At 45.0% G+C, this 57,671-nt stretch carries 57 protein-coding genes, 3 pseudogenes and 4 riboswitches (2 of these 64 running past the window's edge); of the genes and pseudogenes, 40 read left to right on the top strand and 20 right to left on the bottom strand.

Annotated features, from left to right (window positions below; translation table 11 throughout):
• The 11 genes and pseudogenes from wapA to KXZ66_RS22705 all read left to right on the top strand — a co-directional run.
• Positions 1-2,905: the end of a tRNA nuclease WapA gene (gene wapA / locus KXZ66_RS20675; protein WP_219144716.1), read on the top strand. The gene continues 4,127 nt to the left of window position 1, outside the view; 2,905 of the gene's 7,032 nt are visible here — the last part of the coding sequence; its start codon lies off the left edge, out of view; its stop codon occupies positions 2,903-2,905.
• 182 nt (positions 2,906-3,087) lie between these two features.
• Positions 3,088-3,567: a YxiG family protein gene (locus tag KXZ66_RS20670; RefSeq protein ID WP_043940235.1), complete on the top strand. Its 480-nt coding sequence runs from the start codon at positions 3,088-3,090 to the stop codon at positions 3,565-3,567.
• Positions 3,568-3,954, top strand: coding sequence for a YxiG family protein (locus KXZ66_RS20665; protein ID WP_014481357.1), 387 nt, complete (start codon positions 3,568-3,570; stop codon positions 3,952-3,954).
• 75 nt (positions 3,955-4,029) lie between these two features.
• A pseudogene (locus tag KXZ66_RS20660) lies at positions 4,030-4,356 on the top strand (DNA-binding protein); the annotation flags it as partial.
• Positions 4,357-4,428: 72 nt separating this feature from the next.
• Positions 4,429-4,881, top strand: coding sequence for a hypothetical protein (locus tag KXZ66_RS20655; protein WP_003227178.1), 453 nt, complete (start codon positions 4,429-4,431; stop codon positions 4,879-4,881).
• A gap of 17 nt (positions 4,882-4,898) precedes the next feature.
• Complete coding sequence (locus KXZ66_RS20650; RefSeq protein WP_167568151.1) at positions 4,899-5,387, top strand: DUF2716 domain-containing protein; 489 nt, start codon at positions 4,899-4,901, stop codon at positions 5,385-5,387.
• Positions 5,388-5,412: 25 nt separating this feature from the next.
• Positions 5,413-6,171, top strand: coding sequence for an Imm26 family immunity protein (locus KXZ66_RS20645; RefSeq protein WP_161476584.1), 759 nt, complete (start codon positions 5,413-5,415; stop codon positions 6,169-6,171).
• 20 nt (positions 6,172-6,191) lie between these two features.
• Positions 6,192-7,013: a hypothetical protein gene (locus tag KXZ66_RS22710; RefSeq protein ID WP_250622647.1), complete on the top strand. Its 822-nt coding sequence runs from the start codon at positions 6,192-6,194 to the stop codon at positions 7,011-7,013.
• A gap of 18 nt (positions 7,014-7,031) precedes the next feature.
• Positions 7,032-7,328 (top strand): YxiJ family protein, encoded by a 297-nt coding sequence (locus KXZ66_RS20630; RefSeq protein ID WP_167568150.1) that lies wholly within the window; start codon positions 7,032-7,034, stop codon positions 7,326-7,328.
• Between the two features lie 15 nt (positions 7,329-7,343).
• Positions 7,344-7,796, top strand: a complete 453-nt coding sequence (locus tag KXZ66_RS20625) for a hypothetical protein (protein WP_167568149.1) — start codon at positions 7,344-7,346, stop codon at positions 7,794-7,796.
• A 17-nt stretch (positions 7,797-7,813) separates the two neighbouring features.
• Positions 7,814-7,942 (top strand): annotated as a pseudogene (locus KXZ66_RS22705) (hypothetical protein); the annotation flags it as partial.
• A gap of 213 nt (positions 7,943-8,155) precedes the next feature.
• Here the strand turns inward: KXZ66_RS22705 and KXZ66_RS20615 are convergent.
• A complete protein-coding gene (locus KXZ66_RS20615) occupies positions 8,156-8,677 on the bottom strand; it encodes a DUF2812 domain-containing protein (protein ID WP_137201122.1) in 522 nt (173 codons plus the stop codon).
• 2 nt (positions 8,678-8,679) lie between these two features.
• Positions 8,680-9,015 carry a PadR family transcriptional regulator gene (locus KXZ66_RS20610; protein WP_167568148.1) on the bottom strand — a complete coding sequence of 112 codons (336 nt, stop codon included), beginning with the start codon at positions 9,013-9,015 and terminating at the stop codon, positions 8,680-8,682.
• 165 nt (positions 9,016-9,180) lie between these two features.
• Here KXZ66_RS20610 and KXZ66_RS20605 point away from each other — a divergent pair.
• Both KXZ66_RS20605 and dbpA read left to right on the top strand, forming a co-directional pair.
• Positions 9,181-10,329, top strand: a pseudogene (locus KXZ66_RS20605) (rhamnogalacturonan acetylesterase).
• A gap of 81 nt (positions 10,330-10,410) precedes the next feature.
• Positions 10,411-11,850, top strand: a complete 1,440-nt coding sequence (gene dbpA / locus KXZ66_RS20600; RefSeq protein WP_219144714.1) for an ATP-dependent RNA helicase DbpA — start codon at positions 10,411-10,413, stop codon at positions 11,848-11,850.
• An 18-nt stretch (positions 11,851-11,868) separates the two neighbouring features.
• On the opposite strand, the gene KXZ66_RS20595 is transcribed toward dbpA, so the two are convergent.
• A complete protein-coding gene (locus KXZ66_RS20595; protein WP_086344496.1) occupies positions 11,869-13,155 on the bottom strand; it encodes an MFS transporter in 1,287 nt (428 codons plus the stop codon).
• Between the two features lie 206 nt (positions 13,156-13,361).
• Here KXZ66_RS20595 and KXZ66_RS20590 point away from each other — a divergent pair, with 206 nt between their 5' ends.
• From KXZ66_RS20590 to bglS, 3 genes are all read left to right on the top strand, one after another.
• Complete coding sequence (locus tag KXZ66_RS20590; protein WP_086344495.1) at positions 13,362-14,042, top strand: hypothetical protein; 681 nt, start codon at positions 13,362-13,364, stop codon at positions 14,040-14,042.
• 94 nt (positions 14,043-14,136) lie between these two features.
• Positions 14,137-14,970: a transcriptional antiterminator LicT gene (gene licT / locus KXZ66_RS20585; RefSeq protein ID WP_219144713.1), complete on the top strand. Its 834-nt coding sequence runs from the start codon at positions 14,137-14,139 to the stop codon at positions 14,968-14,970.
• A gap of 296 nt (positions 14,971-15,266) precedes the next feature.
• Positions 15,267-15,995: a beta-glucanase gene (gene bglS / locus KXZ66_RS20580; protein ID WP_219144712.1), complete on the top strand. Its 729-nt coding sequence runs from the start codon at positions 15,267-15,269 to the stop codon at positions 15,993-15,995.
• Between the two features lie 144 nt (positions 15,996-16,139).
• Here the strand turns inward: bglS and citH are convergent, their stop codons facing one another.
• Positions 16,140-17,420 carry a citrate transporter CitH gene (gene citH, locus KXZ66_RS20575; RefSeq protein WP_003227205.1) on the bottom strand — a complete coding sequence of 427 codons (1,281 nt, stop codon included), beginning with the start codon at positions 17,418-17,420 and terminating at the stop codon, positions 16,140-16,142.
• Positions 17,421-17,620: 200 nt separating this feature from the next.
• Here citH and KXZ66_RS20570 point away from each other — a divergent pair, with 200 nt between their 5' ends.
• The 3 genes from KXZ66_RS20570 (at position 17,621) to KXZ66_RS20560 (ending at position 20,837) form a co-directional block, all read left to right on the top strand.
• Positions 17,621-19,681: a catalase gene (locus KXZ66_RS20570; RefSeq protein ID WP_151869965.1), complete on the top strand. Its 2,061-nt coding sequence runs from the start codon at positions 17,621-17,623 to the stop codon at positions 19,679-19,681.
• Between the two features lie 49 nt (positions 19,682-19,730).
• The gene (locus KXZ66_RS20565) at positions 19,731-20,021 is read left to right on the top strand and encodes a hypothetical protein (RefSeq protein ID WP_014478421.1); all 291 of its coding nucleotides are present in this window, start codon (positions 19,731-19,733) and stop codon (positions 20,019-20,021) included.
• A gap of 144 nt (positions 20,022-20,165) precedes the next feature.
• A complete protein-coding gene (locus KXZ66_RS20560; protein ID WP_151869966.1) occupies positions 20,166-20,837 on the top strand; it encodes a DUF3298 and DUF4163 domain-containing protein in 672 nt (223 codons plus the stop codon).
• Between the two features lie 40 nt (positions 20,838-20,877).
• Here KXZ66_RS20560 and KXZ66_RS20555 read toward each other — a convergent pair whose 3' ends face one another.
• On the bottom strand, positions 20,878-22,071 hold the full coding sequence (locus KXZ66_RS20555; protein WP_003227216.1) for a NupC/NupG family nucleoside CNT transporter: 1,194 nt from the start codon (positions 22,069-22,071) through the stop codon (positions 20,878-20,880).
• Positions 22,072-22,198: 127 nt separating this feature from the next.
• A riboswitch (purine riboswitch) is annotated at positions 22,199-22,300 on the bottom strand.
• 386 nt (positions 22,301-22,686) lie between these two features.
• On the opposite strand from KXZ66_RS20555, the gene KXZ66_RS20550 reads away from it, so the two are divergent.
• The 5 genes from KXZ66_RS20550 to KXZ66_RS20530 all read left to right on the top strand — a co-directional run bounded on the left by KXZ66_RS20550 (position 22,687) and on the right by KXZ66_RS20530 (position 27,284).
• The gene (locus KXZ66_RS20550; RefSeq protein ID WP_041850342.1) at positions 22,687-23,535 is read left to right on the top strand and encodes a methyltransferase domain-containing protein; all 849 of its coding nucleotides are present in this window, start codon (positions 22,687-22,689) and stop codon (positions 23,533-23,535) included.
• 153 nt (positions 23,536-23,688) lie between these two features.
• The gene (locus KXZ66_RS20545; protein WP_003243205.1) at positions 23,689-25,107 is read left to right on the top strand and encodes a GntP family permease; all 1,419 of its coding nucleotides are present in this window, start codon (positions 23,689-23,691) and stop codon (positions 25,105-25,107) included.
• A gap of 23 nt (positions 25,108-25,130) precedes the next feature.
• Positions 25,131-25,847 (top strand): CoA transferase subunit A, encoded by a 717-nt coding sequence (locus tag KXZ66_RS20540; RefSeq protein ID WP_041850343.1) that lies wholly within the window; start codon positions 25,131-25,133, stop codon positions 25,845-25,847.
• Positions 25,844-26,494 (top strand): CoA transferase subunit B, encoded by a 651-nt coding sequence (locus KXZ66_RS20535; RefSeq protein WP_003243049.1) that lies wholly within the window; start codon positions 25,844-25,846, stop codon positions 26,492-26,494. Before KXZ66_RS20540 ends, KXZ66_RS20535 begins: the two co-directional genes overlap by 4 nt.
• A 16-nt stretch (positions 26,495-26,510) precedes the next feature.
• On the top strand, positions 26,511-27,284 hold the full coding sequence (locus tag KXZ66_RS20530) for a 3-hydroxybutyrate dehydrogenase (RefSeq protein ID WP_014481333.1): 774 nt from the start codon (positions 26,511-26,513) through the stop codon (positions 27,282-27,284).
• Positions 27,285-27,335: 51 nt separating this feature from the next.
• On the opposite strand, the gene KXZ66_RS20525 is transcribed toward KXZ66_RS20530, so the two are convergent.
• The 9 genes from KXZ66_RS20525 to KXZ66_RS20490 all read right to left on the bottom strand — a co-directional run bounded on the left by KXZ66_RS20525 (position 27,336) and on the right by KXZ66_RS20490 (position 35,155).
• Positions 27,336-28,472: a 5-methyltetrahydropteroyltriglutamate--homocysteine S-methyltransferase gene (locus tag KXZ66_RS20525; protein WP_124059440.1), complete on the bottom strand. Its 1,137-nt coding sequence runs from the start codon at positions 28,470-28,472 to the stop codon at positions 27,336-27,338.
• Between the two features lie 77 nt (positions 28,473-28,549).
• Positions 28,550-28,656: riboswitch (SAM riboswitch) on the bottom strand.
• 68 nt (positions 28,657-28,724) lie between these two features.
• Entirely contained in the window at positions 28,725-29,858 is a 1,134-nt protein-coding gene (locus tag KXZ66_RS20520) for a 5-methyltetrahydropteroyltriglutamate--homocysteine S-methyltransferase (protein ID WP_219144711.1), read from the bottom strand.
• Positions 29,859-29,940: 82 nt separating this feature from the next.
• A riboswitch (SAM riboswitch) is annotated at positions 29,941-30,047 on the bottom strand.
• 65 nt (positions 30,048-30,112) lie between these two features.
• Positions 30,113-30,601: an LURP-one-related/scramblase family protein gene (locus KXZ66_RS20515; RefSeq protein ID WP_151869970.1), complete on the bottom strand. Its 489-nt coding sequence runs from the start codon at positions 30,599-30,601 to the stop codon at positions 30,113-30,115.
• A gap of 128 nt (positions 30,602-30,729) precedes the next feature.
• Complete coding sequence (locus KXZ66_RS20510) at positions 30,730-30,993, bottom strand: hypothetical protein (RefSeq protein WP_010886640.1); 264 nt, start codon at positions 30,991-30,993, stop codon at positions 30,730-30,732.
• Between the two features lie 289 nt (positions 30,994-31,282).
• Positions 31,283-31,411 (bottom strand): hypothetical protein, encoded by a 129-nt coding sequence (locus tag KXZ66_RS22700; RefSeq protein ID WP_003227241.1) that lies wholly within the window; start codon positions 31,409-31,411, stop codon positions 31,283-31,285.
• Between the two features lie 104 nt (positions 31,412-31,515).
• Positions 31,516-32,748, bottom strand: coding sequence for a peptidase T (gene pepT / locus KXZ66_RS20505; protein ID WP_024571478.1), 1,233 nt, complete (start codon positions 32,746-32,748; stop codon positions 31,516-31,518).
• Between the two features lie 49 nt (positions 32,749-32,797).
• On the bottom strand, positions 32,798-33,454 hold the full coding sequence (gene yxjL, locus KXZ66_RS20500; protein WP_032725095.1) for a two-component system response regulator YxJL: 657 nt from the start codon (positions 33,452-33,454) through the stop codon (positions 32,798-32,800).
• Positions 33,441-34,664: a sensor histidine kinase gene (locus KXZ66_RS20495; protein ID WP_151869971.1), complete on the bottom strand. Its 1,224-nt coding sequence runs from the start codon at positions 34,662-34,664 to the stop codon at positions 33,441-33,443. The genes yxjL and KXZ66_RS20495 overlap by 14 nt, the downstream gene beginning before the upstream one ends.
• A gap of 17 nt (positions 34,665-34,681) precedes the next feature.
• A complete protein-coding gene (locus tag KXZ66_RS20490) occupies positions 34,682-35,155 on the bottom strand; it encodes a DUF1453 family protein (protein ID WP_017697230.1) in 474 nt (157 codons plus the stop codon).
• Positions 35,156-35,383: 228 nt separating this feature from the next.
• On the opposite strand from KXZ66_RS20490, the gene galE reads away from it, so the two are divergent.
• Positions 35,384-36,403: a UDP-glucose 4-epimerase GalE gene (gene galE / locus KXZ66_RS20485; RefSeq protein ID WP_151869972.1), complete on the top strand. Its 1,020-nt coding sequence runs from the start codon at positions 35,384-35,386 to the stop codon at positions 36,401-36,403.
• Positions 36,404-36,477: 74 nt separating this feature from the next.
• On the opposite strand, the gene KXZ66_RS20480 is transcribed toward galE, so the two are convergent.
• Positions 36,478-37,020, bottom strand: coding sequence for a DUF4352 domain-containing protein (locus KXZ66_RS20480; RefSeq protein ID WP_120028571.1), 543 nt, complete (start codon positions 37,018-37,020; stop codon positions 36,478-36,480).
• 388 nt (positions 37,021-37,408) lie between these two features.
• A riboswitch (guanidine-I (ykkC/yxkD leader) is annotated at positions 37,409-37,511 on the top strand.
• 76 nt (positions 37,512-37,587) lie between these two features.
• Here KXZ66_RS20480 and KXZ66_RS20475 point away from each other — a divergent pair.
• On the top strand, positions 37,588-38,424 hold the full coding sequence (locus KXZ66_RS20475; protein ID WP_003242615.1) for a YitT family protein: 837 nt from the start codon (positions 37,588-37,590) through the stop codon (positions 38,422-38,424).
• 41 nt (positions 38,425-38,465) lie between these two features.
• Here the strand turns inward: KXZ66_RS20475 and KXZ66_RS20470 are convergent, their stop codons facing one another.
• On the bottom strand, positions 38,466-39,923 hold the full coding sequence (locus KXZ66_RS20470) for an aldehyde dehydrogenase family protein (protein ID WP_021480972.1): 1,458 nt from the start codon (positions 39,921-39,923) through the stop codon (positions 38,466-38,468).
• A gap of 183 nt (positions 39,924-40,106) precedes the next feature.
• Here KXZ66_RS20470 and KXZ66_RS20465 point away from each other — a divergent pair, with 183 nt between their 5' ends.
• The 3 genes from KXZ66_RS20465 (at position 40,107) to KXZ66_RS20455 (ending at position 43,165) form a co-directional block, all read left to right on the top strand.
• Positions 40,107-41,000, top strand: a complete 894-nt coding sequence (locus KXZ66_RS20465; RefSeq protein ID WP_021480971.1) for a PucR family transcriptional regulator — start codon at positions 40,107-40,109, stop codon at positions 40,998-41,000.
• A gap of 120 nt (positions 41,001-41,120) precedes the next feature.
• Positions 41,121-42,218: a maltodextrin ABC transporter ATP-binding protein MsmX gene (gene msmX, locus KXZ66_RS20460; protein WP_003242648.1), complete on the top strand. Its 1,098-nt coding sequence runs from the start codon at positions 41,121-41,123 to the stop codon at positions 42,216-42,218.
• Positions 42,219-42,325: 107 nt separating this feature from the next.
• Positions 42,326-43,165 carry a polysaccharide deacetylase family protein gene (locus tag KXZ66_RS20455; protein WP_031315443.1) on the top strand — a complete coding sequence of 280 codons (840 nt, stop codon included), beginning with the start codon at positions 42,326-42,328 and terminating at the stop codon, positions 43,163-43,165.
• A gap of 11 nt (positions 43,166-43,176) precedes the next feature.
• Here the strand turns inward: KXZ66_RS20455 and KXZ66_RS20450 are convergent, their stop codons facing one another.
• The 3 genes from KXZ66_RS20450 to cimH form a co-directional block, all read right to left on the bottom strand.
• Positions 43,177-43,374 carry a hypothetical protein gene (locus KXZ66_RS20450; RefSeq protein WP_021480969.1) on the bottom strand — a complete coding sequence of 66 codons (198 nt, stop codon included), beginning with the start codon at positions 43,372-43,374 and terminating at the stop codon, positions 43,177-43,179.
• Between the two features lie 57 nt (positions 43,375-43,431).
• Positions 43,432-45,120 carry a M56 family metallopeptidase gene (locus KXZ66_RS20445; protein ID WP_080121244.1) on the bottom strand — a complete coding sequence of 563 codons (1,689 nt, stop codon included), beginning with the start codon at positions 45,118-45,120 and terminating at the stop codon, positions 43,432-43,434.
• Between the two features lie 121 nt (positions 45,121-45,241).
• Positions 45,242-46,594 (bottom strand): citrate/malate transporter CimH, encoded by a 1,353-nt coding sequence (gene cimH, locus KXZ66_RS20440; protein ID WP_015714950.1) that lies wholly within the window; start codon positions 46,592-46,594, stop codon positions 45,242-45,244.
• A gap of 553 nt (positions 46,595-47,147) precedes the next feature.
• Here cimH and cydA point away from each other — a divergent pair.
• The 5 genes from cydA (at position 47,148) to KXZ66_RS20415 (ending at position 53,897) form a co-directional block, all read left to right on the top strand.
• On the top strand, positions 47,148-48,554 hold the full coding sequence (gene cydA / locus KXZ66_RS20435) for a cytochrome ubiquinol oxidase subunit I (protein WP_003243795.1): 1,407 nt from the start codon (positions 47,148-47,150) through the stop codon (positions 48,552-48,554).
• Positions 48,538-49,554: a cytochrome d ubiquinol oxidase subunit II gene (gene cydB / locus KXZ66_RS20430; protein WP_003244559.1), complete on the top strand. Its 1,017-nt coding sequence runs from the start codon at positions 48,538-48,540 to the stop codon at positions 49,552-49,554. The genes cydA and cydB overlap by 17 nt, the downstream gene beginning before the upstream one ends.
• A complete protein-coding gene (gene cydD, locus KXZ66_RS20425; protein WP_124047812.1) occupies positions 49,554-51,257 on the top strand; it encodes a thiol reductant ABC exporter subunit CydD in 1,704 nt (567 codons plus the stop codon). The genes cydB and cydD overlap by 1 nt, the downstream gene beginning before the upstream one ends.
• Positions 51,254-52,981 (top strand): thiol reductant ABC exporter subunit CydC, encoded by a 1,728-nt coding sequence (cydC, locus tag KXZ66_RS20420; protein ID WP_049140906.1) that lies wholly within the window; start codon positions 51,254-51,256, stop codon positions 52,979-52,981. Before cydD ends, cydC begins: the two co-directional genes overlap by 4 nt.
• 85 nt (positions 52,982-53,066) lie before the next feature.
• A complete protein-coding gene (locus tag KXZ66_RS20415) occupies positions 53,067-53,897 on the top strand; it encodes an NAD(P)H-hydrate dehydratase (protein ID WP_219144710.1) in 831 nt (276 codons plus the stop codon).
• Positions 53,898-53,911: 14 nt separating this feature from the next.
• Here KXZ66_RS20415 and KXZ66_RS20410 read toward each other — a convergent pair whose 3' ends face one another.
• Positions 53,912-55,285, bottom strand: a complete 1,374-nt coding sequence (locus tag KXZ66_RS20410; protein ID WP_032725108.1) for a cytosine permease — start codon at positions 55,283-55,285, stop codon at positions 53,912-53,914.
• Between the two features lie 211 nt (positions 55,286-55,496).
• Between KXZ66_RS20410 and sigY the strand changes: the two genes are divergently transcribed.
• The 6 genes in view from sigY to KXZ66_RS20380 are tightly spaced (at most 6 nt apart) and all read left to right on the top strand, a layout consistent with a single transcriptional unit that may run on beyond the window.
• The gene (sigY, locus tag KXZ66_RS20405; protein ID WP_003243678.1) at positions 55,497-56,033 is read left to right on the top strand and encodes an RNA polymerase sigma factor SigY; all 537 of its coding nucleotides are present in this window, start codon (positions 55,497-55,499) and stop codon (positions 56,031-56,033) included.
• Positions 56,026-56,346 (top strand): YxlC family protein, encoded by a 321-nt coding sequence (locus tag KXZ66_RS20400; RefSeq protein WP_021480964.1) that lies wholly within the window; start codon positions 56,026-56,028, stop codon positions 56,344-56,346. Before sigY ends, KXZ66_RS20400 begins: the two co-directional genes overlap by 8 nt.
• Positions 56,343-56,549 (top strand): sigma Y negative regulator YxlD, encoded by a 207-nt coding sequence (gene yxlD / locus KXZ66_RS20395; RefSeq protein ID WP_038829102.1) that lies wholly within the window; start codon positions 56,343-56,345, stop codon positions 56,547-56,549. Before KXZ66_RS20400 ends, yxlD begins: the two co-directional genes overlap by 4 nt.
• Entirely contained in the window at positions 56,546-56,734 is a 189-nt protein-coding gene (gene yxlE / locus KXZ66_RS20390; RefSeq protein WP_014481310.1) for a sigma Y negative regulator YxlE, read from the top strand. The genes yxlD and yxlE overlap by 4 nt, the downstream gene beginning before the upstream one ends.
• Before the next feature lie 6 nt (positions 56,735-56,740).
• Complete coding sequence (locus KXZ66_RS20385) at positions 56,741-57,628, top strand: ABC transporter ATP-binding protein (protein ID WP_038829104.1); 888 nt, start codon at positions 56,741-56,743, stop codon at positions 57,626-57,628.
• A protein-coding gene (locus KXZ66_RS20380; RefSeq protein ID WP_021480961.1) for an ABC transporter permease crosses the window boundary here: on the top strand, positions 57,625-57,671 show its start. Its footprint extends 730 nt past the window's final position; the window shows 47 of its 777 coding nt (coding positions 1-47); its start codon is at positions 57,625-57,627; its stop codon lies beyond the right edge, outside the window. The genes KXZ66_RS20385 and KXZ66_RS20380 overlap by 4 nt, the downstream gene beginning before the upstream one ends.

Raw genomic sequence — 57,671 nt, 5'->3', positions numbered from 1 at the left:
CTACTTTAACATTGATCTGCGAGACAAAGATCAAAAACGAATTCAATGGATTCACAATGAATACAGTGCATTAGCCGGAAAAAATGACTGGACAAAACGGCAAATCACTTTTACGACTCCAGCGAATGCAGGAAAAGCCGTTGTGTATATGGAAGTCGATCATAAAGATAAAGATGGCAAAGGAAAAGCATGGTTTGATGAAGTCCAGCTGGAAAAAGGCGAAGTATCATCAAGCTATAACCCAGTTCAAAACAGCAGCTTCACATCAGCAACGGAAAACTGGAATGTAAGCGGGGCATCCGTTGATTCTGAAGAAGGCTTTAATGATGATGTATCATTAAAAGCTGCCCGGACCAGTGCGTCCCAAGCCGGATCAGTAACAAAACAAACCGTTGTCTTAGGGCAAAGCGCAAATGACAAACCGGTTTATCTCACACTGACAGGAATGTCGAAAGCAAGCAGCGTCAAATTTACAGATGAAAAAGACTATTCTCTGCAGGCGAATGTCACTTACGCGGACGGCAGCACAGGCGTCTACAATGCGAAATTCCCTTCTGGAACACAGGAATGGAACCGAGCAGCTGTCGTCATCCCTAAAACAAAGCCGATCAATAAAGTCGATATCAGTATTCTGTTCCAAAAGAGTGCGACAGGCACAGTCTGGTTTGATGATATCCGTTTGATTGAAGGAAGCCTTCTAACAAAAAGCACGTATGACAGTAATGGTAACTATGTGACTAAGGAAGAAGATGAACTAGGATACTCTACTTCAACTGATTACGATGAAACTGGTAAGAAAACGTCTGAAACAGATGCAAAAGGTGAAAAAACAACCTATACGTATGATCAGGCAGACCAATTGACAAACATGACGCTCTCTAACGGCACGTCTATCCTTCACAGCTATGATAAGGAAGGCAATGAGGTAAGCAAAACCATCCGGGCGGGAGCAGATCAAACCTATAAATACGAATATGATGTGATGGGCAAGCTTGTCAAAACAACTGATCCTCTGGGCAATGTGTTAGCAAGCGAATATGATGCCAACAGCAACCTGACCAAAACCATTTCACCGAATGGCAACGAAGTGTCTCTTTCTTATGATGGAACAGACCGGGTGAAATCAAAGTCGTATAACGGTACAGAAAAGTACAATTTCACGTATGACAAAAATGGAAATGAAACGTCGGTCGTCAATAAAGAGCAGAACACCACAAAGAAACGGACATTTGACAACAAAAACCGTTTAACCGAATTGACAGACCGCGGCGGCAGCCAAACTTGGACATATCCTAGTGACTCCGATAAGCTGAAAACCTTCTCGTGGAGCCATGGGGACCAAAAAGGAACGAATCAATTTACGTATAACAAGCTGGATCAAATGATTGAGATGAAAGACAGTACATCTTCATATTCATTTGATTATGATGAAAATGGCAACGTCCAAACCTTTATTACGGGCAACGGCGGCGGAACAAGTTTTTCTTATGACGAAAGAAACCTTGTAAGCTCGCTGCATATCGGTGACAAAAACGGCGGAAACATTCTGACGGAAAGCTATGAATATGATGCCAACGGCAATCGCACAACGATAAACAGCTCAGCAAGCGGCAAGGTGCAATATGAGTATGGGAAGCTGAATCAGCTTGTCAAAGAAACCCATGAAGACGGTACTGTCATTGAATACACATATGATGGATTCGGGAACCGGAAAACCGTTACAACTATAAAAGACGGCTCAAGCAAAACAGTGAACGCTTCCTTCAACATCATGAACCAGCTGACAAAAGTCAATGAGGAAAGCATCTCTTACGATAAAAACGGCAACCGCACATCTGACGGCAGATTCACATATACGTGGGATGCAGAAGATAACCTGACCGCCGTTACAAAAAAAGGCGAAGACAAGCCATTCGCAACATATAAGTATGACGAAAAAGGAAACAGAATCCAAAAAACGGTCAACGGAAAAGTCACGAATTACTTCTACGACGGAGACAGCTTGAACGTCTTGTATGAAACAGACGCAGACAACAACGTCACAAAATCATACACGTACGGAGACAGCGGCCAGCTGTTATCCTACACAGAAAATGGCAAGAAATATTTCTATCACTACAACGCTCACGGCGACATCATCGCGATCTCAGACAGCACCGGAAAAACGGTTGCAAAATATCAATACGATGCGTGGGGAAATCCAACAAAAACCGAAGCAAGCGATGAAGTGAAAGATAACCGTTACCGCTACGCAGGCTACCAATACGACGAAGAAACCGGCCTGTACTACCTCATGGCCCGCTACTACGAGCCAAGAAACGGCGTGTTCCTATCGCTCGACCCAGACCCGGGCAGCGACGGCGACTCATTGGATCAGAATGGGTATGCTTATGGAAATAATAACCCGGTGATGAATGTTGATCCGGATGGGCATTGGGTTTGGATGGTAGCAGGTGCTTTAATTGGAGGAGTCTCTTCTTACAAAGCTGCCAAGGCAAAGGGAGCAAGAGGTTGGAGATTAGTTGGATCTGTAGCCTTAGGTGCTGCTGGCGGAGCAATCGGAGGAAACTATCTAAGAGTAGGGCGTACTCTATTTAAAGCTGGAAAATTATCTAAAACGTATTGGAATGCTAGAAAAGTCGCAAAGGCAAACAAAGGTGTGATTAAAAGGGCTAAAACTAATAAAGGTTGGGTAGTTACTACTAAAAAACATACAGTAAGGTTAATGGGGAAAAATTCTGGTCAACGAAAGAAACCATACTATAGAATGTCAGTTAGAAATAAAGGTCCTTTAAATGCAAAAGGGCATTTCTCAAATAATCCTGCTGAGACTCATATAAAGTTAAGATGGTCATCATATAGAAATATAAATAAACGCTTGCGCAATAAGTCACACAGAAGATAATAGTATTAATATAATTAAATCTATAAATCAAATGTAAAGATCATTTAGGGATTAATAATAGCAATTAACATAGTTAGAGATGCAGATGGTTATTCAGGTGGATTCTATTTAAGAATCTTGTCTAAGTTTCCATCTGCATTTACAAACATTTTACTTAATTAAAGTGAGGAGAATGTTATAACATGAACAGTATTGAGCAATGGATAGATTATATAAATCACGATGTTAATTGCTTTATGTACGATATTAATTTTGAATACCTAGAGAATAGATTAACTCTTTATCTTAAGTTATATGAAGAAGAAGAAAAAGCCACTTTAAAAGAAATTTCATTTAAGGATATAAGTGGAATTTATTGTGATTTTAGTGTTCATAACAAGTTTGATAAAACTATACCCATTGATACTAATTGGTACCTTGAAGAAATCAGTTATTTCAAAGAAGGAATTGGAAAACTACAAAATGGTATATTAGGTAATCAAGTCTTAAATGCTAATTTTCTTATAGAAATTAACGGGACTTTACTTGCTATAGAATCTAAATGTGTATCCTTTGATTCTAAAGAATATCAAGCGTTTAATGATTATGAAAAAACTGAAAAAAAACAAAAAAATAATATAGTGGCTGGGATCAAGAAATTTTTTCAAGGAGGCAGGATTTAAGTGAATAATCCAATACAAAAGCATCTGATTGATTCGGAATTCACCATATTAAAAACAGATTTTCAGTTCTTTAAAAAAGAATTTATTCTTTATTTAGAAATGGATACGAAGGGAAAGAAGCAGCAGCATCGTATTTTATTCAAGAATGTATCATCATTATTTTTTTATGCCGGCAAGGAATCGTCTTTAAAAGATGTTGCTTATGGGGAAAAATGGATTTTGAATTCATTCTCTTACTATCCGAAGGGTATTGGAACATTATATCACCCTTTAATTGAAGATTATGAATCGAATGCAAACGTTTTGATTGGAATTAATCAAGCTGTCTATGCAGTTGAAACTGAAAGGGTTTTCTTTGATTCAACTGAAATATATGCCTCAACATAGAGGTGATCGTAATAATGAAGTAAATAAACGAGTAAGAGGACTTATCTCACCATTTCAAACCTAGGAGCATAACAAATGAAAAAATTAAAAATGAATAAAATTATCAACATGGACACCCAAGATTGTTTTTTCCATGCTGATCCACTGGGGCGTGTCTACATTGGAAAAGGTGTGAAAGGTGATGTGACCATCTCAATCTATGATCCTTCCGGTGATATTCGGGTTTTTAAAGTGAAAGAGCAGATTTCATACAGTGATATTCTGCTCTTTCAACAATGTGCAGATGGCTATGTCTTCGTTTATTACGAATCGTACGAGCCGAAGGTAAAGGTTTTTTCAGAAGAGGGAAGGGTGAAAAGTGTTTTTCACTTGCCTTCAGGGGTTTCCTGCTGTCTTTTGGATGAGAAACAACAGCTTTGGGTCGGTTTATGTGATGAAGGGATTTATCATGATGAGAATCCCAACGGCCATAGTGTGTGGTGTTTTACGTTAGATGGTCAGCAGAAGGAAATACACATTGATAGAAAGCTTGAAGAAATGGATGCGCCTGCTGTAGATGATTGTTATGGACTTGCAGAAAAAAACGGCTTGATTTATATGCTGTATTACGGAGATGCAGTCATTGCCGCATTTGATGAAACGGTCGTGAGACGGGTGTGGATTCTGTCGGATAAAGAGCCGGACTCAGAAGCATTTGATCAGCTCGCGATTTCCGAAGAAGGTTTTTTGGTTGGGACGTTCAATTGTTACAGTGCAGACCTTAAGTCGTCTCTTTATTTGATTTCTGCCGATGTGAGTCAAGAGATGGAAGAGATAACATGCTGTGATTCGAACGGTGAAGGCCTAGATGTTCAACAGCTGAAACTGACAAGTTACGCTGTTTACGCAGTGGCCTCTTCTGGTGTTTATAAGCAGGATATCCAATAAGGTGTAGGGATGAGATTATGATGAATTGGCGCGCTTTAAGTCAGACAAAACAAGACCGCATCTGGTCAGAAGTGAACAAGATCATAAAATGGAAACCCGGAAGCAGATGTCATCACATCATTCCGCCTGATCCATATCGAGTGTTTGATATCTCAAGCGGGATGAGCAGTAAAGCCAGTAATGATGATGTGGTCAGAGTGCTGAATGATTTAGAGACTTCGATTTTGAAAGCATTTCAATCATGTACTGGAAAGAGCGATGTGATGTACGCATTAGATTGGCAGCATGACGGATATACCTTTAGTCCTCATCAGGCAATGCCTCAGGATGAATTTGGCGAATGGCCTGTTCCCGTATTTCCAAATGGAGACTATTATTTCTTTTTTCATCAGGACTTCTCTTGGGGACTTTTGGGAGACCCGTGGAAATTGGCAATCACTGTGTTTGGTGAAGAGCTGTTGGAGGCGATAGATAATGATCCGCCTATCCTGTTTCAAAATAGATGAGTGTTCTGAAATACGGAGGTGAAACATGGGCTTTTGGGAAGAGAAATATAAAAATAAAAAGATATTCGTAAGTGATGATGGTATGGATATTTGTCACGACGCCATCGAAGATTTTCACGCTGTGTTCCTTGAACAATTGGATCGTAAGCCTACTCTAAATGAATTTGTTTATACCCTCTTTCAGGTATTAAACTCAGACGGCGATTCGCTTTTTAAAGAATTAGAAGGAAAACAAGTCACTGACATCAACCTAAAGATGAAAAAAAGAACTACTTTAAGTGAAGTTAGGCCTGGTGTTGTCATTGAAATCCCTTTACGGAAAATCAATCAGTTCACATATGCATTAGTGGTAAAAGGAGATTTAGCAACAGATAAAAATGATGATCTTCTCATTCAGTATTTTGATATTTTTACAGATCAACGCTTGAGTAAAAAAGACATTTCTCTCATGATGGCAGAAAAGCAAAGAACCCTTTTTATTGCGAATACAGGATATACAGGCTTTCTTCAGGGGAATTGGAAGGTTGTTTCCAAGGTGCCGATAGATTTGATGAAAAAATTTGATCATTCTACTATAACATTTGTCATGTATGAAGATGGAAAATACCTCATTAGCCAAGACGATTCATTAGCGGCAGAGAGTGATTTAATAGAGGTTGATGAAAAACGGGGGAAGACCTTTAGCAACCCGATTGGGCTATTTGGTCACCTTAGTATTGAGGATATTCTTTATCAATATTTCAAGGGAACCTCGATGGAGGAATTGATTAAGTATGAGTTGTAAGAAGTTATGGTGGAGATCATATGAGCAGATTTTGTCTGGAATATGCTGATTCTACTCTTTTTCATTTAAGTGATTTTTTTACCCAATTCCCCCTCCATATCACTGAGTATAATTGGGTTATTGGCGATATTTTGAATATGATGGATGTATCCGAGGATAAGGATCATTGGAACGATATCATTGGCGAGTGTGAAGACTATCTTTTTATCACAGGTGAGGAATTTCATCGTATATTAAATGAATTTGAGATTTATGTGATATTTTGTATTTTAACTGCTGAGCCTAAAGAGACGATACTGTATGACATAACACAAATTCCGTTTGTTGAAGGGAATGCTGACTTTTATGAAGATGATTATATCTCCCCTGTGAAAGAATGTATTTTCGAAGTCGGTTTCTTTGATTCAACAGATATTGTATTTACAGTGACCGATGAAAATATAGAAAGAATGTTGCAGGATGCTTTTCCTGATTTGAAGCCTTACTGTGAGTATGGAAGTATAGAGACGCTATCAACGGAGGAATCAAAATTGAGTATTTCAGGAGCTACTCCTATTTTGTTTCAGCATATCAAAAAATGGCGTTTTTATCGAGAAACAGATCACGTGCTTGGTGCCATTTATACGATTGAGTTAGCAGCTGTTTATCATTCACGTACGATTGTTGTCATATTCAAAGACGTTTCAGTCGTTACGATACGAGAAATCGAAACCCTATCGAATCTATCAGATGGACTTCTCCATATTGAAATGCAACCACAAGGCACGTACCTTGTGGAAGAATGGGAAGAGCAGACATTCCGCTTTTATTGCCGGCAATATGAGGTGATGGAAGTTGAATAGGGTGAGGAGAGGATCAACGTGCTTCAAAAACTGAGAAAAAGACAGCGAGAGCTTGAAGAAACGCCGTATCCTAGTGAATTGTACGGCTTTGAAGCGGAAATCTATGAGTTTTTTATGCTTGTTGATGGCAGTTTGGATTATGTGCTGGCGAATAAAAGGATGCCCCGGCATCAGCGGCGTTCGTTGGAGAAAAGCTTTTTTGAGCTTTATCCTGACATACTTCCGGGTATGATCAAAAACGATAAAGATCTGTATCAGCACATTCTCTTGTATGAACAAGTCAGACAAGAGATTTGCGTTGCGCTATCCAACTGATAAGGGGAAGATTTTATGGAAATAACCTCTATAAGCAGTATCGGAAATTTAGATATGGTCGATCTAAAGCCTGACCAAATTGTTATGTCGTGTGAACTTGAAGATGCAGAGTCGTTTTATCGTGTATGGCAAGGGCTTGCCTATGAGCGAATTATGATACAGGTGATAACGACTGGTTCATTTATAGAAGACCTATCCAAGTACTTTGAAGGTTATGCTTACAAGGTGACGAAGCTGGCGAAACGAGAATTTCATTTTCAATCTGTATTACAGAAAGCAGACCGGGACATTGCAGGCTTTCTCTTTCTGTTAGCTTCTATCAATGACGATGTTTTTCTGATCACTGATCCTCAACCGGATAAAAGCTATTTTTCCGATGGGAAGCTCCAATGCCTAACAGACTCAGGCGAACTGATCATGTGGTTTGAATATGATGCTGCGGAGATCTATATGGTTGGAGGTAACTAAAAATAGGAGGAATTCATTTGAATATCACACAATACGAGAAATTGAAAAAGCATCTTTCTGATGAGGATACAGGTCCATTTACATTAAACGAGTTTTCTTTCTATATGAAAGAAGATGATCATTATATTCATATTCCTGTGTTTGAATTAAAACTATCTGCTCAAACCTGTGACATTCAATTGCGGTTTAAAAACATTAGTGCATCAAAGCTGGATGATCTTAAATCCATCGATGTGGTTGAGTTGGAGATTGAACCGACTGACGATCAATGGGAAAGACTCCGTTATTATGTGTATGATCAAGAAGATCAGATGAGTTTCTATTGCGGAGGGTGGGATGTGATCAAGTGTGACAAGAAGTCACACTGATTTTCCCCACTTTCCAAGCGTTCTTGCTTTTGTTGCCGCATATGTCACGAGAAACGGAAAAGTCACAACCAGGAAAGCCAAAGGCACCCAATTTGATAATCCTGTTACATAATGGAGTGCAATTGACAAGAGAGTCAGGAAGCTCAAGGTGCAGGTGACGTTTCGAACGTCTTTTTCGCTTCTTTTATATTTCTCTCTCATGGTGGATTGATCACTGTATATCGGCGAAGTCCCGGGCTCAGCCGAAAAGATATGCATACCTTGTGAAGAGCAAACATGTTCCCATCCGGCCGCTTCAAACATCACGGTGTATTCCGCCAAGCTTTCTTCCTCAACATCATGATAATCAATACTGTAGATCAATTTCCGCGGCTCAGCTTTTCTAAGCTTATACCCCATAAACGCAAAAGAATCGAGTACCCAGCCTTTGCTGGCCATATCATTTAGTCTCTTCATATCCTTTTCTTCTGAAAAGGCCAATCCTTCAGACATCATAAATTTTTTCTGTTTCATGACTAATCCCCTTTCAATTGTTGAAAAGCACGTTGACCGTGTTCAGCCATCACTTTTCTGCGCTGAATTTCTTTTTTGAGTAGTTCTTGGCCGTGCAAGGTGGTTTGGTACACTTTGCGGCGCGGGTTGTCATTGTTGACAAGCTCAATGATCTCTTCTTGCAGTAATTTCTTTAACAATGTATATAAGGTAGCCGGGCCGATCGTGAAGGAGTTATCGGTCATGTCTTCAATCTCTTGCATGATCGAATATCCGTGTTTTGGTTCAAGCAATGTTAAGACAATATAATAGGCTGGATCGGTAAGCTGATCCATTTCCTGCGGACGCTGCTTTGGCAAGTGTTCACCTCATTTCCTATATCAACAAATGATATATCATCTATTGATATAATAAAATCTTCCTTTTTGTTTGTCAATGCAATTTTTTTCTGCATCCAGTCATCATAAAGAAACAATCACCGAGTATGCATTAATGTATGCGTTTTCATAGAGAGGGGAGTCTTGATGAAAAAATGGATGGCAGCGGTTTTTGTGATGATGTTGATGTTGAGTTTTGACGGGAATTAGAGTGTGAAGGCGGCGGAGCCAAAGGTGTATCAGTTTGATTTTGGAAGCGGTTCGGTAGAGCCTGATTACATTGGTGTCAGGGCGTCTGACCGGTATGACCGGTCAAAGGGCTACGGTTTTCAGACACCGGAGAATATGGAGGATGTGGCGGCATCCGGGACTGGCGTGAAGAGTGATGCGGTTCAGTTTTTAGCGTATGGGACGAAAAGCAATAACACGTTTAATGTGGATCTCCCGAACGGCCTTTATGAGGTGAAGGTGACGCTTGGCAATACGGCAAGGGCCAGTGTTGCGGCGGAGGGCGTGTTTCAGGTCATTAATATGACAGGGGATGGCGCGGAGGATACGTTCCAAATTCCTGTCACCGACGGGCAGCTGAATCTGCTGGTGACAGAGGGGAAAGCTGGCACCGCTTTTACGCTCAGCGCCTTGAAAATAAAGAAATTGTCTGATCAGCCGGTGACGAATCGAACCATTTATGTCGGCGGCGACTCGACGGTGTGCAATTATTATCCGCTCAACAGCAGCAAGCAGGCGGGCTGGGGGCAGATGCTGCCTCACTATATCGTTAAACACACCTTTCAAGTGAGAAACATGGCGTCTGGCGGGCAGATCGCGAGAGGATTCAGAAATGATGGACAGCTTGAGGCGATCCTGAAGTATATTAAACCGGGAGATTATTTTATGTTGCAGCTTGGCATTAATGACACAAATCCGAAGCATAATGAATCTGAAGCAGAGTTTAAAGAGGTGATGCGTGATATGATTCGTCAGGTGAAAGCGAAAGGAGCGGACGTCATCCTATCAACGCCCCAGGGCCGGGCGACCGATTTTACTTCTGAAGGCATCCATTCGTCTGTAAACAGATGGTACAGGGCCTCTATTTTAGCTTTGGCCGAAGAGGAAAAAACACATCTCATTGACTTAAATGTCCTCAGCTCGGCATACTTTACATCGATCGGTCCGGAAAAAACACTCGCGCTTTATATGGACGGAGATACGCTTCATCCGAACCGCGCTGGGGCCGACGCACTGGCGCGATTGGCTGTTCAGGAGCTAAAACGCCAGGGAATCGATGGCTTTTAATACATCATTTTTCGTCAAAACACATATGCCTTCGTCAATTAGAGTATAATGAGAACATCTGCAAGAGACAGGAGTTTATACATGAGTCATTTTAAAAACTATCAAATCAGTCATGACATTTTACGAGCATTGGAAGGACTGGGATATACAGAACCGACCAAGGTGCAGCAGAGCGTGATCCCCGCTGCCCTTGAACGAAAGGATCTTGTCGTCAAATCACAGACGGGAAGCGGGAAAACGGCTTCGTTCGGGATTCCTCTCTGTGAGCTGGCGGATTGGGATGAAAACAAGCCGCAGGCGCTTATTTTAACTCCAACCCGTGAGCTTGCGGTGCAAGTAAAGGAAGATATCACGAACATCGGACGATTTAAACGGATCAAAGCGACAGCCGTATTTGGAAAATCCTCCTTTGATAAACAAAAAGCTGAGCTTAAGCAAAAAAGCCACATTGTTGTCGGCACGCCGGGCCGTGTTCTGGATCATATCGAAAAAGGCACGCTGCCGTTGGATCGTCTCTCTTATTTGGTCATTGATGAAGCGGATGAGATGCTGAATATGGGCTTTATCGAGCAGGTGGAGGCGATTATCAAGCATCTGCCGACTGAGCGCACAACGATGCTGTTTTCGGCGACGCTGCCAGAGGACATTGAGAAATTAAGCCGTCAATATATGCAAAACCCGGAGCATATCGAAATCAAAGCGGCCGGGCTTACCACAAGAAATATTGAACATGCGGTGATTCAAGTAAGAGAAGAGAATAAATTTTCATTGCTGAAAGATGTGCTGATGACGGAGAATCCCGACAGCTGCATCATTTTCTGCCGAACGAAAGAGCACCTCAATCAGCTGACCGATGAATTGGATGACTTAGGATATCCATGCGATAAAATTCACGGCGGAATGATTCAGGAAGACCGATTCGACGTCATGAATGAATTTAAACGTGGCGAGTACCGTTACTTAGTGGCGACGGATGTCGCCGCGCGCGGGATTGATATTGAAAATATCTCCCTTGTCATCAACTATGATCTGCCGCTTGAAAAGGAAAGCTATGTCCACCGCACGGGCCGAACGGGACGCGCAGGGAACAAAGGAAAGGCCATTTCGTTTGTCACGGTCTTCGAAAAACGGTTTTTAGCCGACATTGAAGAATATATCGGATTTGAAATTCAAAAAATAGATGCCCCTTCTCAAGAGGAAGTGGCAAGGAAGAAACCAGAATTTCTAGCTAAACTGAATGACCGTCCGGAAAGCAAAAAGGACAAAAGCGAAGAGCTGAATAAAGACATTATGAAGCTGTATTTTAACGGCGGAAAGAAAAAGAAAATCAGAGCCGTTGATTTTGTAGGAACGATTGCCAAAATTGACGGTGTGTCAGCTGACGACATCGGCATCATTACGATCATGGATAACGCCTCATACGTTGAGATTTTAAATGGTAAAGGCCCTCATGTTCTCAAAGTGATGAAGAACACAACCGTCAAAGGGAAAAAGCTGAAGGTGAATAAAGCGAATAAATGATGAATGACCTGCTCCCAGTTAAAGGGGCAGGTCATTTTGCTGCTGGCTGACATTGGCGCTGGTCTCCTCCGGAACAAAGGCAAGAATCACAATACCAATTACAAACAAAATGATCAGGCTGAACACCGCAGTCGAGGATTTCCCGGTCAGCTGGGCTGTCACGGCAATGAGCAGCGGCCCCATAATTGAGGCGAATTTTCCGAAAATGTTGTAAAAACCGAAGAATTCATTGGCGTGGCGCTTTGGCACAAGCTTGGCGAAATAGGAACGGCTTAGGGCTTGAATACCGCCTTGCGAGGTGGCGACAAGCATAGCCAGTATCCAGAAATCAAGCGTTGTCTCCATAAAATAGGCATACACGCAGACGATCATATAAATGACGATCCCGACGTACAGCATTGTCTTCCCCGTGAAGCGTTCTGCCAGTTTTCCGTATATAATCGAAAACGGCGCGGCGACTACCTGGGTGACAAATAGGATGATCAGAAGGCTTGAGGAGCCGATCCCTAAATCTGATCCATAGGATGTCGACATCGTAATAATCGTGCCGACTCCGTCGATATAAAAGAAATAAGCGAGCAAGAAGAGGAAAAGTGCCCGGTATTGCCTGATCCGTTTCATCGTTTGGCCGAGCCGCTTAAAGCTGTTGATGACAATATGAGGTTCTTTTTTGATGTAATAGCGTTGATGGACATGTTTAATCATTGGGATGGTGAACAGCCCCCACCAGGCAGCTGTTATGAAAAAGGACAGCTGGCTTGCGGCCGGTACAGACACTGGAATAGTCTCTGCTTGTGCGAGCAGGATGACAGCAATACTGATGATAAATGGAATCGTGCTTCCAATGTATCCTAAGCCAAAACCCCGTGCTGAGACGAGATTCATCCGCTTCTCAGGCGTGACGTCAACGAGAAAGGCATCATAAAACACATTGGCGCCGGAAAAACCGATAGCCGATATCGTATAAAACAGCAACAATAGCAGCCAATGTTCACTAGGGATAAAGGCGAGCATCGCGGTGCTGGCGACACCGGCTGACACAAAGAAACCGAAGAACTTTTTCTTGCACCCTTCATAGTCGGCGATTGTGCCTAAAATAGGGCCGAGCATCGCAAGAATAAACGTTGAAATCGCAATGGTATAGCCCAGATAGGCAGTCGATTGAGCGGCGCTGACACCGCTTTCCGCAGCTGCTGATTTATAAAATAACGGAAATACCGCGGTGGTCACGACAATTGAGTAAGCAGAATTTGCCCAGTCATATAATACCCAGCTGTTTTCTTGTTTCGTAAAACGTTTCATCATCAGAGCCCCTCTCCGGTAACGATACTTCTATTGTACGAAAAATGGGCCTGAAAAGAATGGAATGCACGTCAATTTTTACAAAATATTTATGTTTTTTCGCTTTAAATCATACTTTTGATTTATTGCTGGGGTTAGGTGCATCTGGTACCATTTAACTATATTTTATGGTATTTTCCAGAAGGGATTCAGCAGAGAGGAGACAGAGCATGAGGCGAATAGGCTTGTGTATAAGCCTGCTGGTCACAGTTCTTGTGATGAGCGCATGCGAAAGTGAAGGTGAGGCTCAGATATTCGCAGACTGTGATCAAAAGACAGTAAAACAAACCGCAGCCAAACCGATGAGCAGCAAGAAAAAGCAGGATTTCCAAGCCTTCGCAAGCGACAGGCAGCTGGCCATTGTGTTCAGTTCCATGATACAAGTGAGCGAAGCATTTGATTATGGAATCGGCAATCCAGAATACTTCGTGCGAAGCAGCATGACTGAAGAAGAAGCAGACATTGCGAAGGAGAATCTCGAATCGATTAAGCTTGAGAACAAATCGCTCAAAAAACAAAACAGCGAGGCGGTCGCCTTGCTTCAAAAAACGCGTAATCAAGACATGAGCCGCATCGAAATTCAGCAGCTGACAGAAAATAGAGCCGCTTTTTTTGAGAACGCAGACAATATGATCAAACTCATCGGCCAAGTCACACCGAAAAACGCGAAGAAGACAAGACAGCAGCTGGATCAGCTGAAAAAACAATATACACAATACAGCGCCGAAAGTGTCAAAATCATGAACAGCATTGTCAAAAAGCAGAAAGCTGACAAGGCATCATTTGAACGCCATCTGGAGGCGCTGCTTCAAAAACAGCCCGGGCAGCAGGTACGGAGTGAATTGTACTGACCAGCTTCCGTCTTTCCCTGATGATATTGACCTAGTACAAAAAGAATGTACAATCAAGATATAGTCTGTTCTTAGTTGATTGGAGGGACATGTCATGAAAATTGCGAAGGTGATCAACAATAATGTGATCAGCGTGGTCAATGAACAAGGGAAAGAATTGGTCGTCATGGGCAGGGGGCTCGCGTTTCAGAAAAAGTCCGGCGATGATGTCGATGAAGCCCGCATTGAGAAAGTGTTCACGCTCGATAACAAGGATGTATCAGAAAAGTTCAAAACCCTTTTGTATGATATACCGATCGAGTGTATGGAAGTATCCGAAGAGATTATCAGCTACGCAAAATTACAGCTCGGCAAAAAGCTCAACGACAGCATCTATGTGTCGCTGACCGACCATATTAACTTTGCCATCCAGCGCAACCAGAAAGGGCTTGATATCAAAAACGCCTTGCTGTGGGAAACAAAACGGCTGTACAAAGACGAATTTGCGATCGGCAAAGAAGCGTTGGTCATGGTGAAAAACAAGACTGGTGTTTCTCTGCCAGAGGATGAAGCAGGCTTTATTGCTCTGCATATTGTAAATGCCGAGCTGAATGAAGAGATGCCCAATATTATCAACATTACAAAAGTCATGCAAGAGATTTTGAGTATTGTAAAATACCATTTTAAGATTGAATTCAACGAAGAATCGCTTCACTATTATCGGTTCGTCACCCACTTAAAATTTTTCGCGCAGCGTCTTTTTAACGGCACTCACATGGAAAGCCAGGAAGATTTTTTGCTGGATACAGTGAAAGAAAAGTATCATCGCGCGTATGAATGCACGAAGAAAATCCAAACCTACATTGAGCGGGAGTATGAGCACAAGCTCACAAGTGACGAGCTGCTGTATTTAACCATTCACATAGAAAGGGTAGTTAAACAAGCATAATGAGAGCGCTGACATTTTTATTTTCGTGTGTTCGTTTTTTTCTTACATTTCCATATGATAATGTTAGGATTGTTACTGATAAAGCAGGCAAAACCTAAATTACAATGAGTGCGGATCATCTCTGTCTGTGCTGATGGTAATTTAGGTTTTTATTTTTTTCAGGGGGAAGATGAAGATAGTTACAGGATTCAAGTAAGTAAGATTCGGTATTATCATTATTTTGACCGATGTTCCCTTTTAAAAGAATCATGTAAGATCAACATAGAAAACGCTTTCAATGAAAGGGGAATGCCAATATGCCTTATCTGAAACGAGTGTTGCTGCTTCTTGTCACTGGATTGTTTATGAGTTTGTTTGCAGTCACTTCTACTGTCTCGGCTCAAACAGGTGGATCGTTTTTTGACCCTTTTAACGGCTATAACTCCGGTTTTTGGCAAAAAGCAGATGGTTATTCGAATGGAAATATGTTCAACTGCACGTGGCGGGCTAATAACGTATCAATGACGTCATTGGGTGAAATGCGTTTAGCGCTAACAAGCCCAGCTTATAACAAGTTTGACTGCGGGGAAAACCGTTCTGTTCAAACATATGGCTATGGACTTTATGAAGTCAGAATGAAACCAGCTAAAAACACAGGGATCGTTTCATCGTTCTTCACTTACACAGGTCCAACAGATGGAACTCCTTGGGATGAGATTGATATCGAATTTTTAGGAAAAGACACAACGAAGGTTCAATTTAACTATTATACAAATGGTGCAGGAAACCATGAGAAGATTGTTGATCTCGGGTTTGATGCAGCCAATGCCTATCATACGTATGCATTCGATTGGCAGCCAAACTCTATTAAATGGTATGTCGACGGGCAATTAAAACATACTGCAACAAACCAAATTCCGACAACACCTGGAAAGATCATGATGAACTTGTGGAATGGCACGGGTGTCGATGAATGGCTTGGCTCCTACAATGGTGTAAATCCGCTATACGCTCATTATGACTGGGTGCGCTATACAAAAAAATAATGCCAAATGTGAAAGAGCCTGCTGCAATATAGCAGGCTCTTATGATTGTAATGAGGAGTTGTTGGCATGAATCTTCTATTCACTCATAATATCCTATTTGATCTTCTCCCCTCTGTACTCAATGCTACGATCAAGCTCATACATTTAGAAAGAAATAATCCCAATCAAAAGCGCCGCAATGGTCATCACAATCGTTGTTCCCACGGCCCATTTAATAGTGAATTTTTGATGGTCGCCAAAGCTGACGCCTGCCATTCCTACCAATAGATAGGTGGAAGGCACAAGCGGGCTGAGCAGATGCACAGGCTGCCCCAGCAAGGAGGCCCTCCCGATTTCAGCGGCGTCTATTCCGTAAGCGGAAGCGGCTTCGGCGATGATGGGAAGGACACCGAAGTAAAAGGCGTCATTCGACATGAAAAAGGTGAAGGGCATGCTGACGATCGCAGTGATCAACGGCAGGTGCGGGCCCATGGCATCAGGGATGAGTGAAACGAGAGAATGCGCCATGGCATCCACCATTTTTGTGCCGGAGAGAATGCCTGTGAATATGCCCGCAGCAAACACCATTGAGACAACGTTTAACGCATTACCCGCATGCGCCGAGATTCGTTTCTGCTGCTCTTTGACATTTGGATAGTTAACCATCAAGGCAACGGCGAACGCAGTCATAAAAAGAACAGGAAGCGGCAGCAGGCTGGTGATCAGTGCGGCCATCAGAGCGACAGTCAGCAGCAGGTTAAACCATTGAAGAGCGGGACGCTTGAGCGGTGCGGCCTCCGGATCGGAAGACGGTGCGTGATCAATCGAAATGACGCCGAGCCGCTTCCGCTCTTTCTTTCCGAGGATATAAGCAACGGCGATCACCCAGAGAATGCCGGCGATCATAGCGGGAATCAGCGGCGTGAAAACCTCTGACGTGTCCAATTTTAAGGAGGCCAAAACCCTCGCAGTCGGCCCGCCCCACGGGATAATATTCATAACCCCCGAACCGAGCATCGCTATTCCCGCTAACACCAAACGGTTCATGCCGAGCCGTTTGTAAAGAGGCAGCATCGCTGCAATGGTAATCATATAGGTTGTTGTCCCATCTCCGTCCAGCGAAATGGTCATGGTCAGAACCGCTGTGCCTACGGCGATTTTTAACGGATCTCCTTTGACAAACGATAAGATTTTGGCAATGAGAGGATCAAACAGACCTGAGTCAATCATAATGCCGAAATACAGGATGGCGAATAACAGCATGATACCGGTAGGGGCGAGGTCTGTAACGCCCTGAATCATCATCTCGCCGAGATCTTTGCCAAATCCGCTGATCAGGGCAAACACAATAGGAACGACAATCAAAGCAATAAGAGCGGAAAGCCGGTTAGACATAATAAGGTACATAAAGACAATCATCATCACAAAACCGAGTATGGCAAGCATGATATGACCTCCCCTATTCAACAGCTTTTTTAGTAAGCGCTTCCATCCTTTCTTTCTGTGAAGAAGGCTTATTTCAAATGTGTATGACCGCATATTTATATGTAGACCAAAAATCCTAATGAGCGGATTAGCAGTTTATATGAAGAACGCCACGGGTAAATGTGCTGTAGAATGTTTCGTTTTAAAAAGGGGGAGCAGACATGAGTGATGACCAAAACAAACGTGTAAATGAACACTCAAAGGACGAGCAGCTTGAGCAGTACAGGGCCGATAACAGCGGGAAGAAGATGACGACAAACCAAGGCTTGCGGGTGTCAGAGGATGAGCACTCGTTAAAAGCCGGGGTTCGCGGCCCGACGCTGATGGAGGATTTTCACTTTCGGGAGAAAATGACGCACTTTGACCATGAGAGGATTCCGGAGCGCGTTGTGCATGCACGCGGGTATGGCGTGCATGGCTTTTTTCAGGTTTACGAACCAATGACGGAATATACACGGGCCAAATTTCTTCAGGACCCTTCGGTGAAGACACCGGTATTTGTCCGTTTCTCTACGGTTGCGGGTTCTAAAGGCTCCGCAGACACGGTGCGGGATGCCAGAGGCTTTGCGACTAAATTTTATACTGAAGAAGGAAACTATGACCTTGTGGGAAATAACATTCCGGTGTTTTTCATTCAGGATGCGATCAAATTTCCGGATTTGGTTCATGCGTTTAAGCCTGAGCCACACAATGAAATGCCTCAGGCCGCGACTGCTCACGATACGTTTTGGGATTTTGTCGCCAATAACCCTGAGTCGGCTCACATGGTGATGTGGACGATGTCAGACAGAGGCATCCCGCGCAGCTACAGAATGATGGAAGGCTTCGGCGTTCACACGTTCCGTTTTGTCAATGAACAAGGAAAGGCACGTTTCGTGAAATTTCACTGGAAGCCGGTGCTCGGCGTGCATTCTCTCGTATGGGATGAAGCGCAGAAAATTGCCGGGAAAGATCCGGATTTCCATCGCCGTGACCTGTGGGAAACAATTGAAAACGGCGGCAAGGTTGAATACGAGCTCGGCGTGCAGATGATTGATGAGGAAGATGAATTCAAGTTTGATTTTGATATTCTTGATCCGACTAAGCTGTGGCCGGAAGAGCTTGTGCCGGTGAAGATCATTGGGAAAATGACGCTGAACCGCAACCAGGATAATGTGTTTGCGGAAACAGAACAAGTCGCATTCCACCCGGGAAATGTCGTGCCGGGCATCGATTTTACAAATGACCCGCTATTGCAGGGGCGACTTTTCTCTTATACGGATACACAGCTGATTCGTCTTGGCGGTCCGAACTTCCATGAGCTTCCGATTAACCGGCCGGTATGTCCATTCCATAACAATCAATATGACGGCTATCACCGGATGACGATCAATAAGGGACCTGTCGCTTATCATAAAAACTCTCTGCAAAACAATGATCCGTCGCCAGCGACAGCTGAAGAAGGCGGCTACGTCCACTATCAGGAAAAAGTCGAGGGCAAAAAAATCCGCCAGCGAAGCGACAGCTTCAACGATTATTACTCACAGGCGAAGCTTTTCTGGAACAGCATGTCTCCTGTGGAGAAACAGCACATCATTTCTGCTTTCTGCTTCGAGGTCGGGAAGGTCAAAAGCAAAGACGTACAGCGGCAGGTCGTTGATGTCTTCAGCAATGTCGATGCAGATTTAGCAGAAGAAATCGCCAAAGGAGTAGGCGTGGCGGCGCCCGCGAAGCGTAAAGCATCTAAAGAAATTCTTACTTCGCCTGCGTTAAGCCAAGCCCGTACAGTGAAAACCGCGTCAACAAGAAAAGTCGCTGTACTCGCCGGAAACGGATTTCATGAAAAAGAGCTGCAAACAGTACTGGAAGCCTTAAAGCAAGAAGGAATCACAGTGGATATCATCAGTCAAAATCTGGGGTATATGACAAGCGGCAGCGGACAGCAGCTTGAGGCCAGCGGCACGTTCCTGACGGTTGATTCTGTTCTGTATGATGCCGTCTATGCTGCAGGAGGGCTGGAGTTAAAAGACAACAAACAAGCGATGGCGTTTATCAGAGAAGCTTACAATCACTACAAGGCGATCGGTGCGGCAAATGAAGGAATTGACCTTCTTCAATCCTCTGTCGGGACAACAGAGGGGCCAGGCATCGTAACGGCTAAAGATGAACCTGACTACACCGCTTTCAGCAAGGCATTTATCGATGCGGTTTCTGCTCATCGCCATTGGGATAGACGAATTTGATCGGCTCCTGTATCTTTAAGGAAGATACTTTTCATAAGGAGCATGACAAATGAACGAAAAACAGCTCGCTGAAGCTTACGAACGCGATGAAAATATGATGATTTTGGTGTTTGCCCAGTGGTGCGTGAACCATGATCTTGATCCGATGGAGCTGTACGCCAAAGCGTATCCGCAGCAAAAGCTGAATGAAAGCTTGAAAAAAACCATGGACGATCTGGTCGTGCCAAAACACGAAGCAGAGCACATTCCGGACCAGACTGTCATTGCGGTATTAGAGATGTTCGGAAATACAGATTTGGCACAGGCCGTTCATGAAGCGATTTCTGGGCGCAAACAGTAAAAAAAGAGACATCCTGTGTCTCTTTTTTTATTGGAAAAATCATGCTGTTAGACCTAGAAACTTCTTTCGATTTAATCAGTCTATAAAAGTGTGTATTGCTTAAATAAGGGAATGATAAACAACGACATCAAAGGAGGAGATTGTATGAAATGGAATAAAATGCTGAAAGCCGCGGGGATTGCAGTCTTGCTTTTTTCCGTATTTGCATATGCGGCCCCATCTTTAAAAGCAGTTCAAGCGAAAACACCGACTGTCAGCACCCATACGTACAAAAAGATCAAGGAGTTAACGTATCCACAAGTGCATCACATCGGGAATGCCGCGTTTGAAAAGAAAATCAATCAAGAGCTGAAAGCCTACATTGAACAATCGTATCAGGAATACCTGAAAAACAAAAAAGCAGGCGAACAGCAGGGCTTTAAAACGGAATATCAAGCATCCTTCAGCGTCAAATACAATGCGGCAGGCAAGCTCAGCATTCAAACACTCAATTATATCTATTCAGGCGGCGCCCACGGTTTAACGTCTGTCCAGTCCTTCAACTATGACTTGAAAACACAAAAGCGGGTGACGCTGGATCAGATTCTGAACACCAAAACAAAAGTCAGCAAAACGAGAGATTACCTATATAGCTATATCAAAAAACACGATGAGCTGTTTTTCCCTGATGTTAAGAAAGAGGATATAACCCTAAACAAAGACACAATGTTTTACTTTACGGCAAACGGGATCGCCATCGTCTTCGGCCAGTATGACTTGGGGCCTTATGCAGTGGGAATCCGGGATGTGCAGGTGCCAGCCTCTATTTATCAATAATCAAAGAGCCATATCCGAAAAGGGATATGGCTCAATGTTTCTACCACACAAACAGGCCGACAATCGCAGCACTTAATAAAGATACCGCAATTCCGCTGACGAGGAGCTTCCACACGTTTCTCCCGATGACCGTTGACTTTTCTCCGTCAAGGATCGAATTGTACGTGCCGTAAATCATGCCGACAGTACTGAAGTTTGCAAAGGACGTCAGGAATGTCGTCGCCACCGCAACGGTGTGAGGCGGAAGGGATTTGAGATTGTTTTTCAAGTCAAGCATCGCAACAAACTCGTTTGTTGCTAATTTCATGCCCATCAGCTGAGCAACATACATCGCATCGTGCACTGGCAGTCCAAGCAGGAATGCGAACGGACTGAACAGATAAGCAAAAATCGTCTGGATGGTCAGGCCGTGTACGAAAACGCCAAGAATGCCATTAACTGCTGACGTTAATGCGACATATCCGATCACCATTGCCAAAATAACGATAACCATGTTCATGCCGACAAGCATACTGTTAGAAATCGTAGAGAAAAAGTCTTTCTTCTCTTCTTTAGGCGGTGTATAGATGATATCTTCATCCTCCGGCACGTGAACAGGATTCAGCAGGTTTGCGATAATCAGCGCGTTTAAGCAGTTCAAAGGAATGGCGGTAAACACGTATGTCGCAGGCACCATTGAAAGATAAGATCCGATAATGGAGCCGCTGATGCTGCTCATGCTCATTAAGCCGAATGTGAGCAGGCGGTTGTTGCTTAAAACCGTTAGCTGCTGGCGGATAACCGCAAGTGCTTCGGTATTTCCAAGAAACATCATTTGAATAGAGAAAAAGCTTTCTAATTTCGGCAAGCGGGAAGCCTTTGAAATCACCCATCCGATTTTATCAATCAGCCAAGGCAAAATGCCGAAATACGTTAAAATATCAAAGAATGTGACGATAAAGATAATTGGAAGAAGCGCACTAAAGAAAAAGTCTACTGTTTCATTCGCCATCACTGACGGAAAGGCAAACGCGATACCGTCACTGGCGCAAGCAATCAGCCAAGTGAAGAAATCACCGATTTTACCGATAGCCCAGCTTCCGACTTTTGTTCCCAGCATAAACCAAGTAATCAGCAATTCCAGAACAATTAACGTAATGATCGGGCGCCACTTGATTTTCTTTTTCTGCGGAGAACATAGGAATACAACTGCCATAATCACAATGAGACCGACAAGGTTTAGTAAAAAGTACATGATAGCAACTCCTATGAGGGTTATTATGGAAACAAAAAAAGCTCTTATCCTTCACAAATTCTGGAAGTGCAGAAAGTGTGAAAAATAAGAGCAAACAGAAAAGAACTTGTCCTTTTCAACTCGTTCAAATTTATTCAAACTTTCTTGTAGTCTAGTTTTTTACGGTTACTAGGTAGAAACAATCAGACCATATTACTGATCATATACAAGAATGTCTTTTTCTAAGATGATAGCAGTATTTTATCCTTTCACTTTTTGAAAATCAACCTTTTTAACTATTTTCACAATAATAAAATTTATATTCTAAAATGAGAAAATAAAGGAAAAACTTGCTGGATTGCTATGCTGATATGATGTTGGCGGGATACCAGCATGTCAGTACTGATTTTTCTTCACTATAAGGTTCCAGCTCCTGGATATTTGTTGTATGATGGAAACGGGGAAACCCATACAGCAGAAAGGGAGTTTTTTTCATGATTATCCAATTCATTCGTTATAGATAATGACAGGTGTAGACAAACTGCCAGACCTGGCCAATTTTTGAGATAGGCCTAGGTTTATTTGTCTATGCCTTTTTCATTTATCTAAAAATGAATGAATGGGGTGTTTTTTATCATGAAGCGTACAGTTGATTTCAGCATGTTTCGATGCCCGCTCTGCGTTTCTTCTATGGATGCGGCATCAGGGAAAAGCTTGATTTGTACAGAACGAGGACATACATTTGATCTATCTCGGCACGGCTACGTGAACTTTCTGACGAAGCCGGTCAAAACCAGTTACGGTGCTGAGCTTTTTGAAGCGAGGAGCAGGCTGATTGGAGAATGTGGTTTTTTTGACCCGCTCCATGATGCGATTGCAGAACTCATCAGTCATCCCACATCTGGTCATGAGGCATTTACCATCCTGGACAGCGGTTGCGGCGAGGGTTCTCATTTGAATGCGCTTTGCGGGTTTGATTATGCAGGGAAAGCAGCGATAGGAACCGGCATAGATCTTTCGAAGGATGGGATCTTAAAAGCTTCTAAGGCATTCAAAGATCAGATGTGGGCGGTTGCCGATGTGGCGCGTGCTCCTTTTCATGATCGCCAATTTGATGTTGTTCTGTCTATTTTTTCGCCGTCCAATTATGCAGAGTTTCATAGACTGCTGAAGAATGATGGCATGCTCGTAAAAGTAGTGCCGCGAAGCGATTATTTAATAGAATTAAGGCAATTTTTATATGCTGATTCACCAAGGCGCACGTATTCCAATGCGGCAGCTGTTGAGCGTTTTGCAGCAAATGCAGCACACAGCCGTCCTGTCAGGCTGCGCTATGTTAAAACGCTTGACAGGCAGGCGATCCACTGGCTTCTCAAGATGACGCCGCTTGCCTGGTCGGCGCCGAAAGATCGAGTCAGCCTCCTGAAAGAGATGAAATCAGCCGATATTACGGTTGATGTTGATATCCTAATAGGAATGAAATGAATAGCAGAGGAAAGCTCCGAAAAAAGGAGCTTTCCTTTTTTAATCGGAATAGTTGGCCCACGCTTCTCGTACATATGGAAAGGGGACGGAAACAGCCGATGCGGACAGGTTTATGTAAACGCTTTCTAGTTCGCGGAAACGGGGGATGTGTGTGTGGAACTGATCATCATTCTATTGGCGTTAGGTTTGCTGATGTTTACGGCGTATCGGGGATTTTCTGTCATATTGTTTGCGCCGATTTGCGCGTTATTCGCGGTGCTGCTGACAGATCCAAGCCATGTGCTTCCTTTTTTTTCATCAATTTTTATGGAGAAGATGGCGGGTTTTATTAAGCTGTATTTCCCAGTGTTTTTGCTCGGTGCCATTTTTGGAAAGGTCGTTGAAATGGCAGGGCTTGCGGCATCAATCGCGAAAACAATTGTCCGGCTTGTCGGGGCAAAAAGAGCGATACTTGCCATTGTGCTGATGGGTGCTGTCTTGACGTACAGCGGTGTCAGCCTGTTTGTTGTCGTATTTGCCGTATATCCTTTTGCGAAAAACATGTTCCAAGAAGCAAACATACCAAAACGCCTCATCCCGGGAACGATTGCTTTAGGGGCTTTTACATTTACGATGGACGCACTTCCGGGAACGCCGCAAATCCAAAATGTCATTCCGACGTCGTTTTTCAAAACAGACATTTATGCCGCCCCTTGGCTGGGCTTGATGGGCGCAGTGATTGTGCTGGCAGCTGGGATGCTCTATTTGGAATCAAGGCGGAAAAAAGCGCAGGCATCTGGCGAAGGCTATGGCGGTTTTGATTCGCAGAATGCTCCTGCTCCTGAATCGATTGAGTCCGCGGCTGAACCGGACAAAAGCCCGATTCGGCACGCGCTTGCCTTTGTCCCGCTTATTCTCGTCGGTGCAGTGAATAAATATTTCACCATTTACCTGCCAAAGTGGTATCCGAATGGATTTGATTTTTCTTCCATAGGATTAAAGGAGTTCGGCAGGCTTGATATTTCTTCAGCAGCTGCTATTTGGTCGGTGGAGATTGCTTTAGTGATTGGCATCATCACAACGATTTTATTTGATTGGAGAAGTGTGTTTGCCCAATTGAAGGAAGGGCTGAATGAAGGAATTGGCGGCGCCTTGCTGGCATCTATGAATACGGGTGCCGAGTACGGGTTCGGCGGCATTATCGCCGCGCTGCCGGGGTTTCATAAGCTGAGCAGCGGAATTTCACATACTTTTACCGATCCGCTTGTAAATGGCGCCGTTACGACAACTGCGCTGGCGGGAATCACCGGCTCGGCTTCAGGAGGAATGGGCATTGCGTTAAGCGCGATGTCAGAACAATACTTACAGGCGATTCAGGCTTACAATATTCCGCCAGAGGTGATGCATCGGGTCATTTCAATGGCATCAGGCGGGATGGACACACTGCCGCATAATGGCGCTGTTATCACGCTTCTGGCCGTGACGGGTTTGACACACCGGCAATCCTATCGCGATATTTTTGCGATCACGCTCATTAAAACGGCTGCCGTATTTGCTGTAATCGCGATTTACAGCCTGACTGGTCTAGTGTAGAAGAAAACGAAAGGAGCATCAATATGGGAAAAGTGCTGTCATCAAGCAAGGAAGCTGCGAAACTGATTCATGATGGGGATATGCTGATCGCGGGAGGGTTTGGGCTGTGCGGCATCCCTGAACAGCTCATTTTGTCTATAAGAGATCAGGGAGTAAAGGATTTAACCGTTGTCAGCAATAACTGCGGAGTCGATGACTGGGGGCTTGGTTTGCTTCTGGCTAACAAGCAAATCAAGAAAATGATTGCTTCCTATGTCGGTGAAAATAAAATTTTTGAGCGGCAGTTTTTAAGCGGAGAGCTTGAGGTCGAGCTTGTTCCCCAAGGAACGCTCGCTGAGAGAATTCGTGCAGGCGGTGCAGGCATACCGGGATTTTATACGGCGACAGGCGTCGGCACCTCCATAGCCGAGGGAAAAGAACATAAAACATTCGGCGGCCGGACTTATGTGCTGGAGCGAGGCATTACCGGCGATGTGGCGATCGTCAAAGCGTGGAAAGCGGACACCATGGGCAATTTGGTTTTTAGGAAAACGGCGAGAAATTTCAATCCCATTGCCGCCATGGCAGGCAAGATCACGATTGCCGAGGCGGAAGAAATCGTGGAAGCAGGAGAGCTCGATCCAGATCACATCCATACGCCGGGAATTTACGTACAGCATGTCGTGCTTGGCGCGAGCCAAGAAAAACGGATTGAAAAACGAACAGTTCAGCAAGCATCGGGAAAGGGTGAGGCCAAGTGAAGGAAGCGAGAAAACGAATGGTCAAACGGGCTGTACAAGAAATCAAGGACGGCATGAATGTGAATCTCGGGATTGGAATGCCGACGCTTGTCGCAAATGAGATACCCGACGGCGTTCACGTCATGCTTCAGTCGGAAAACGGCTTGCTCGGAATTGGCCCCTATCCTCTGGAAGGAACGGAAGACGCGGATTTGATCAATGCGGGAAAGGAAACGATCACTGAAGTGACGGGCGCCTCTTATTTTGACAGCGCTGAGTCATTCGCGATGATAAGAGGCGGGCATATCGATTTGGCTATTCTTGGTGGAATGGAGGTTTCGGAGCAGGGTGATTTGGCCAATTGGATGATCCCGGGCAAAATGGTAAAAGGGATGGGCGGCGCTATGGATCTCGTCAACGGGGCGAAACGGATCGTTGTCATCATGGAGCACGTCAATAAGCATGGTGAATCAAAGGTGAAAAAAACATGCTCCCTTCCGCTGACAGGCCAGAAAGTCGTGCACAGGCTGATTACGGATTTGGCTGTATTTGATTTTGTGAACGGCCGCATGACACTGACGGAGCTTCAGGATGGTGTCACAATTGAAGAGGTTTATGAAAAAACAGAAGCTGATTTCGCTGTAAGCCAGTCTGTACTCAATTCTTAATGGGAAGGTGTTTGACATGAGAAAACAAGTCGCCTTGGTGACAGGGGCTGCCGGCGGAATCGGATTCGAAATGGCAAGAGAATTCGCCCGGGAAGGTGCCAGCGTCATCGTTTCAGACCTCCGTCCGGAAGCATGTGAAAAAGCAGCCTCCAAACTTGCAGAAGAAGGCTTTGACGCGGCGGCCATTCCGTATGATGTGACAAAGGAAGCGCAAGTTGCTGATACGGTGAACGTCATCCAAAAACAATACGGCCGCTTGGATATTCTGGTGAACAATGCCGGTATTCAGCACGTCGCTCCGATTGAAGAGTTTCCGACAGACACCTTTGAACAGCTGATCAAGGTCATGCTGACGGCCCCCTTTATTGCAATGAAGCATGTTTTTCCGATCATGAAAAAACAGCAGTTTGGCAGAATCATTAATATCGCGTCTGTTAATGGATTAGTCGGCTTTGCAGGGAAATCCGCTTATAATAGCGCCAAGCACGGCGTCATTGGACTCACAAAAGTAGGGGCGCTGGAAGGCGCGCCCCACGGCATAACAGTCAATGCGCTCTGTCCGGGTTATGTCGATACCCAGCTTGTACGCAATCAGCTTAGCGATCTATCGAAAACTAGAAATGTCCCTTACGACTCTGTACTTGAACAAGTCATTTTTCCGCTTGTGCCGCAAAAGCGACTGCTTTCCGTCAAGGAAATTGCGGATTATGCCGTGTTTTTGGCAAGCGAGAAGGCGAAGGGCGTCACTGGGCAGGCTGTCGTCCTTGATGGGGGCTACACCGCACAATGACATAAAAAACACACTTGCTCCGCTAGGGAATCAAGTGTGTTTTTTCTTTGCTTATTTCCAAACATCATTAGCGATCTCAACCACATGGCGGAGCTTCGCCCATTGCTGTTCTTCAGTCAGCTTATTGCCTTCCTCAGTTGAAGCGAATCCGCATTGAGGGCTGAGGCAAAGCTGGTCTAAGCTTACATAACGGGATGCTTCTTCGATACGGCGTTTCACGTCATCCGGATTTTCAAGCTCACCGAATTTAGATGTCACTAAGCCAAGAACAAGCTGAAGATCAGACCGTTTTACGTAACGGAGCGGCTCAAATCCGCCTGAGCGTGAATCATCATACTCTAAGAAAAGTCCGTCAAGATTCAAGCCGTCAAAAATGGTTTCGGCTGCTGCGTCATAGCCGCCTTCCGCTGTCCAAGTGGACTGGAAGTTGCCGCGGCAAATATGCATGGTTACCGTCAAGTCATCCGGGCGGTCTGCAATCGCGTCGTTAATGGATTTCGCAAACAGCTGGCGAAGCTCATCAGGCGTTGTTCCGAACGCTTCGATTTGTTTTAAGCCTTTTTCTGATAAGAAAACGGCCCACGCTGTATCATCAAGCTGGAGGTAGCGGCAGCCTCTGTCATAAAACGCTTGAATCGCTTTTTTATATGCTTTGGATACATCATGCTGGAAAAGGTGATAATCTTTTTTATACGCATCCTTTTCCAGTTTTCCGCGGAAAAACAGCATATTCGGGCTTGGAATCGTCATCTTTGGCGTTGCGTCACCGGCAATGCTATGGAGAAATGAATAATCTTCAAGCATTGGGTGAGTTGAAAAGTCGATATCGCCTGTGACTTTAATGCCGCGTGCTTTTGTCTGTACGTTATGGAATTGAATGCCTTGCTCAGGAGTAAACGGCTCAACGCCATCTAAGTTTTCCAGGAAATCAAAGTGCCACCACGCTCTGCGGAATTCACCGTCTGTCACGACGTTCAGGCCGGTTTCCTTCTGTTTTTCCACAATGCGGATGATTTCATCGTTTTCAATTTGGCGAAGCTGCTCAGCCGTAATTTCGCCGGCCGCTTTTTGCAGCCGCGCTTTTTTAACGGGCTCAGATCTCAACAGGCTTCCGACTTGATCCGCGCGAAACGGCGGTTTTTTTCTTTGAAGTGATTTTTGTTCTGCGGGTGTTGTTTGTTGTGACATGTTGTCCATTCCTTCTTTCCATTCAAATATAAAAAAGCTCTTCCTTTGGATAAGGAAGAGCTTGCGTGACAATCTCAACCTTATCTTCAAGAGCAATCATTGCTCTAAAGGATTTAGCACCATTCTGTTAAACAGCGGTTGCCGGGTATCGCAGGGCCAGTCCCTCCACCTCTCTTGATAAGGAAAACCTTTTTATGAAATTTTCTGATAGTATCTATTATTCACACATTTTCTATTTCTGTCAATGATAGATTATCTCCACACATCGTTGGCAATGTCGATGACATGGCGAAGCTTTGCCCATTGCTGCTCCTCTGTCAGAAGGTTGCCTTCTTCTGTAGAGGCGAAACCGCACTGCGGGCTCAGGCATAGCTGGTCCAAGCTGACAAAACGCGCGGCTTCATTGATACGGCGTTTCACATCCTCAGGATTTTCAAGCTCGCCGTATTTCGATGTGATCAAGCCGAGCACAATTTGCAGATCCTTGCGCTTCACAAAACGGAGCGGATCAAAGTTTCCGGAGCGGTCATCATCGTATTCCAAGAAAAGGCCGTCAAGGTTTAAGCCGTCCAAAATCGTTTCCGCTACAGCGTCGTACCCTCCTGATGCCGCCCAGGTTGAGCGGAAGTTGCCGCGGCAAATGTGCATTGTGATCGTTAAATCGCCAGGCCGGTCTGCCACGGCATCGTTAATTGTTTTGGCAAATATGGCTGGCAATGTTTCTGGATCACCGCCGAGCGCCCGGACAACCTCTCTTCCTTTTTCCTCAAAGAAGAGAGACCATGACGTATCATCGAGCTGGAGATAACGGCAGCCAGCATCATAGAAGGCTTTGATTGCTTTTTTGTACGCTTGGGCCAGATCATGAAAGTATTCCTCTTGATCGTCATAAATCCCTTTATCCGCCTTTTCGCCAAAAAACAGCATATTTGGGCTGGGAATGGTCAATTTTGGCGTCGCGTTACCGGCAATCTCATGTAAAAATTGATAATCAGCAAGCGCTGGGTGGCTCGTAAAATCGAGTTTTCCCGTCACTTTGATGCTGCGCGCTTTCGTTTTTGTGTTATGGAACTGAATCCCCTCAGCAGGGATGAACGGTTCCACACCGTCAAGCCCTTCCAGGAAGTCATAATGCCACCAAGAACGCCGGAATTCCCCGTCTGTTACCACATCGAGACCGATTTCTTTTTGTTTTTCCACGATGCGGATGATCTCTTGATTTTCGATATCACGAAGCTGTTCTGCTGTCATCTCACCAGCCGCTTTTTTTTGCCGGGATTCCTTCACCGGAACGGAACGAAGCAAACTGCCGACATGATCGGCGCGGAAAGGTGCTTTGCGTTGTTTTTCTGTTTTTTGTCCTGCAACATTCGTTTGTTGAGCCATGTTATTCGCCTCTTTTCTGAAATATTGAGCATGTAAAAAGCTCTTCCTTTGTGTAAGGAAGAGCTTGAACGATCAAATCTCCGCCTCATCTGCAAGAACGCAATGTTCTTAAGGATTTAGCACCATTCTGTTTGAAACAGCGGTTGCCGGGTATCATAGGGCCAGTCCCTCCACCTCTCTTGATAAGGTACAACTTCATATTCAGATTTCAATTATCTTAATATTATTACTTTTGGATCAATTGTCAATGTTTTTTAGAGAATACTTTCATCTTCATCGTTATATAAAACCATATCAAGCACGATAGCGATGGCAGTGCAAATCAGAACATCTTCCTCGTTTGCAATCTCCAAGTGATAGGAATCACCCCAACTGAGCCACTTTTTGCTCACTGACATCCGGACATTTTCCCCGTCCGTCAGCTGGAATTCATCCCTCCATAAATCACCATCGATTTCCCAGTTAAGCCCGGAAATCACAAATTTCGGTTTGAAAAAAGTTACTTTCTTCGTTACCTCACAAACTGTTTTCCCGCCAATTGAAATCTCATAGCGCGGCAATAAAGACATTAGTTTTTGTTCTATGGAAACGAGCGTTTTCCCAGATGAGTCTGTCATTTGTAATGAGTCTCCTAACGAGAAAAAACGCCCCTCCACCTTGAATGTTTCTTGTTCATCCCGGTCATAAATGTGAAATGCATCTTTAAATGAGAACATTTTTTGTTTCATAAATAACTCGATCATTGCTGAAGTCTCCTTTGGGTTTGCCTTGTATGAAATTACGGATAGGTGGCGAAAAGGTTTCAGGCTCTAAATCAAAACAATTTTAAAAGGCTGCGTGATTCAGCAGCCTTTTCGTTTGAAATATAGAATTAGGAAAGATGCATCCGGCGTTTTTGGCGGATGGCGTCAAGGTCGATTAGGTTGTTGTGATGAGGTGCGGCTGCTGGCAGAGGGCTTGTCTTTTGCGGTTTGCGGCGATTATCCTTGCTGAAAGAAAAAAGAAGATAGCCACATAATGCGATGATAATAAATAGGATCATATTACATACCTCCCAAAAAAAGTTTTGGTACTCTCTATTGTACGGATAAAATGCCAAAAAGTATTCAAAAAATTCTAAATCAATAAATAACAAGAAACTGTCCCTCTAAAACAGTATAACCTGATGACCTGAAAATAGTCTTGAATTACGCTGTTTGCTCTTGTTGATGATTGGTTCTATAGTTACTATCGACGATAAAATAAATTCCTTTATATAACTTTTAACCTAAGTTTCCGTAATTCAAATTACCTGTTTTTGGGTGCTGTTTTCTTGCTTGTTTGGTTTATACCCTATTTTGCGGAATTGAACACAAAAAACCCAAATTTCGGAGCATTTGGGCGGTACGGGTGAATACGGATTGTATCTTGGGGATTTGAATGTTTTATTTGAAGAAGCGTTTGAACATTTTTCTGATTTTTTGAAATGGGCTGGATTTCTTTTGCATGTTAAGCGGCCTGGAAATGATCCATTTTTTCAAGAGACTCTTTGCAGCGATTGCATGTTTTGTCATTGTTTTTCCTCCTCATTTGTTGATACTTGTTTTACGGAGGACGTGTTTAAAATGTTTCATTTTCACACAAAAAAGCCAGTCCTTTTTTGGACTGGCTTTTGGCATTAGGCTTGCGCTTCAAACTGCTTTGCAATCTCCACGATGACATTTACGGCTTTGACCATATTATCAACTGAGATGTATTCAAATTTGCCGTGGAAGTTTTCCCCGCCTGTAAAGATGTTTGGCGTCGGAAGCCCCATGTAGGACAGCTGCGATCCGTCGGTGCCGCCGCGGATGGGGGAAATCTTCGGTTCAATGCCGAGGTTTTCCATTGCTTGCTTGGCAATGTTGACGATTTCGATGACAGGTTCAATTTTCTCTCTCATGTTGTAGTATTGGTCGTTCATATCCAGCAGAATCCGGTCTTGCCCGTATTCGTTTTGAAGTTCTTCAACGGCACGCTTCATTGTTTCTTTTCTGTTTTGGAAATTCTCTTTGTCAAAGTCTCTAATAATGTAGTGGAGCTTTGTTTCCTCTACGTCTCCTTGAATCGACAGCAGGTGATAGAAGCCTTCATAGCCTTCCGTATATTCAGGCGCTTCGTCTGCCGGCAGCAGGCTGTTCAGCTTCATCGCGATTTTCGCAGAGTTGATCATTTTCCCTTTAGCTGTTCCGGGATGTACGTTGTTGCCTTTAATCGTAATTTTTGCGGCAGCGGCATTGAAGCTTTCGTATTCAAGCTCGCCGAGCGGCCCGCCGTCAACCGTGTAGGCAAAGGATGCATTGAACCGTTTCACATCAAATTTGTGCGGCCCTCTTCCGATTTCTTCATCAGGCGTAAAGGCGACTCTGATTGTGCCGTGCTTGATTTCAGGGTGTTTGATGAGGTAATCCATGGCTGTCATGATTTCAGCGATACCGGCCTTATTGTCTGCGCCGAGAAGGGTGGTGCCGTCTGTGGTGATGAGTGTATGGCCCTTATAGCCGGACAGCTCAGGGAATTGATCAGGTGACAGGGTGACCTGCAGCTGTTTGTTGAGAACGATGTCTTTTCCATCATAGCTTTCGATGATTTGCGGATTCACGTTTTTGCCGGTAAAGTCTGTAGCGGTGTCGACGTGAGCGAGAAAGCCGATTGTCGGCACGTCTTTTTCAGTATTGGAGGGAAGAGTTGCCATGACATAGCCGTTTTCATCAATGGCTGCATCCTGCATGCCGATGGACTTCAATTCATCAACGAGCATGTTTCCTAATGTCAATTGGCCGGGTGTGGAAGGACAAGTGTCAACGGATTCATCGGACTGTGTGTCGACTTTTACATATGTAGTAAACCGTTCAATGATTTCTTCTTTCATTTCCAATCATCTCCTTTGTCTTATTTTAGCATGGCGGGATGAGAGATTTCTATTGCACAATACCGTTTCGAATGGCAAATACGACTGCCTGTGTCCGGTCTTGGGCATTGCATTTTTGCAGGATGCGGTGCACGTGGGTTTTCACAGTGCTTTCACTGACGAAAAGCTTTTCAGCAATATCCTCATTTCTCAGTCCGAAGGCCATTTGCTGAAGAACCTCAAGCTCTCTTTTGGTGAACGGCTCTGCCAGTTCTTCTGGATGGGGCTGTTGCTTCGCCCGAAATGTCTCACTGATAATTTTAGCAGCTGTGACTGTACGGAAAATCGCCTCGCCTCTGGCCGCAGCGCGAATCGCATCTATCAACTCTTCAGGAAGTGTATCCTTCAGCAGATAGCCGACTGCGCCCGCACGGATGCCTTCAAATACGTATTCCTCCGTGTCAAAGGTGGTTAAAATGACTATCTTTGTATCTGGAAGTGCGGACATAATGTCTTTCGCCGCTTCGATGCCTGAGCAATGCGGCATCTGGACATCCATGAGGATGACATCGGGTTTTGTTTGTTTTGCGAGTGCTATAATATCGTGACCGTCGCCGGCCTCACCAGAAACCGTCATATCCGTCTGTGCGTTGATGACGTAGCGGAAGCCTTCACGCACAAGCGGCTGATCATCGGCAAGCGCGACGCGTATGTTATCTTTGTTCATCTTTTTGCTCCTTATTCGTTGTCATGAGCGGCAATGACAGCTCAATTTTCAGGCCGCTCGGCTGTACGGCACTGAAAGTAAGGGAACCGCCTGCTTTTTCTGCGCGCTCTTTCATTCCTGTCAGGCCAAATCCATAAGTAAGGCTGCCGGTGAATTGTCCGTCGTCGGTGATTGTGACATAGAGATGGGACTTGTCGTTAGAAATGACGGCCGCCGCATGAGAAGCGTCAGCGTGACGAATGATATTGGTCAGCGCTTCCTGCAAGATGCGGTAGATCGTTTCGCTCACGTTTGGAGGCCAAGACTCTTCTGACAGTCCGGCAGTATCTAAAGAAACGTGCAAGCCGCTCCGTTCCTCCACTTGATGAATGAGCCCCCGCAAAGCGGTAAGCCCCACCATCGATTCACTACGGCCCATTTGGTGAACGACAGACCGTACTTCTTGAAGACATTCCCTGGCGACACTCAGTACATTATGAATGACTTTTTCTGAATCCTCCTTGCTGCTTTTGAGGATATAGGGAAGAGATTGAAGCTGAACAATCACAGAAGTCAGCTCGTGACCGATACTGTCATGAATGTCGCGGGCGATTCTTGTACGTTCCTCAAGGACCGCGTACCTTAATGAAAGAACAGAAGCCTCCTGCAGCTCTGCATGGGCTTTCTGGAGTTCTTTATGAGCATGCTCCAGCTGCACATGCATTTTTGCCAATTCAGCATGATTCCGTTCAGCCTCCTTTCTCGCTTCTCGTCTGAAACGCATGGAGGAGAAGAAGACGTAGAGTCCGATCATGATCGAGATGTTGCTGATGATATCGTCCCAGCTGCTGTCAAAAACAGAATACAAAAAGAAAGCATTGCCCCCAATTAGGCACACTGTAAGAATCAAAGACAGCCGTGCAGGAAGCTTTATGGCTGCATAAACCATTAAAAATACGAGTAAAAAAAAGGCGGCTCCCTGCTCTTGGCCGGAAACAGCCCAAAGAAAAACGGTCAGGATCCAAAGCCCGACGAATATGCTCAAACTAACAGCGGTGGATGCCACATAGGGAATGATCCAAATGAATGCTAAGTATACCGCAAATACAAATGCTAACAAAATGGGATCAGCCTTAGTTGGATGAGATAAAAATTGTATGCAATTCAAAATGAGAATAAGGCTCGGCACAAGCTTCTTGTAGTAGTGCCGAGCCGGAGTTTGTCCGTTCATGCTGGTCCTTCTTTCGGTTATTGAATGGATACTTTGCCGGCGGTCAGCCGTCTGTATGCTTTGTAAAGCATGATGTTGCGGGCTGTGATGGTGCCGAGGGGAACGAAGAACATAGAATGAATAATGGCAATAAACATCTCGTTGCTCTCAGGCAGCCATGTTCTCGCGGCCATGCGCAAAGAAAGTATCACTAGAATGAGGATAACACTCCCAAGTGAGCCGCGTGAAGTGACCTTTCCGGTTTCCGGGTGAATCCGTACATTTACCATCTTCCCAATGCCAAACCCGCAGGCCAGCCCGATCAATAATAAAATGCCGCTGATCGCCACATGTAATACGGAATGAAAATACGCCGGCTGAAACGATGCTGATACGCCCCATAAGAGCAGCAGCGGAATGATCAGCAACTTCCCGGGTCTGACAGCTCTCTCTCGGTACATCGATAAAATAATAAGAATTAATACAATAAAAATATATGGGCTCATCGCCATGTCATCAAATCCTTTCTGCATTAAGCATAGCGAAAAAGGGAAAGGAAAACGTCAACCGGCAGATTGATTTTTCAGCAGCTATACTTGTTCGCGCTGCATAAAGGTATGAAAATGCTGATAATATATGAAAAAACTATTAATAAACGATTAAACTTCTTAAAAATGGATGTGGACCGGTTCTAAACACTATATAATGAAAACAGGTCATTTTTTAGGAGGGTTTACATCATGGCAATACTTGTTACTGGCGGTGCCGGGTACATTGGCAGCCACACATGTGTTGAACTATTGAACAGCGGCTACGAGATTGTTGTTCTTGATAATCTGTCCAACAGTTCAGCTGAAGCGCTGAACCGTGTCAAGGAGATTACAGGAAAAGATTTAACGTTCTACGAAGCGGATTTATTGGACCGGGAAGCGGTAGATTCCGTTTTTGCTGAAAATGAAATCGAAGCTGTGATTCATTTTGCAGGGTTAAAAGCAGTCGGCGAATCTGTTGCGATTCCCCTCAAATATTATCATAACAATTTGACAGGAACGTTTATTTTATGCGAGGCCATGGAGAAATACGGCGTCAAGAAAATCGTATTCAGTTCATCTGCGACAGTGTACGGCATTCCGGAAACATCGCCGATTACCGAGGACTTTCCATTAGGCGCGACAAATCCTTATGGGCAGACGAAGCTCATGCTTGAACAAATATTGCGTGATTTGCATACAGCCGACAATGAGTGGAGCGTTGCACTGCTTCGTTACTTTAACCCGTTCGGCGCGCATCCAAGCGGGTTGATCGGTGAAGACCCGAACGGAATCCCAAATAACCTTATGCCGTATGTGGCACAGGTGGCAGTCGGGAAGCTCGAGCAATTAAGCGTATTCGGAAATGACTATCCGACAAAAGACGGGACAGGCGTACGCGATTATATTCACGTCGTTGATCTCGCAGAAGGCCACGTCAAGGCGCTGGAAAAAGTATTGAACTCTACAGGAGCCGATGCATACAACCTTGGAACAGGCACAGGCTACAGCGTGCTTGAAATGGTCAAAGCCTTTGAAAAAGTGTCAGGGAAAGAGGTTCCGTACCGTTTTGCGGACCGCCGTCCGGGAGACATCGCCACATGCTTTGCAGATCCTGCGAAAGCCAAGCGGGAACTGGGCTGGGAAGCGAAACGCGGCCTTGAGGAAATGTGTGCTGATTCCTGGAGATGGCAGTCTTCTAATGTGAATGGGTATAAGAGTGCGGAATAAGAATGGAGGCCTTCTCAATAGAGAAGGCCTTTTTTAAAGAACAAGGGTGCCTGAACAGGCACCCTTGTTAGCTGTTATTTGATTTTCACAATAACATCATTACTGAATTTTAGTTTCCAAGTGCCTTTTGCATAAGCTTCCTTGTCCACCTCAAATGCTTTCACATCTGTTACTTTAATATTAGGATTTAGATCACTTAATATTTTAGAGTTGTCAACTTTTGTCTCAGTTGCATAGGTTGAAGAAGCATCGATATCAGCATCATAAGAAGTGCCATCAGCATCAACTAATTTAACAGTTGGAATTGAAAAAGAGCTAATCGGCTTTTTAGATACGTTTTTAATTGTATATTGAACTGCTACAATTGTACCACCATCAGATGCTTTCTTTTCAACATATTGAGTACCGACAGTATCTCTGTCCTCTACCTTCGTAACTGTTACTTCAGTTTTTTCAGTTTTTACGGTATCACCAATATTGTATGTTTTTTCAGTTTCTGCTTTGCTGCTGCTTGATGTTTTGGAAGTGGCTTCTGAGCCGCCTCCGCCGCCAATCATATTACCGATAATAATGATGACAACAACTGCGAGAATAAACGTAATGATTTTATGTCGCATAAAAAAGTTACGTTGATCCTTACCGCAGTTAGGACATTTTTTTACACCCTTTGCAATTTCTTGACCGCAAGCTTTACAGGGTACTAGTTTTCCTGCCATTATATTTCCTCCTATGTAATAAAATGTACGAAACATATGTACTATAATGCCTATATTATTTCGCTTAGTCAATATAAAATTATGAATTTCTTATAATTATTATCATTTATAGTTAAATTCACTTGTAAAATATATGCTTTTTTTCTTATCGGTTATATCTGTTCTTTTTTAATAGATAAATCGTTTTTTCTTCCAGCTTATCTGATGAAATCTCCGCAAATACCCCTTGAACCAATTCGAACCGTCCCTTATAATGCTAATATTGGAAAGTGAAAAGGATATGATAAAAACAGTGGTTTTCTAGGGTTCCGCAATGCAAATTGGACTGTGACCGAGAGAAAACACATAGCAGCTTGGCTGTTATGACACGGTGGGATAAAAGCCCAGGAGTTTCTGCTCTTTTTCGAGAGCGTTCTCCTGGGTTTTTTTATTTGCTAGAACAGAACAATGAGAAGGAGTGTTTTCGTGATGAAAAAGAGAATGCTGGATGTACTTATGCTTGTGATTGGCGCTTTTTTCTTCGCGCTTGCGGTTAATTTATTTGCGATTCCCAATGATCTTGGGGAAGGCGGAGTCACTGGGATTACGCTGATTTTGTATTATCTGTTTCAATGGTCTCCTGGTGTCACGAACTTTATCTTAAATGCGTTTTTGCTTTTAATCGGCTACAAGTTTCTTGATGGAAAAACAACGGTTTATACGATCATTGCGGTTGCGGCAAATTCGCTCTTTCTTCATCTGACACATGGGTGGAGCATTCCGTCTGATGAATTGATCATTAATACGATTTTCGCAGGTGTATTTGCCGGAGTCGGGATCGGCATGATTATCCGGGTCGGCGGGACGACGGCTGGTTCCGCGATTCTGGCCAGAATTGCTAATAAATATTTAGACTGGAATATCAGCTATGCACTCTTGTTTTTTGATTTAATCGTAGTATTCAGCTCTTATTTTATTATTGGTGCAGAAAAAATGATGTTTACGATCGTGATGCTGTATATCGGTACCAAAGTGATGGATTTCATTATTGAAGGTTTGAATACGAAAAAAGCCATTACGGTCATTTCAGAAAATAAGAGTGAGATTGCAGAGCAGGTAAATACCTTGATGGATCGGGGCGTGACGATTTTATCAGGGAAGGGAAATTATACGGGCCAGTCAAAAGAGATTTTGTATATCGTCATTAACAAACAGGAGCTGTCTATGCTGAAAAAAATCATTAGAAGCTGCGACAAAAAAGCGTTTGTGATCGTACATGACGTACGCGATGTGTTTGGCGAAGGGTTTGTGGATATATCTAAATAAAGAAAAATCCCTCTGTACTTGAAACAGAGGGATTTTTTCATTTAGAACGGATATTTGCGGTATTGCTTCTGTATCGAAATCCATTTCGTCACGGTAAATTCCTCGACGACCCACGGATTGCCGAAACGGCCGACACCGCTTGCTTTGTTGCCGCCAAAGGCAATATTCGGCGAATCATTGACGGACTGGTCGTTGACATGGGTCATGCCGCTGTCAATTTGCAGGGCGAACTTTTCGCCTTTTTCTAAATCAGAAGTGAAAACCGCAGAGCTGAGGCCGTATTCAGTATCATTTGCCATGTCAATCGCTTCCTGGTCGCTGCCAGCTTTAATAATGGTTGCGATTGGGGCAAACAGCTCCGTTTGGGCAATTTTGCTGTTGTTGTCCGCACCGACAAAGACGTACGGCGTCAGCACGTTTCCGACGCGTTTTCCTTCAACCGCAAGCTCAATGCCGTCTGCCTTTGCCTGCTCAATGATCTCTAGCGCTTTCTCGATTTGGCGCTCGTTGATCAGCGGGCCGACAACGGTTTTCGGATCGGTTTGATCGCCGTACGGAAGCTGTTTGACACGGGCGGTGAACTTTTCTACAAACTCATCGTACACATCTTGATGAACGATGATCCTGTTGATAATCATACAGATTTGTCCCTGGTGAATAAATTTTCCGAAAATCGCGGCATCCACAGCACGATCGACATCCGCATCTGAAAGAACGGCAAATGGATTGTTGCCGCCGAGTTCAAGGGCCATTCGTTTGAAGGCGCGACCGGCGATTTCACCGATGTGGCGCCCGACTGCGGTTGATCCCGTAAAGCTGATTAATCTCGGGATTGGATTGGTGAGCATGCCGTCCCCGATTTCCTTTACATCCGTCAGCATGACGTTAAGGACACCGGCAGGAAGACCGGCGTGTTCAAACGCTTTCGCAATGATGGTCCCGCCCGAAATAGCAGTTTGGATATCAGGCTTGTGAACAACACTGTTACCCAGCGCAATTGCGGGCGCAATGGATCTCATAGATAAATTCATTGGAAAATTAAATGGAGAAATCGATGAAATGACACCTAGCGGAAGGCGGTAAATCTTATTGGTTTTCCCTTCAATGTCGGATGGCACCTCTTTGACGCCGCCTAATTCACCAGTATACGTCATGGCTTCATCTAAAATCGCAATCGTTTGTTCCAGCTCGATCGTTGATTTAATAATCGTTCCGCCAGTTTCGCGGGCGATCATCATGATGATGTCATCACGGTTTTCCTGTAAATAGCCGCGCGCTTTTTGCAGGACGGCTTTTCGGTCTTCCGTTGTGCTCTTGGCCCACTCTTTTTGGGCTTTCTGTGCAATGTCAAACGCATCCTCCAGCTGTTTGCCCGTTGCCAAAGATGCTGTTGTGATCACAGACTGGTCATACGGATTCAAAATGTCCTCCGTACGTCCGCTTTCTCCCTCAGTCCATTTTCCGTTGATAAAACTTTTGTTTAACGTTTCGAAACTCATAAGATGACCCTCCTTTGGTCCTGCATGTCCTCTTCTATTTCCGCTGAAGCCAATATGTAAACGAATGAGGTTTCCCTTTCAGTTTCTCGTCTATCTATACTGGATATACTCTTTTTTAGTGGAGAACATGTGTGTTTCGCCTTATACTGAATATACAGATCCTTACATAAGAGAGGAGACTCTATGAAATCGCTGCTGGCTATTTATCCCGGTTCGATTGTGTCTGAGGAGCTTTGCATAAGGGAAGGCTGTCTATGTTTTTTTGATGAAAGCAGTCAGAGATATATCTCCATTCCGAAAACAGAGATCAGTGAAAAAGAAGTATTGGTGCTGCAGTCATTTTTGACGCCTGCGGATGAGGGCAATCAACTGTCTATGAAATCACCTGAGGAAAACAAGTGGTTTTCATTCCTTTTTTCCAGAGGGGAATTGCCGGCGTATATAAAGAAACGGACGAGATTTGTTCACTTTCATTTATTCGGCAAAATAGAAAGGACGTCCTTTACGGAAGCGGTTCGCCATTTTTGGCCGGTGTCTTTTGTGATTGTGTGGATCCATGAGGACAGAGGCGTGATTGTCGAGCAGGAAAGTGAAGCGACGGCGGAGAAGGACGAACTGGAATCGCTCGCTAAGGTTCTTGAAAGTGATTTCTACTTCAGTGTCCGTTTTTACGCCGGAAGATTTTACGAGCCGGATGAGTGTCTGCGAAAACATTACGCTCGTGAACAGGCGTATTTCCTGTTTGCTGAAAAACGGCTGCCTCAGGTGCAGAGTGTGACCTTTGAGATGATCTTTCCTTTTCTATTATTAGAAACAGAAAAAGAAAAACTGGAAACGCTGCTCTCTGAAGAAGCTGAGCTTTTATTTGGAAGTGAAGCTGAGCTAAGGAAGACCATTAAGCTGTTTATTGAAAACAACTCAAACGTCACATTAACAGCGAAAAAGCTGCATCTGCATCGCAACAGCCTGCAATATCGGATTGATAAATTTATTGAGCGGTCAGGGATAGATATCAAATCGTACAAAGGCGCACTTCTTGCCTATTTTATCTGTCTGCAAAATGAAAGTTCAGAATAAATTGGAAATATGCACGAAAAATGGCTGGGTGATTTTATGAACGCTGCCCATTTTAGCGAGAGAGAATTGCTGTTACACTCAATATAAGAAAGCGTTTACAATAACAAAGGGGGATGTTAGATGGCTGAATTGCGGATGGAGCACATTTATAAATTTTATGATCAAAAGGAACCGGCGGTTGATGACTTTAACCTTCATATTGCCGATAAGGAATTTATCGTATTCGTCGGCCCGTCCGGCTGCGGGAAATCAACGACGCTGCGAATGGTCGCAGGACTTGAAGAAATTTCGAAAGGCGATTTTTATATTGAAGGAAAACGGGTCAATGATGTAGCGCCAAAGGACAGGGATATCGCGATGGTATTTCAGAACTACGCGCTCTATCCGCATATGACGGTCTACGATAATATCGCGTTCGGGCTCAAGCTTCGGAAAATGCCGAAGCCTGAAATCAAAAAAAGAGTAGAGGAAGCTGCTAAAATTCTCGGGCTGGAGGAATATTTGCACCGTAAACCGAAAGCGCTGTCAGGTGGACAGAGACAGCGGGTTGCGCTGGGCCGGGCAATCGTGCGGGATGCAAAGGTGTTCCTGATGGATGAGCCTTTGTCAAACCTGGATGCGAAGCTGAGGGTGCAAATGCGGGCGGAAATCATTAAGCTCCACCAGAGACTGCAGACTACTACGATTTATGTGACGCATGACCAGACAGAAGCGCTGACGATGGCGACACGGATCGTAGTCATGAAAGATGGGAAAATTCAGCAGATCGGGACGCCGAAGGATGTTTATGAATTCCCTGAAAACGTCTTTGTCGGCGGGTTTATCGGATCACCGGCGATGAACTTTTTCAAAGGAAAGCTCACGGATGGTTTAATCAAAATCGGTTCTGCGGCATTAACCGTCCCGGAAGGAAAAATGAAAGTGCTGCGTGAAAAAGGCTACATCGGCAAAGAGGTCATCTTCGGCATCCGTCCTGAGGATATACATGATGAATTGATTGTCGTGGAATCATATAAGAACTCTTCGATTAAGGCGAAAATCAATGTTGCAGAGCTGCTCGGTTCTGAAATCATGATTTATTCGCAGATCGACAACCAAGACTTTATTGCGCGGATCGACGCCCGCCTCGATATTCAATCGGGCGATGAGCTGACGGTCGCATTTGATATGAACAAAGGCCATTTCTTTGACAGTGAGACAGAAGTGAGAATTCGATAAGATCAAAAAAACCGGACATGGAGACATGTCCGGTTTTTTTGCTATTGAAAATCTCAGAATCAAACCGATGAAAAAGGAGGAAGAAATAGACAGAAAGCAGGAGAACGATGAAACGATTGTTTTTAAGCATCTTTCTTTTGGGCAGCTGTTTGGCTCTTGCGGCTTGCGCTGATCAAGAGGCGAATGCAGAGCAGCCGATGCCAAAAGCGGAACAAAAGAAACCGGAAAAAAAGGCAGTACAAGTTCAGAAAAAAGAAGACGATACATCCGCATGGATCAAAACAGAGAAACCGGCAAAGCTGCCGATTTTGATGTACCACAGCATTTCTTCAGGAAACAGCCTCCGTGTGCCAAAAAAAGAATTCGAGGCGCATATGAAGTGGCTTCATGATAACGGCTATCAGACATTAACGCCGAAAGAGGCGTATCTCATGCTGACGCAGGATAAAAAACCGAGTGAGAAGTGCGTGCTAATCACATTTGATGACGGGTACACCGACAATTATCAAGATGCGTATCCGGTGCTGAAAAAGTACGGGATGAAGGCAACGATTTTTATGATCGGCAAATCGATCGGACATAAGCACCATCTGACAGAGGAACAAATGAAGGAAATGGCACAGCACGGCATATCGATTGAAAGCCATACGATTGACCACCTTGAGCTGAACGGATTAACGCCTCAACAGCAGCAAAGTGAGATGGCTGATTCGAAAAAGCTGTTTGACAACATGTTTCATCAGCAAACCACCATCATCAGCTATCCGGTAGGGCGCTACAATGAGGAGACGCTGAAGGCCGCTGAAAAAACAGGCTATCAAATGGGCGTGACGACAGAACCGGGCGCGGCTTCGAGAGACCAGGGAATGTATGCCCTCCATCGTGTGCGCGTGTCCCCAGGCATGTCGGGCTCGGCTTTTGGTGCGTACATCGAATCAATGAAATAAAAAGGCGGCGTTTAATCGCCGCCCCCTCCGCCGCCACAGCCGGAATCGCTGAAACCTCCGTCACTGCTGCATCCATCATGGTATGAGCCGTTGTCTGAATAACCGAAATACCCGCTGTCCGCCTGCTGGCGGCTTTTATTATCCGATGACTGCGGCTGAATGACTGAAAGAAAAACAATAATAGCTATTATCAATAAGATCACTATCACTTCTGGTCACTCCCTTTTTTCACCATATCTGTTATACGGATGAAACGCTGACCGGTTTCATTTCAAAGTGATTGATTCTTTCAGGCGGTCTCTGAGCCAGCGCTTTAGCACCCCACGTCCTTTGTTTGACAATAAAGTGCCGACACGCCAATACATAGGGGGATGAGGAGCGAACTGAAAATCAATCAATCTGAAAAACCAGCTTTTATCACGGGTGAGAGAGTCAATTTGAAGCTCGTCTTCACCTGCTTCAGAGCTGTAGGCACTTTGTTTCTGTATGTCCTCATCCTGCCGAACCGCCAAGATTTTCAAGGCTTCAGCCATTTGTTTGTAACCGCCCTCCAGCAATGATGCGCCAAGATTGTCAGCACGCACCTCCATCCATTGTGAACAAAAGGATTGATAGAGCTGGAACAGGATAATGATTGCCATAATGAAAGCCCAAAGCGCAATTTTGTGGGCCTCGGGATGGGTGATATGCTGCTCAAACAAGAGGAAAATCCCAACGACAGCTCCAAGATATAGAAAACGCAAAAGCTGTGATGACAGAACGTCACGTTTTTTGATATGAATCGCCTCATGGGCCAGAATGCCTTCAATGACACGCTGTGGAAGTGTTAGTGTGGCGCTTGTCAGGATGACCATTGACCTCCCGACATTCATGCCTACTGCCATTCCGTTGTAATCATCACTCTCCGTTTCGTATATGCGGACATGGGAAATGCCGGCCGATCGGAAAATCTTATCGGCCGCTGCCTGTACATGCGGATGATGACAAGGCTTGGCGTCCATCGCCGCCCGCAACACACGGTCTGACATATACATGTTGAATACCCAATACAGGATTACGGCAACAGCCATGACCCATGGAGAGGCGTGTAATGCGTATAACGCGAGCACCAATAAGGCGTAAGCGGATACCCCTTTTACGCTGGCGGCAAAATAAAGCTTACCGAGCAGCCGCTTCACATTTTTTCTATGATAAAACGGCAAAACAGAAATTACATTGTCCACATCGTTTTCTGCATCTGTGTACTCCTGGAGAATTGTTTTCCATTTTTGCGGTTCCTTCACCGTCAAAAACAGTGTTTCGCCGGGAAGAGACAGTTTAATGACTTGCTGAAAGCTTGTTGTTAAATCTAGACGTGATGAATACATCGTCAGAAGCGGATGGAGCTTTAAGAGATCAGCCGTTGATTCAAGCTGAATGGCCTTCAAATCGGAAAGCGGGTATGTACGGGTTTCATAGTGTGAGCTGATATGCAATTTTTCTAAGGCTGCTGAATAAAAAACCTTTACGCTGAAAACATTCAGTATACGCTTCACCAGTGCCCCTCCGCCGGAGATCATGCCGAGAAGGATCACATATTTGAGAGGGCTTGTGTCAGGTCCATAGATGAAAAAAATAACAGCCCCTGCAAACACAATGGCGGTCAGCGTAATGTCTGACAGGAGACGTGTTTTGTTTCTGGCCAGCTCGATTTCCTGCCAGTCTCCCGAAGGTTTTTCCGCACGCTCTGAAACAATGAGATCCATTGCGGTCCAATAGCAGAAGAACATTGTCGCCATCGAGACTATGCCGTCCATGAATGAGAGATGAGAGAAGATGTAAACCGCAGCGCCGACCCAAAGAACAATATCAATCCAGAAGTCTACGGCCGGAATGAATTTTGCTGCCAGGGCTGATATCAAATAAAATCCCAGCCCGAGAAGCATAAAGAGAAATAGATGAGTTCCCATAGGCATGCCATATTCCTTTCTATCTAGTATTTCCAACTATTACTATAGCATGAGGCGGGAACTTGCAAAAATATGGACATGCAAAAAAGCAAGCTCTTTCGTTTGACGAAGAACTTGCTTGCGGGGATCAATAAAACTGGTGCAGCAGCAATAAGGTTAAGGATACTGTAATCGCGCCCCCGATGCGGGTAGACACTTGGGCGAAAGGCATTAGCTCAAGCCTTTCAGCGGCGCTTAAAATGGCAACGTCACCCGTGCCGCCTTGCCCAGAATGACACGCATTGATTATGGCGGTTTCAATCGGATACATGTTCAGCCATTTTCCAGTGAAGAAGCCAACTGCCATCATGGTCACAACGACAGACAGAATCGTGATAATATTGCTGAGGTTAAAAGCGGCGACAAGCTTGTCCCACGGCGTCATGGATACCCCAATCGCAAAGAGAAGCGGGTAGGTCACAGCTGTTGAAAAGAAGCGGGACACTCCAAACGCACCATTTTCAATTGAGGCAGGCACCAATCTGAACAGCTTTATGAGAACAGCCAGTAACAGCATGGCAACGGGTGCCGGAAAACCGAAAAAATCGTGAGCGAGCATGCCGACTAAGTATAAAGAAACAGCAAGGATACCGCCTGACGCAAATAAAGAAAGGTTGAACATTTGCTGTCCGCTTTGAGATTCCTCCAGCGCAGGGGACTCTTCTTCGGAGCGGTCCACTTTGCCGTTGCCTGTCCATTCCGGTTTTTTCTTTCCGATGCGGTTCAGCAATCCCGCTAGAATAATCGCGCACAAGCTGCCCAGCATAATCGATGGCAGAACAAGTGCAAACGCTTCCCCTTGAGAAATGGGCATGATGTCAGAATATCCGATGGACAGCGGGATAGCGCCTTCTCCGACTCCTCCAGCCATAATCGGAATGACAATGTACAGCAGGGTATGCTGAAATCCGAGTCCGAGCAATGTCCCGACAGCCAGTCCGACAATAGCGGCTGTGACAGAACCGACAATAAGCGGAATAAAAATTTTCATGAATGCTTTTACGAGTGTTTCTCTTTTCATGCCGAGAATGCTTCCGACGACAATACCGGCGATAAACAAATATAGAAAGTTTGAGTTTTCTGTAAATTCTGTGGTGGATTTGACGATATCATTAGGCAGCAGGTGATAGTACACGACAGCGGACGGAATAAAAGTAGCTAGGATGGCCGGGCCGCCGATAGAACGCACAATCGGTATCGATTTGCCGATTTGGGCAAAGGTAAAACCGAAAAACGCCATGACGGCAATGGATGTCAAAATGTCACTTTTTACATCGTGATGCATAACAAAAACAGTGATTAATATAAACAGCAAGGCATACACAGGAAGCGGTATGATGCCTACTTTTATATTCATGGCTTTCGCAAACCAATTCTCTTTTCGAACCCCTTCGTGAATTGTATCCGTTTGCAATTGCATTTGTGTTTGAAGCTCTCCCATTGAAAAACCTCCCCTATTCTTGATGCAGTGAAATTGTTCACTATGTTAAGTATACTAAAAAATTGAAATTATTAATATATTAAAAATTTACTATTCAACTTTTCTCCACTTGCCGGTTCAAATGAAAAGAGGCATCCTGCCTAAAATCTGTTTATGACGGAGTGCTGAGAAACGAGTGCTGGTGCAGGGCAAGCATTTTGTTCGCAAGGAACGATGTGTTGATGTACGATAATAAAGGGTCATTTATCCTAGCAGCCGACATAAATAAGCAACAAAATAGACAAAAATCCGTCACATAGGGCGGGACTTTTTAGGTATTTTAGGCTTTATTTTTGAAATGAATCGTTGTAAAGTACTTAATATGAACCAGTCAGAGATTGTGTCATTTGGTCAGTCTGGCAATCTTGCATCATATTGGATGACTTTTTGACACATTTGTGAAATATTGAGCAATATTTTTTTCGTCTATTTTGTGAATTACTGATCAAAGTCTCGGTTCTATTTGTGAAGTAGTGAGCAAATTACAGTTTTAACCGGAAATGGAGGAGAAAGCATGAGTGAATTGGTATTAGCCCGCATACAATTTGCATCAACAACGTTGTTTCACTTCTTGTTTGTGCCGATGTCTATCGGGCTTGTGTTTATGGTTGCGTTGATGGAGACTCTTTATCTTGTAAAGAAAAATGAGCTGTATCTCAAAATGGCAAAGTTTTGGGGACACTTATTCTTAATAAATTTCGCAGTCGGTGTTGTAACAGGGATTTTACAAGAATTCCAGTTTGGACTGAACTGGTCTGATTACTCCCGTTTTGTCGGAGATGTATTTGGCGCGCCGCTTGCGATTGAAGCATTATTGGCGTTTTTCATGGAGTCTATTTTTATCGGATTATGGATTTTTGGCTGGGACCGCCTGCCGAAGAAAATTCACGCTCTCTGCATATGGCTCGTATCATTCGGAACGATCATGTCATCTTTCTGGATTTTAACAGCAAACTCCTTTATGCAGGAGCCGGTCGGCTTTACGATCAAAAACGGCCGTGCGGAAATGAATGATTTTGGCGCGTTGATTACAAACCCTCAGCTTTGGGTTGAATTCCCGCACGTCATTTTCGGTGCGCTTGCCACTGGAGCTTTCTTTATTGCCGGAGTGAGTGCTTTTAAACTGCTGAAGAAAAAAGAAGTGCCGTTCTTTAAGCAATCTTTTAAACTCGCAATGATCGTCGGCCTTTGTGCCGGTCTTGGCGTCGGCCTTAGCGGACACATGCAGGCTGAGCACTTGATGGAATCACAGCCGATGAAAATGGCTGCCAGTGAAGGCCTATGGGAAGACAGCGGTGACCCTGCTGCTTGGACCGCTTTTGCGACGATCGATACAAAAAATGAAAAAAGCTCAAATGAAATCAAAGTTCCTTATGCCTTGAGCTACTTGGCTTATCAGAAATTCAGCGGAAGTGTCAAAGGGATGAAAACCCTTCAGGCTGAGTACGAAAAAATATACGGAAAAGGCGACTACATTCCGCCAGTGAAAACGACATTCTGGAGCTTCCGTATCATGGTTGGCGCAGGCGTTGTCATGATCCTTGCTGCATTAGGCGGCCTCTGGTTAAACCGCCGCAAAAAGCTAGAAAACAGCAAATGGTATTTGCGCATCATGATTGCTTTGATTTCCTTCCCGTTTCTTGCGAACTCCGCGGGCTGGATTATGACAGAAATCGGACGTCAGCCTTGGACGGTTATGGGTTTAATGACAACGGCTCAATCCGTGTCGCCTAACGTAACAGCGGGTTCCTTGTTATTCTCAATCATCGCATTCGGTGTGATGTACATGATTCTGGGCGCGCTGCTTGTCTTCTTGTTTATCCGTGAGATTAAAAAAGGTGCGGAGCATGATAATCATCATGATGTGCCTGTATCAACAGATCCATTTAGTCAGGAGGTATACCATGGCATCTCTTCATGATCTTTGGTTTATACTCGTTGCTGTATTGTTTGTAGGATTCTTCTTTTTGGAAGGCTTTGATTTCGGGGTCGGCATGGCGACCCGTTTTCTTGGCCATAATGAATTAGAACGCAGAGTGCTGATCAACACGATCGGGCCGTTCTGGGACGCGAATGAAGTCTGGCTTTTGACTGGCGCAGGCGCCATTTTCGCGGCATTCCCAAACTGGTATGCAACGATGCTGAGCGGTTATTACATTCCGTTTGTCATAGTGCTGCTTGCGTTAATGGGCCGCGGGGTCGCGTTTGAGTTCCGCGGCAAGGTGGATCATTTAAAATGGGTAAAGGTTTGGGACTGGGTCGTTTTCTTCGGCAGTCTGATTCCTCCGTTTGTGCTTGGTGTGCTGTTCACGACATTATTCCGCGGGATGCCGATTGATGCCGACATGAACATTCACGCACATGTATCTGATTATATCAATGTATATTCTATACTTGGCGGTGTGACGGTAACACTTCTTTGCTTCCAGCATGGATTAATGTTTATCACGCTGCGTACGATTGGTGATTTGCAAAACCGCGCCCGGAAAATGGCGCAAAAGATAATGGGTGTTGTTTTTGTAGCGGTTCTTGCCTTCGCGGCCCTTTCTGCGTATCAGACAGACATGTTTACACGCCGCGGCGAGATTACCATTCCGCTCGCTGTTTTGATTGTCATCTGCTTTATGCTCGCGGCTGTATTTATTCGCAAGAAAAAAGACGGCTGGACATTTGGGATGACAGGCGCTGGTCTGGCGCTGACCGTGGGAATGATCTTTATTTCCCTATTCCCCCGCGTAATGGTCAGCTCGCTTCATAGCGCATACGATTTAACAGTAGCTAACGCTTCTTCCGGAGATTATTCGCTTAAAGTCATGTCAATTGCAGCATTAACGCTACTGCCGTTCGTCATCGGCAGCCAGATCTGGAGCTATTATGTCTTCCGGAAGCGCGTCAGCCATAAGGAGCCTATGACTTATTAATGGGAAAAGACCTGTTTCGATATAAAGGAATGAAGCGGATTCTCACCGTGATTACTTGTTTAACGCTGATTCAGACAGCTGCCATTATTATGCAGGCAGAGTGGTTGAGTGAGGCCGTAACCGGGCTGTTCAACGGGAAGGGCATTACCTCCCTTTTTCCGGTGATCGGCTTTTTCCTCATCGCTTTTATCGCCCGGCACGGGGTGACGGTGGCGCGACAGAAAATCGTCTATCAATACGCCGCCCGGACAGGAGCAGATTTGAGAAAAAGTTTTCTTGATCAGCTGTTCCGATTAGGCCCCCGCTTTGCAAAGAAAGAGGGGACGGGGCAAATGGTGACGCTGGCGATGGAAGGCATCAGCCAGTTCCGCCGCTACCTGGAGCTGTTTCTGCCGAAAATGGTCAGCATGGCGATTGTGCCTGCGGCGGTTGTCATTTATGTGTTTTTTCAGGATCGCACATCAGCCATCATTTTAGTGGCGGCTATGCCGATTCTGATCATCTTTATGATTCTCCTCGGCCTTGTCGCGCAGAGAAAAGCGGATCGTCAGTGGAAATCCTATCAGAGACTTTCCAATCATTTTGTTGATTCTCTTCGCGGGCTGGAGACATTGCGTTTCCTAGGTTTGAGCAAGTCACACAGCAAAAATATTTTCTATGTGAGTGAGCGGTATCGCAAGGCAACGATGAGCACACTCCGGGTGGCGTTTTTGTCATCATTCGCCCTCGATTTTTTCACGATGCTGTCGGTGGCGACAGTCGCAGTATTTCTGGGCCTGCGCCTTATTGACGGCGATATTTTGCTTGGCCCCGCTTTAACGGCGCTTATTCTGGCGCCTGAGTATTTTTTGCCGGTGCGGGAAGTGGGGAATGATTATCATGCAACGCTGAACGGCCAGGAAGCAGGAAAAACCATTCAAGAGATTTTGTCGCAGCCAGGTTTTAAAGAAGAGACGCCGCTTCAGCTCGAGGATTGGTCCGATCAGGATGAGCTGAAGCTGTCAGGCGTGTCAGTCGGCCGTTCGGTGTCTGATATTCATCTCTCATTTAAGGGCAAGAAAAAAATCGGCATTATCGGTGCAAGCGGCGCCGGAAAATCAACATTAATTGATATTCTCGGCGGATTTTTAGAGCCGGATGGCGGGATGATTGAGGTTAATGGTACAAGCCGGTCCCATTTGCAGGACGGCAGCTGGCAGAAGAACCTTCTTTACATTCCCCAGCATCCGTACATTTTTGATGATACGTTGGGGAACAACATTCGCTTCTACCATCCAAGCGCTTCGGCAGAGGATACAGCCCGTGCTGCTGCTGCGGCGGGACTGGCGGAGCTGGTGGATAGCCTTCCTGAAGGATTAGAGGGGCGGATCGGGGAAGGCGGCCGGGCGCTCAGCGGCGGCCAGGCACAGCGTGTCGCGCTGGCCCGCGCCTTTTTGGGAAACCGTCCGATTCTGCTGCTGGATGAGCCGACCGCCCATCTTGATATCGAAACAGAATATGAAATAAAAAAAACGATGCTGGATTTATTTGAGGATAAGCTTGTCTTTCTCGCGACTCACCGCCTTCACTGGATGCTCGATATGGACGAAATTATCGTGCTGGACGGGGGCAGGGTTGCGGAAATCGGGACTCACAATGAACTGCTGGAGAAAAACGGTGTGTATACCAAACTCGTGAAGGCACAACTGGGGGAAAGAGCATGAAGAAAGAAGAATGGATTTTGCCGTATATCAAGCAAAATGCTCGCCTGTTCGTTCTGGTTATCTTTTTGGGCGGGGTGACGATTTTTTCTGCTGCTTTTCTCATGTTCACCTCAGGGTTTTTGATTTCTAAAGCGGCGACAAGGCCGGAAAATATTCTGCTTATTTATGTGCCGATTGTCGCTGTGCGCACCTTTGGGATTGCGCGCTCTGTTTCGCGATATGTGGAACGGCTCGTCGGGCATCACATCATTTTGAAAATCGTATCCGACATGCGCGTCCGCCTTTACAATATGCTTGAGCCGGGTGCTTTGATGCTGCGTTCCCGTTTTCGCACGGGGGATATGCTCGGCATTTTGTCTGAGGATATTGAGCATTTGCAGGATGCTTTCTTAAAAACGATTTTTCCTGCGATCTCAGCCTTGTTCCTGTATGCTGTGTCAGTGATAGCGCTTGGCTTCTTCTCTTGGCCGTTTGCCATATTGCTTGCGCTTTATTTGTTTGTTCTTGTTGTATTGTTTCCGGTTGTGTCTTTGCTCGTGACGAGAGCGAAGAATGCGAAGCTGAAAAGCGGGCGGAATGTGCTGTACAGCCGTCTGACAGATGCTGTGATGGGTGTCAGCGACTGGATGTTCAGCGGACGCCGGCATGCTTTTATTGATGCTTATGAAAAAGAGGAACATGATTGGTTTGAGCTTGAACGGAAAAAACAACGCTTTACAAGATGGCGGGATTTTGCTGCGCAATGCCTTGTCGCCGGCCTTATTTTGCTGATGCTGTTTTGGACGGCGGGACAGCAAGCAGACGGCGAGCTTGCTAAAACAATGATTGCCGCTTTTGTGCTAGTGGTGTTTCCGTTGACGGAAGCCTTTTTGCCGCTTTCGGATGCCTTAGGCGAAGTGCCGGGCTATCAGGATTCTATCAGACGCATGAACAAGGTGGCTCCTCAGCCGGAGGCGTCACAAACAGAATCAGGGGCTCAAATGCTCGATCTTCAAGATGTCACCTTGGCCTTTCGTGATGTGACGTTTTCTTATGATTACAGCAGCCAAGTGCTTGACAACTTTTCCTTTACGCTGCGCCAAGGAGAAAAAATGGCGCTGCTCGGCCGAAGCGGCTCTGGGAAATCAACATCGCTTGCATTAATCGAGGGCGCCTTGAAACCGGACTCCGGTTCTGTTACGTTAAACGGAGTGGAGACAGCGCTGTTAAAGGATCAGATTGCGGATGCGGTGGCCGTGTTAAATCAAAAACCGCACCTGTTTGATACAAGTATTTTGAACAACATCAGGCTCGGAAACGGAGAAGCAAGCGACGAGGATGTGCGCCGCGCCGCAAAGCAGGTCAAGCTGCATGACTACATTGAGTCATTGCCTGACGGATATCATACCTCTGTACAGGAAACGGGCATCCGTTTTTCCGGTGGAGAGCGCCAGCGGATCGCGCTTGCGAGGATTTTACTGCAGGATACACCGATCATCATCCTCGATGAGCCAACAGTCGGCCTCGATCCTATTACCGAACGTGAATTGATGGAAACGGTGTTTGAGGTGCTGAAAGGAAAAACGATTTTATGGATTACCCACCATCTCGCGGGAGTGGAAGCGGCTGATAAAATCGTATTTCTCGAAAACGGCAAAACAGAAATGGAAGGAACCCATGAGGAGCTGCTGGCGGCAAACGAACGATATCGCCGTCTATATCACCTTGATGTTCCTGTAAAATAGAAGACAGCCCTAAAAGGCTGTCTTTTTTGTTTGAAAAAGAAAAGGGACAGGAAAAATAGGAAAAGAAAGCAGAGGAGGGATAGAGATGAATGTTCCATTTTGGACGGAAGAGCATGTAAGGGCCACGCTTCCTGAAAGAGATGCGGAGAGCCATAAAGGCACGTACGGTACGGCTTTGCTGCTGGCTGGAAGTGACGACATGCCGGGGGCAGCGCTGCTTGCAGGGCTTGGGGCCATGCGGAGCGGTCTCGGCAAGCTTGTCATCGGTACATCAGAAAGCGTAATCCCGCTAATTGTTCCTGTTTTGCCCGAGGCGACCTATTGGCGTGACGGCTGGAAAAAGGCGGCGGATGCTCAGCTTGAAGAGACGTACCGAGCCATTGCCATCGGATCGGGCCTTCCGCAAACGGAAAGCGTACAGCAGGCAGTCGATCATGTGCTTACGGCTGATTGTCCTGTTATTTTGGATGCCGGAGCGCTGGCGAAGCGCACATATCCGAAACGGGAGGCCCCCGTCATCCTCACGCCGCACCCGGGCGAGTTTTCCCGAATGACAGGGGTGCCCGTGAACGAATTGCAGAAAAAAAGAGCGGAATATGCAAAGGAGTGGGCGGCTCAGCTGCAGACTGTCATTGTGTTAAAAGGAAACCAAACCGTCATCGCGTTTCCTGATGGAGACTGCTGGCTCAATCCAACCGGAAACGGGGCGCTCGCCAAGGGCGGAACCGGTGACACACTGACGGGCATGATATTGGGGATGCTCTGCTGGCATGAAGATCCAAAGCACGCCATATTAAACGCGGTCTATTTGCATGGTGCGTGCGCCGAGCTCTGGACGGACGAGCACTCCGCTCATACGTTGCTCGCTCATGAGCTATCTGACATCCTGCCCCGCGTGTGGAAACGATTTGAATGATAAAAAAGCTGTCTTCAGAGAGAAGACAGCTTTTCTTGATACCCCGCCCGTTTTTTCAGACGCGGTTTCATTAATGCATAGTAAAGCACAGAAGGCACGGCCAAGCCGATAATCCATGCGATGTCTCCGCCGCCAAACATTTTGGCAAGCGGTCCGATGTAAAAGCTTGTGTTGATAAACGGGATTTCCAGCAAGATAGACAGAACGAACGCAATTGTGGTGATCCAATTGACCTTTCCATAAGGCCCGTTTACGTCGAACATGGCTTTGACTTGATACTTTCCGTGGCGGACGAAGTAGTAATCGACTAAATTGATTGCCGTCCACGGAATTAAGAAATAACTGATGAAAAAGATAAAATTCAAAAACAGTTCCATAAAATTGCTCTGTCCCAGTAGGCTTAAGACTGTGCCGACAAGCGTGACACCCAGGATCATGATGATTCTGACTTTGGGCGTGACTTTTAATTTCAGAAACGGCTCCAGCGTTGTTGTCGTGGACATGAAAGCCCCATACAGGTTAAAAACATTGATTGCCATTTGCCCAAATAGCACAATGATCAGCATAATAAACGAGAAGGGACCGAACAATTGGACAATCTGGCTGCCTGAGTTTGCCGTAAAGTCAGGAAGTGAGGTTGTCAGCAATGCGCCGAGCAGCATCATCCAGATGGAGCTGACAGATGTACCTGCATAGCTGTACCAAAATGTTTTTGAAGCCGGTGTTTTAACTGGCAGATATCTTGAATAATCGGCAACATACGGCGCGTAGGCAAGCTGCCACGTCGCAACTGCGCTGACTGCCACCAAGAAAATTGGCAGATCAATCGCTCCGGGAATCCAGCTGCCTGCCGGAATCGGCAATTGAAAAATGAGAATCGTTGCAGCAAAAAATACAGCAAAAGAGGTCCAAGAAAGGATTTTTTGCATTTTGTGAATCAAATCATGGCCGAAAATGGTGAGTAAAAAACATACGGCGCTTAAGCCTATAATGCTCCATGTTCCCGGGATGGGAACAAAGCTGCTTAAGGTTCCGGCCGCCAGAATCGTGCTGCTTGCGAAGAAACCAAGGTAGATAAACATGACTAAGAAGAGGGGAAGAATCGCTCCGATTACGCCGAATTGGGCACGGCTTTGAATCATTTGCGGGATGCCTAGCTGAGGGCCTTGCGCGGAATGAGACGCCATAAATATGGCACCGATTAAGGTTCCGCAAATAATAGCGGCAACACTCCAAAACAGATTAAGTCCCATTGCAACGGGAATCGTGCCGGTCACTAACGTGGTGATATGCATATTAGCCCCGAACCATACGGGAAATAAATCTTTCGCTTTACCATGTCTTTCTTCATTCGGAATATATTCAATCGTTCGCCTTTCTACTTTCAATGCATCGTCCTCCATATTGGATGTTTTTTTGAAATCGACATAAAGTCATAGCTTAACAGACTATGAGGGGGTTTACAAATAAGGATATGCAGCCAAACGGCCGGGAAGCTTGATCTGTCAATGGCTGAAAAGAATTGTAAAAAAGGTGAACGCTTTTGAATCCGGTGTCGTCTCATAAGGCAGAAAAACAAAAAAGGGGGGATGATGGTCATTGGATACACAAGAAGAACAGCGGCTGATACAGCAGGCGAAAGAGGGAAACGACGAGGCGTTTACAGCCCTTTTCCACTATCACTATTCTTTCTTATATAAATACTTGTTAAAGCTTTCCCTTCACCCCGATCTCAGCGAGGAACTTGTTCAGGAAACCTTTCTGAAAGGGTACATCCATTTAAGAAGCTTTCAGGGCCGTTCAAAATTCTCCACGTGGCTGATCTCCATTGCATCGCGGCTCTATCTCGATCACCAGAAAAAGAGAAAGAGAGAATGGAAACGGAATCAGACAGTTACGGAGGAAACAATCCGCAAGATCAAGTGGGACGTGTCGGCGAAAGGGGCAGAGTGGAGCGAAACGCTCGATCTGTTTTCAAAGCTGGACCCTAAACTGCGCACACCAGTTTTATTAAGGCATTACTACGGCTATACCTACGCCGAAATCGGGGTGATGCTTCAAATCAAAGAAGGCACTGTAAAGTCCAGAGTTCATAAAGGGCTCCAGCAAATCAGAAAGGAGTGGGACGATGAATAAAGAAAAGCTTCCTGATCATTTAAAGTCAGAATGGAAAAAAATTGATCAAACAGCCAATCCCTCTATACCGACTCAAAAAGAACTGCTTCACCAGCTGTCACAAATGAAAGCTGAATACAGAAAAAAACTTCTTCAAGAGATCATTTTATTTGTATTTTGTGCGCTGATGGTTGTGAGTGCTGCAATCTTTGCTTTCACTCAAGCTCCTGCTGTGTTTATTGTGCTTCAGGTTTGTGTGCTTGCGGTGCTGCCGATTTTGATTGCGGCTGAGAAAAAAAGGCATCTCGGCGAATGCGAGGTGAAACGCAGATGACACAAACAGAAATTGTCATAACGGTTGCGGCTTATCTCATCGTATTGGCGCAGGGAATCTTTTTATTTATTGATGCGAAAAAACGAAATCGCATGGCATGGATTTGGGGGATTGTCGGACTGATTACAGCACCGATGCCTCTGATTTGTTATTACTTTTTTGTCATTAGGCCGGATCAGAAGAAAAGGGGGATCAAGCAATGAATATTTCTTGGGAAATGATTTTGCCGCTGGTTGTATTACAGCTGGCTTTGGCGGTGTTTGCCCTTATCAGCTGTATAAAAGAAGAGCGGACAAACGGGCCAAAGTGGATGTGGGCTGCGATCATTGTATGTATCAATATTATCGGGCCGATTTTGTTTTTTACCGTCGGCAGAAAGCAAAGGTAAGCCGATATGCTGTCTATTGAATCATTATGCAAATCGTACAGGCATCATGAAGCTGTAAAGAATGTCAGTTTTCACGTGAATGAAAATGAGTGTGTCGCACTATTAGGACCTAATGGAGCCGGTAAAACCACGACTCTGCAAATGCTTGCCGGACTGCTTTCGCCAACCTCCGGAAACATTAAGCTGTTAGGAGAAAAAAAGCTGGATCGGCGTTTGATTGGGTACCTCCCTCAGTATCCTGCTTTTTATTCGTGGATGACCGCAAATGAATTTTTGACATTTGCGGGGAGACTGTCCGGCCTTTCGAAGAGAAAATGCCAAGAGGAAATCGGTGAGATGCTGGAATTTGTCGGTTTGCACGAAGCGGCGCACAAAAGGATCGGGGGCTATTCAGGAGGCATGAAACAAAGACTCGGTCTGGCACAGGCACTGCTCCATAAACCGAAGTTTTTGATATTGGATGAACCGGTGTCTTCTCTTGATCCGACAGGGCGGTTCGAGGTGCTGGACATGATGCGGGAGCTGAAAAAGCATATGGCCGTTCTGTTTTCTACACATGTTTTGCACGATGCAGAGCAGGTGTGTGATCAAGTGGTGATTATGAAAAACGGTGAAATTTCATGGAAAGGCGAGTTACAGGAGCTGAAACAACAGCAGCAAACGAACGTTTTTACCCTTTCAGTGAAAGAGAAGCTGGAAGGCTGGCTTGAAGAGAAGCCTTACGTCTCAGCTATTGTCTATAAGAATCCGTCCCAAGCTGTTTTCGAGCTGCCTGATATACACGCTGGCCGGTCATTATTAAGTGACTGTATCCGAAAGGGATTGACCGTCACCCGATTTGAACAGAAAACGGAGTCTCTAGAAGACGTCTATCTAAAGGTGGTGCACGCATGAAGGTGATGATGGCGCTATTGCAGAAGGAGTGGCTGGAAGGATG

Source organism: Bacillus sp. LJBS17 (genome assembly GCF_019334685.1).
In the GTDB taxonomy this organism is placed as follows: Bacteria; Bacillota; Bacilli; order Bacillales; family Bacillaceae; genus Bacillus; species Bacillus subtilis.
Note: the sequence above shows the minus strand (reverse complement) of the source record. Positions and strands in the feature narration are given on the sequence as shown.

Coding starts and splice junctions, on each gene's coding strand:
- KXZ66_RS20670 (WP_043940235.1), top strand. CDS start 3,088: ATGAACAGTATTGAGCAATGGATAGATTATATAAATCACGATGTTAAT.
- KXZ66_RS20650 (WP_167568151.1), top strand. CDS start 4,899: ATGATGAATTGGCGCGCTTTAAGTCAGACAAAACAAGACCGCATCTGG.
- KXZ66_RS20645 (WP_161476584.1), top strand. CDS start 5,413: ATGGGCTTTTGGGAAGAGAAATATAAAAATAAAAAGATATTCGTAAGT.
- KXZ66_RS22710 (WP_250622647.1), top strand. CDS start 6,192: ATGAGCAGATTTTGTCTGGAATATGCTGATTCTACTCTTTTTCATTTA.
- KXZ66_RS20625 (WP_167568149.1), top strand. CDS start 7,344: ATGGAAATAACCTCTATAAGCAGTATCGGAAATTTAGATATGGTCGAT.
- KXZ66_RS20615 (WP_137201122.1), bottom strand. CDS start 8,677: ATGAAACAGAAAAAATTTATGATGTCTGAAGGATTGGCCTTTTCAGAA.
- dbpA (WP_219144714.1), top strand. CDS start 10,411: ATGAGTCATTTTAAAAACTATCAAATCAGTCATGACATTTTACGAGCA.
- KXZ66_RS20595 (WP_086344496.1), bottom strand. CDS start 13,155: ATGATGAAACGTTTTACGAAACAAGAAAACAGCTGGGTATTATATGAC.
- KXZ66_RS20590 (WP_086344495.1), top strand. CDS start 13,362: ATGAGGCGAATAGGCTTGTGTATAAGCCTGCTGGTCACAGTTCTTGTG.
- licT (WP_219144713.1), top strand. CDS start 14,137: ATGAAAATTGCGAAGGTGATCAACAATAATGTGATCAGCGTGGTCAAT.
- bglS (WP_219144712.1), top strand. CDS start 15,267: ATGCCTTATCTGAAACGAGTGTTGCTGCTTCTTGTCACTGGATTGTTT.
- citH (WP_003227205.1), bottom strand. CDS start 17,420: ATGCTTGCCATACTCGGTTTTGTGATGATGATTGTCTTTATGTACCTT.
- KXZ66_RS20570 (WP_151869965.1), top strand. CDS start 17,621: ATGAGTGATGACCAAAACAAACGTGTAAATGAACACTCAAAGGACGAG.
- KXZ66_RS20565 (WP_014478421.1), top strand. CDS start 19,731: ATGAACGAAAAACAGCTCGCTGAAGCTTACGAACGCGATGAAAATATG.
- KXZ66_RS20560 (WP_151869966.1), top strand. CDS start 20,166: ATGAAATGGAATAAAATGCTGAAAGCCGCGGGGATTGCAGTCTTGCTT.
- KXZ66_RS20555 (WP_003227216.1), bottom strand. CDS start 22,071: ATGTACTTTTTACTAAACCTTGTCGGTCTCATTGTGATTATGGCAGTT.
- KXZ66_RS20550 (WP_041850342.1), top strand. CDS start 22,687: ATGAAGCGTACAGTTGATTTCAGCATGTTTCGATGCCCGCTCTGCGTT.
- KXZ66_RS20540 (WP_041850343.1), top strand. CDS start 25,131: ATGGGAAAAGTGCTGTCATCAAGCAAGGAAGCTGCGAAACTGATTCAT.
- KXZ66_RS20530 (WP_014481333.1), top strand. CDS start 26,511: ATGAGAAAACAAGTCGCCTTGGTGACAGGGGCTGCCGGCGGAATCGGA.
- KXZ66_RS20525 (WP_124059440.1), bottom strand. CDS start 28,472: ATGTCACAACAAACAACACCCGCAGAACAAAAATCACTTCAAAGAAAA.
- KXZ66_RS20520 (WP_219144711.1), bottom strand. CDS start 29,858: ATGGCTCAACAAACGAATGTTGCAGGACAAAAAACAGAAAAACAACGC.
- KXZ66_RS20515 (WP_151869970.1), bottom strand. CDS start 30,601: ATGATCGAGTTATTTATGAAACAAAAAATGTTCTCATTTAAAGATGCA.
- KXZ66_RS22700 (WP_003227241.1), bottom strand. CDS start 31,411: ATGACAAAACATGCAATCGCTGCAAAGAGTCTCTTGAAAAAATGGATC.
- pepT (WP_024571478.1), bottom strand. CDS start 32,748: ATGAAAGAAGAAATCATTGAACGGTTTACTACATATGTAAAAGTCGAC.
- yxjL (WP_032725095.1), bottom strand. CDS start 33,454: ATGAACAAAGATAACATACGCGTCGCGCTTGCCGATGATCAGCCGCTT.
- KXZ66_RS20495 (WP_151869971.1), bottom strand. CDS start 34,664: ATGAACGGACAAACTCCGGCTCGGCACTACTACAAGAAGCTTGTGCCG.
- KXZ66_RS20490 (WP_017697230.1), bottom strand. CDS start 35,155: ATGGCGATGAGCCCATATATTTTTATTGTATTAATTCTTATTATTTTA.
- galE (WP_151869972.1), top strand. CDS start 35,384: ATGGCAATACTTGTTACTGGCGGTGCCGGGTACATTGGCAGCCACACA.
- KXZ66_RS20480 (WP_120028571.1), bottom strand. CDS start 37,020: ATGCGACATAAAATCATTACGTTTATTCTCGCAGTTGTTGTCATCATT.
- KXZ66_RS20475 (WP_003242615.1), top strand. CDS start 37,588: ATGAAAAAGAGAATGCTGGATGTACTTATGCTTGTGATTGGCGCTTTT.
- KXZ66_RS20470 (WP_021480972.1), bottom strand. CDS start 39,923: ATGAGTTTCGAAACGTTAAACAAAAGTTTTATCAACGGAAAATGGACT.
- KXZ66_RS20465 (WP_021480971.1), top strand. CDS start 40,107: ATGAAATCGCTGCTGGCTATTTATCCCGGTTCGATTGTGTCTGAGGAG.
- msmX (WP_003242648.1), top strand. CDS start 41,121: ATGGCTGAATTGCGGATGGAGCACATTTATAAATTTTATGATCAAAAG.
- KXZ66_RS20455 (WP_031315443.1), top strand. CDS start 42,326: ATGAAACGATTGTTTTTAAGCATCTTTCTTTTGGGCAGCTGTTTGGCT.
- KXZ66_RS20445 (WP_080121244.1), bottom strand. CDS start 45,120: ATGCCTATGGGAACTCATCTATTTCTCTTTATGCTTCTCGGGCTGGGA.
- cimH (WP_015714950.1), bottom strand. CDS start 46,594: ATGGGAGAGCTTCAAACACAAATGCAATTGCAAACGGATACAATTCAC.
- cydA (WP_003243795.1), top strand. CDS start 47,148: ATGAGTGAATTGGTATTAGCCCGCATACAATTTGCATCAACAACGTTG.
- cydB (WP_003244559.1), top strand. CDS start 48,538: ATGGCATCTCTTCATGATCTTTGGTTTATACTCGTTGCTGTATTGTTT.
- cydD (WP_124047812.1), top strand. CDS start 49,554: ATGGGAAAAGACCTGTTTCGATATAAAGGAATGAAGCGGATTCTCACC.
- cydC (WP_049140906.1), top strand. CDS start 51,254: ATGAAGAAAGAAGAATGGATTTTGCCGTATATCAAGCAAAATGCTCGC.
- KXZ66_RS20415 (WP_219144710.1), top strand. CDS start 53,067: ATGAATGTTCCATTTTGGACGGAAGAGCATGTAAGGGCCACGCTTCCT.
- KXZ66_RS20400 (WP_021480964.1), top strand. CDS start 56,026: ATGAATAAAGAAAAGCTTCCTGATCATTTAAAGTCAGAATGGAAAAAA.
- yxlD (WP_038829102.1), top strand. CDS start 56,343: ATGACACAAACAGAAATTGTCATAACGGTTGCGGCTTATCTCATCGTA.
- yxlE (WP_014481310.1), top strand. CDS start 56,546: ATGAATATTTCTTGGGAAATGATTTTGCCGCTGGTTGTATTACAGCTG.
- KXZ66_RS20385 (WP_038829104.1), top strand. CDS start 56,741: ATGCTGTCTATTGAATCATTATGCAAATCGTACAGGCATCATGAAGCT.